At 43.3% G+C, this 57,671-nt stretch carries 56 protein-coding genes and 4 pseudogenes (1 of these 60 running past the window's edge); 20 read left to right on the forward strand and 40 right to left on the reverse strand.

From position 1 onward, the window contains the following. From malQ to VHA01S_RS10495, 3 genes are all read left to right on the forward strand, one after another. Window positions 1-1,590: 4-alpha-glucanotransferase (malQ, locus tag VHA01S_RS10485; RefSeq protein WP_039970675.1), on the forward strand; the 1,590-nt coding region annotated here is incomplete at its 5' end. Window positions 1,591-1,736: 146 nt separating this feature from the next. Further along, window positions 1,737-2,447: a hypothetical protein gene (locus VHA01S_RS10490; RefSeq protein ID WP_023404343.1), complete on the forward strand. Its 711-nt coding sequence runs from the start codon at window positions 1,737-1,739 to the stop codon at window positions 2,445-2,447. Between the two features lie 5 nt (window positions 2,448-2,452). Then, a complete protein-coding gene (locus VHA01S_RS10495; protein ID WP_023404344.1) occupies window positions 2,453-3,562 on the forward strand; it encodes a phosphoenolpyruvate carboxykinase (ATP) in 1,110 nt (369 codons plus the stop codon). Window positions 3,563-3,929: 367 nt separating this feature from the next. Here the strand turns inward: VHA01S_RS10495 and VHA01S_RS10500 are convergent, their stop codons facing one another. The 23 genes from VHA01S_RS10500 to VHA01S_RS10595 all read right to left on the reverse strand — a co-directional run bounded on the left by VHA01S_RS10500 (window position 3,930) and on the right by VHA01S_RS10595 (window position 26,832). Next, entirely contained in the window at window positions 3,930-5,183 is a 1,254-nt protein-coding gene (locus VHA01S_RS10500) for an MFS transporter (protein ID WP_023404345.1), read from the reverse strand. A gap of 9 nt (window positions 5,184-5,192) precedes the next feature. After that, window positions 5,193-6,137: a cysteine peptidase family C39 domain-containing protein gene (locus tag VHA01S_RS10505; protein WP_023404346.1), complete on the reverse strand. Its 945-nt coding sequence runs from the start codon at window positions 6,135-6,137 to the stop codon at window positions 5,193-5,195. Between the two features lie 6 nt (window positions 6,138-6,143). After that, a complete protein-coding gene (locus VHA01S_RS10510; RefSeq protein ID WP_023404347.1) occupies window positions 6,144-7,409 on the reverse strand; it encodes an NAD(P)/FAD-dependent oxidoreductase in 1,266 nt (421 codons plus the stop codon). A gap of 103 nt (window positions 7,410-7,512) precedes the next feature. Further along, the gene (locus tag VHA01S_RS10515; protein ID WP_023404348.1) at window positions 7,513-8,652 is read right to left on the reverse strand and encodes a diaminobutyrate--2-oxoglutarate transaminase; all 1,140 of its coding nucleotides are present in this window, start codon (window positions 8,650-8,652) and stop codon (window positions 7,513-7,515) included. After that, window positions 8,627-8,830 (reverse strand): aminotransferase class III-fold pyridoxal phosphate-dependent enzyme, encoded by a 204-nt coding sequence (locus VHA01S_RS18800; protein WP_023404349.1) that lies wholly within the window; start codon window positions 8,828-8,830, stop codon window positions 8,627-8,629. Before VHA01S_RS18800 ends, VHA01S_RS10515 begins: the two co-directional genes overlap by 26 nt. A gap of 12 nt (window positions 8,831-8,842) precedes the next feature. Beyond that, window positions 8,843-10,162, reverse strand: coding sequence for a SidA/IucD/PvdA family monooxygenase (locus tag VHA01S_RS10520; RefSeq protein WP_023404350.1), 1,320 nt, complete (start codon window positions 10,160-10,162; stop codon window positions 8,843-8,845). A gap of 25 nt (window positions 10,163-10,187) precedes the next feature. Then, window positions 10,188-10,538 (reverse strand): nuclear transport factor 2 family protein, encoded by a 351-nt coding sequence (locus VHA01S_RS10525; protein ID WP_023404351.1) that lies wholly within the window; start codon window positions 10,536-10,538, stop codon window positions 10,188-10,190. A gap of 34 nt (window positions 10,539-10,572) precedes the next feature. Next, entirely contained in the window at window positions 10,573-10,968 is a 396-nt protein-coding gene (locus tag VHA01S_RS10530) for a rhodanese-like domain-containing protein (protein ID WP_023404352.1), read from the reverse strand. Beyond that, window positions 10,958-11,965, reverse strand: a complete 1,008-nt coding sequence (locus VHA01S_RS10535) for an alpha/beta hydrolase fold domain-containing protein (RefSeq protein ID WP_023404353.1) — start codon at window positions 11,963-11,965, stop codon at window positions 10,958-10,960. Before VHA01S_RS10535 ends, VHA01S_RS10530 begins: the two co-directional genes overlap by 11 nt. A 65-nt stretch (window positions 11,966-12,030) precedes the next feature. Beyond that, window positions 12,031-12,786, reverse strand: coding sequence for a type 1 periplasmic-binding domain-containing protein (locus VHA01S_RS10540; protein ID WP_023404354.1), 756 nt, complete (start codon window positions 12,784-12,786; stop codon window positions 12,031-12,033). Window positions 12,787-12,922: 136 nt separating this feature from the next. Further along, window positions 12,923-13,894, reverse strand: a complete 972-nt coding sequence (locus VHA01S_RS10545) for an NAD(P)/FAD-dependent oxidoreductase (protein ID WP_023404355.1) — start codon at window positions 13,892-13,894, stop codon at window positions 12,923-12,925. Further along, window positions 13,895-14,281 (reverse strand): cupin domain-containing protein, encoded by a 387-nt coding sequence (locus tag VHA01S_RS17855; protein ID WP_023404356.1) that lies wholly within the window; start codon window positions 14,279-14,281, stop codon window positions 13,895-13,897. Further along, a complete protein-coding gene (locus tag VHA01S_RS17860) occupies window positions 14,272-14,538 on the reverse strand; it encodes an acyl carrier protein (RefSeq protein WP_023404357.1) in 267 nt (88 codons plus the stop codon). Before VHA01S_RS17860 ends, VHA01S_RS17855 begins: the two co-directional genes overlap by 10 nt. Window positions 14,539-14,550: 12 nt before the next feature. Beyond that, a complete protein-coding gene (locus tag VHA01S_RS10555; RefSeq protein WP_023404358.1) occupies window positions 14,551-16,161 on the reverse strand; it encodes an amino acid adenylation domain-containing protein in 1,611 nt (536 codons plus the stop codon). A gap of 4 nt (window positions 16,162-16,165) precedes the next feature. Then, window positions 16,166-16,618 carry a GNAT family N-acetyltransferase gene (locus VHA01S_RS10560; RefSeq protein WP_023404359.1) on the reverse strand — a complete coding sequence of 151 codons (453 nt, stop codon included), beginning with the start codon at window positions 16,616-16,618 and terminating at the stop codon, window positions 16,166-16,168. Continuing rightward, window positions 16,615-17,094, reverse strand: coding sequence for a hypothetical protein (locus tag VHA01S_RS10565; protein ID WP_023404360.1), 480 nt, complete (start codon window positions 17,092-17,094; stop codon window positions 16,615-16,617). Before VHA01S_RS10565 ends, VHA01S_RS10560 begins: the two co-directional genes overlap by 4 nt. Then, on the reverse strand, window positions 17,069-18,490 hold the full coding sequence (locus VHA01S_RS10570) for a methionine--tRNA ligase (RefSeq protein ID WP_023404361.1): 1,422 nt from the start codon (window positions 18,488-18,490) through the stop codon (window positions 17,069-17,071). The genes VHA01S_RS10565 and VHA01S_RS10570 overlap by 26 nt, the downstream gene beginning before the upstream one ends. Before the next feature lie 568 nt (window positions 18,491-19,058). Continuing rightward, window positions 19,059-20,690, reverse strand: a complete 1,632-nt coding sequence (locus VHA01S_RS10575) for a Tn7-like element transposition protein TnsE (RefSeq protein WP_023404362.1) — start codon at window positions 20,688-20,690, stop codon at window positions 19,059-19,061. Next, window positions 20,687-21,439, reverse strand: a complete 753-nt coding sequence (locus VHA01S_RS18535; protein ID WP_052029615.1) for a TnsD family Tn7-like transposition protein — start codon at window positions 21,437-21,439, stop codon at window positions 20,687-20,689. Before VHA01S_RS18535 ends, VHA01S_RS10575 begins: the two co-directional genes overlap by 4 nt. Continuing rightward, the gene (locus tag VHA01S_RS18540) at window positions 21,436-22,230 is read right to left on the reverse strand and encodes a TniQ family protein (protein ID WP_023404364.1); all 795 of its coding nucleotides are present in this window, start codon (window positions 22,228-22,230) and stop codon (window positions 21,436-21,438) included. The genes VHA01S_RS18535 and VHA01S_RS18540 overlap by 4 nt, the downstream gene beginning before the upstream one ends. A 1-nt stretch (window position 22,231) precedes the next feature. Next, on the reverse strand, window positions 22,232-23,881 hold the full coding sequence (locus tag VHA01S_RS10585) for an ATP-binding protein (protein ID WP_023404365.1): 1,650 nt from the start codon (window positions 23,879-23,881) through the stop codon (window positions 22,232-22,234). After that, on the reverse strand, window positions 23,874-25,979 hold the full coding sequence (locus VHA01S_RS10590) for a TnsB C-terminal domain-containing protein (RefSeq protein WP_023404366.1): 2,106 nt from the start codon (window positions 25,977-25,979) through the stop codon (window positions 23,874-23,876). The genes VHA01S_RS10585 and VHA01S_RS10590 overlap by 8 nt, the downstream gene beginning before the upstream one ends. Next, window positions 25,966-26,832, reverse strand: coding sequence for a heteromeric transposase endonuclease subunit TnsA (locus tag VHA01S_RS10595; protein ID WP_023404367.1), 867 nt, complete (start codon window positions 26,830-26,832; stop codon window positions 25,966-25,968). The genes VHA01S_RS10590 and VHA01S_RS10595 overlap by 14 nt, the downstream gene beginning before the upstream one ends. A gap of 209 nt (window positions 26,833-27,041) precedes the next feature. Between VHA01S_RS10595 and VHA01S_RS10600 the strand changes: the two genes are divergently transcribed. The 8 genes from VHA01S_RS10600 to VHA01S_RS10635 are packed head-to-tail and all read left to right on the forward strand — an operon-like array spanning window position 27,042 to window position 34,535. After that, window positions 27,042-27,575, forward strand: coding sequence for an SDR family NAD(P)-dependent oxidoreductase (locus VHA01S_RS10600; protein WP_023404368.1), 534 nt, complete (start codon window positions 27,042-27,044; stop codon window positions 27,573-27,575). Further along, on the forward strand, window positions 27,565-28,539 hold the full coding sequence (locus VHA01S_RS10605) for a radical SAM/SPASM domain-containing protein (protein ID WP_169730860.1): 975 nt from the start codon (window positions 27,565-27,567) through the stop codon (window positions 28,537-28,539). The genes VHA01S_RS10600 and VHA01S_RS10605 overlap by 11 nt, the downstream gene beginning before the upstream one ends. Further along, window positions 28,536-29,087, forward strand: coding sequence for a P-loop NTPase family protein (locus VHA01S_RS17875; RefSeq protein WP_023404370.1), 552 nt, complete (start codon window positions 28,536-28,538; stop codon window positions 29,085-29,087). Before VHA01S_RS10605 ends, VHA01S_RS17875 begins: the two co-directional genes overlap by 4 nt. A gap of 43 nt (window positions 29,088-29,130) precedes the next feature. Beyond that, a complete protein-coding gene (locus VHA01S_RS10615) occupies window positions 29,131-30,456 on the forward strand; it encodes a glycosyltransferase family 2 protein (protein ID WP_039970683.1) in 1,326 nt (441 codons plus the stop codon). Between the two features lie 18 nt (window positions 30,457-30,474). After that, window positions 30,475-31,881, forward strand: coding sequence for a nucleotidyltransferase family protein (locus tag VHA01S_RS10620; RefSeq protein WP_023404372.1), 1,407 nt, complete (start codon window positions 30,475-30,477; stop codon window positions 31,879-31,881). 1 nt (window position 31,882) lies between these two features. After that, window positions 31,883-32,749: an ABC transporter permease gene (locus tag VHA01S_RS10625; protein ID WP_023404373.1), complete on the forward strand. Its 867-nt coding sequence runs from the start codon at window positions 31,883-31,885 to the stop codon at window positions 32,747-32,749. Between the two features lie 2 nt (window positions 32,750-32,751). Further along, window positions 32,752-33,567, forward strand: coding sequence for an ABC transporter permease (locus VHA01S_RS10630; protein WP_023404374.1), 816 nt, complete (start codon window positions 32,752-32,754; stop codon window positions 33,565-33,567). Between the two features lie 2 nt (window positions 33,568-33,569). Then, complete coding sequence (locus VHA01S_RS10635) at window positions 33,570-34,535, forward strand: ABC transporter ATP-binding protein (protein WP_023404375.1); 966 nt, start codon at window positions 33,570-33,572, stop codon at window positions 34,533-34,535. 77 nt (window positions 34,536-34,612) lie between these two features. Here the strand turns inward: VHA01S_RS10635 and VHA01S_RS10640 are convergent, their stop codons facing one another. Both VHA01S_RS10640 and VHA01S_RS18680 read right to left on the reverse strand, forming a co-directional pair. After that, a complete protein-coding gene (locus VHA01S_RS10640) occupies window positions 34,613-35,065 on the reverse strand; it encodes an NUDIX hydrolase (RefSeq protein ID WP_023404376.1) in 453 nt (150 codons plus the stop codon). Window positions 35,066-35,159: 94 nt separating this feature from the next. Continuing rightward, window positions 35,160-35,345 (reverse strand): annotated as a pseudogene (locus VHA01S_RS18680) (transposase); the annotation flags it as partial. A 157-nt stretch (window positions 35,346-35,502) separates the two neighbouring features. On the opposite strand from VHA01S_RS18680, the pseudogene VHA01S_RS10645 reads away from it, so the two are divergent. Next, a pseudogene (locus VHA01S_RS10645) lies at window positions 35,503-36,693 on the forward strand (IS4 family transposase). Between the two features lie 45 nt (window positions 36,694-36,738). Here VHA01S_RS10645 and VHA01S_RS18685 read toward each other — a convergent pair. Further along, window positions 36,739-36,858, reverse strand: a pseudogene (locus VHA01S_RS18685) (IS91 family transposase); the annotation flags it as partial. 243 nt (window positions 36,859-37,101) lie between these two features. On the opposite strand from VHA01S_RS18685, the gene VHA01S_RS10650 reads away from it, so the two are divergent. The 3 genes and pseudogenes from VHA01S_RS10650 to VHA01S_RS18135 all read left to right on the forward strand — a co-directional run. Beyond that, the gene (locus VHA01S_RS10650) at window positions 37,102-37,656 is read left to right on the forward strand and encodes a recombinase family protein (RefSeq protein WP_023404380.1); all 555 of its coding nucleotides are present in this window, start codon (window positions 37,102-37,104) and stop codon (window positions 37,654-37,656) included. Between the two features lie 92 nt (window positions 37,657-37,748). After that, window positions 37,749-40,748 carry a Tn3 family transposase gene (locus VHA01S_RS10655; RefSeq protein WP_023404381.1) on the forward strand — a complete coding sequence of 1,000 codons (3,000 nt, stop codon included), beginning with the start codon at window positions 37,749-37,751 and terminating at the stop codon, window positions 40,746-40,748. Between the two features lie 46 nt (window positions 40,749-40,794). Next, a pseudogene (locus VHA01S_RS18135) lies at window positions 40,795-41,070 on the forward strand (group II intron reverse transcriptase/maturase); the annotation flags it as partial. Between the two features lie 176 nt (window positions 41,071-41,246). Here the strand turns inward: VHA01S_RS18135 and VHA01S_RS10660 are convergent. From VHA01S_RS10660 to VHA01S_RS10725, 14 genes are all read right to left on the reverse strand, one after another. Then, window positions 41,247-41,552: a helix-turn-helix domain-containing protein gene (locus tag VHA01S_RS10660; RefSeq protein WP_023404383.1), complete on the reverse strand. Its 306-nt coding sequence runs from the start codon at window positions 41,550-41,552 to the stop codon at window positions 41,247-41,249. Then, entirely contained in the window at window positions 41,524-41,892 is a 369-nt protein-coding gene (locus VHA01S_RS10665; protein WP_023404384.1) for a type II toxin-antitoxin system RelE/ParE family toxin, read from the reverse strand. The genes VHA01S_RS10660 and VHA01S_RS10665 overlap by 29 nt, the downstream gene beginning before the upstream one ends. 102 nt (window positions 41,893-41,994) lie before the next feature. Next, window positions 41,995-43,206: a phosphopentomutase gene (locus VHA01S_RS10670; protein ID WP_023404385.1), complete on the reverse strand. Its 1,212-nt coding sequence runs from the start codon at window positions 43,204-43,206 to the stop codon at window positions 41,995-41,997. A gap of 1 nt (window position 43,207) precedes the next feature. Then, window positions 43,208-44,344 (reverse strand): YhfX family PLP-dependent enzyme, encoded by a 1,137-nt coding sequence (locus VHA01S_RS10675; RefSeq protein ID WP_023404386.1) that lies wholly within the window; start codon window positions 44,342-44,344, stop codon window positions 43,208-43,210. 202 nt (window positions 44,345-44,546) lie between these two features. Next, a complete protein-coding gene (locus tag VHA01S_RS10680; RefSeq protein ID WP_021714556.1) occupies window positions 44,547-45,851 on the reverse strand; it encodes a YhfT family protein in 1,305 nt (434 codons plus the stop codon). A gap of 2 nt (window positions 45,852-45,853) precedes the next feature. Beyond that, complete coding sequence (locus VHA01S_RS10685; RefSeq protein ID WP_023404387.1) at window positions 45,854-46,213, reverse strand: DUF2620 domain-containing protein; 360 nt, start codon at window positions 46,211-46,213, stop codon at window positions 45,854-45,856. Window positions 46,214-46,225: 12 nt separating this feature from the next. Then, complete coding sequence (locus VHA01S_RS10690) at window positions 46,226-47,116, reverse strand: phosphotriesterase family protein (protein WP_023404388.1); 891 nt, start codon at window positions 47,114-47,116, stop codon at window positions 46,226-46,228. 10 nt (window positions 47,117-47,126) lie between these two features. After that, window positions 47,127-47,420 carry a hypothetical protein gene (locus VHA01S_RS10695; protein WP_156916970.1) on the reverse strand — a complete coding sequence of 98 codons (294 nt, stop codon included), beginning with the start codon at window positions 47,418-47,420 and terminating at the stop codon, window positions 47,127-47,129. Window positions 47,421-47,502: 82 nt separating this feature from the next. Beyond that, the gene (gene yhfZ, locus VHA01S_RS10700) at window positions 47,503-48,405 is read right to left on the reverse strand and encodes a GntR family transcriptional regulator YhfZ (RefSeq protein WP_023404390.1); all 903 of its coding nucleotides are present in this window, start codon (window positions 48,403-48,405) and stop codon (window positions 47,503-47,505) included. 229 nt (window positions 48,406-48,634) lie between these two features. After that, a complete protein-coding gene (locus VHA01S_RS10705) occupies window positions 48,635-49,765 on the reverse strand; it encodes a porin (RefSeq protein ID WP_023404391.1) in 1,131 nt (376 codons plus the stop codon). A gap of 56 nt (window positions 49,766-49,821) precedes the next feature. Beyond that, window positions 49,822-50,712 (reverse strand): DUF7916 family protein, encoded by an 891-nt coding sequence (locus tag VHA01S_RS10710; protein ID WP_023404392.1) that lies wholly within the window; start codon window positions 50,710-50,712, stop codon window positions 49,822-49,824. Then, the gene (locus tag VHA01S_RS10715) at window positions 50,709-51,050 is read right to left on the reverse strand and encodes a PTS lactose/cellobiose transporter subunit IIA (protein WP_023404393.1); all 342 of its coding nucleotides are present in this window, start codon (window positions 51,048-51,050) and stop codon (window positions 50,709-50,711) included. Before VHA01S_RS10715 ends, VHA01S_RS10710 begins: the two co-directional genes overlap by 4 nt. A gap of 2 nt (window positions 51,051-51,052) precedes the next feature. Then, window positions 51,053-52,378: a PTS sugar transporter subunit IIC gene (locus VHA01S_RS10720; RefSeq protein WP_023404394.1), complete on the reverse strand. Its 1,326-nt coding sequence runs from the start codon at window positions 52,376-52,378 to the stop codon at window positions 51,053-51,055. A gap of 8 nt (window positions 52,379-52,386) precedes the next feature. Next, window positions 52,387-52,701: a PTS sugar transporter subunit IIB gene (locus VHA01S_RS10725; protein ID WP_023404395.1), complete on the reverse strand. Its 315-nt coding sequence runs from the start codon at window positions 52,699-52,701 to the stop codon at window positions 52,387-52,389. Window positions 52,702-53,398: 697 nt separating this feature from the next. On the opposite strand from VHA01S_RS10725, the gene VHA01S_RS10730 reads away from it, so the two are divergent. The 5 genes from VHA01S_RS10730 to VHA01S_RS10750 form a co-directional block, all read left to right on the forward strand. After that, on the forward strand, window positions 53,399-53,923 hold the full coding sequence (locus VHA01S_RS10730; protein ID WP_023404396.1) for a GNAT family N-acetyltransferase: 525 nt from the start codon (window positions 53,399-53,401) through the stop codon (window positions 53,921-53,923). Window positions 53,924-54,125: 202 nt separating this feature from the next. Beyond that, window positions 54,126-54,680: a hypothetical protein gene (locus VHA01S_RS10735; RefSeq protein ID WP_039970691.1), complete on the forward strand. Its 555-nt coding sequence runs from the start codon at window positions 54,126-54,128 to the stop codon at window positions 54,678-54,680. A gap of 454 nt (window positions 54,681-55,134) precedes the next feature. After that, a complete protein-coding gene (locus VHA01S_RS18395) occupies window positions 55,135-55,275 on the forward strand; it encodes a hypothetical protein (RefSeq protein WP_156916971.1) in 141 nt (46 codons plus the stop codon). A gap of 82 nt (window positions 55,276-55,357) precedes the next feature. Continuing rightward, a complete protein-coding gene (locus tag VHA01S_RS10745; RefSeq protein WP_023404399.1) occupies window positions 55,358-56,767 on the forward strand; it encodes a DUF262 domain-containing protein in 1,410 nt (469 codons plus the stop codon). Further along, window positions 56,751-57,671: the start of a GmrSD restriction endonuclease domain-containing protein gene (locus tag VHA01S_RS10750; RefSeq protein WP_023404400.1), read on the forward strand. Its footprint extends 1,107 nt past the window's final position; only the first 921 of its 2,028 coding nucleotides appear in the window; its start codon is at window positions 56,751-56,753; its stop codon lies beyond the right edge, outside the window. The genes VHA01S_RS10745 and VHA01S_RS10750 overlap by 17 nt, the downstream gene beginning before the upstream one ends.

Raw genomic sequence — 57,671 nt, forward strand, 5'->3', positions numbered from 1 at the left:
ATTCACACGCAATTGTACTCATTACGTTCTGAGACAAACTGGGGGATTGGCGATTTGAGTGATCTATGCGAACTCATCAGCCAAGCTTCAAGCTTAGGGGCTAACTTCATCGGAATAAACCCTATCCATTCCAGTTTCCCAGCAAATCCAAACTATGCGAGTCCTTACAGTTCGTCATCACGTTACTTTTTAAATTTTCTCTATCTGGATATTACTGAAGTACCTGAGTACCCCTGTTGTGAGAAGGCAAAAGAATTAGTAGAAAGCCGAAAGTTTAAAGACGCACTAAGTCGTCTCAAAAACCATCCGTTTGTTCAATACGATGAGGTTGCCCAAATCAAGCTAATAGTGTTAAGGGCACTGTTTGAGCAATTCCAGACTAGCGGAAGTCTGGATCGCAAACGCGCTTTTCAATACTTCATCAAATCTGGCGGGCAACGCCTTCGCCAACAAGTCACGTTCGATGCACTCCATTGGACAACCCAGCAAAGCCGCTGTCAGGACGTGACAGGTTGGTATGATTTCCCTGAAACCATGCGTCAGTATCACAGCTCAGATGTGGAACACTTCCAAGAACAGAATGAGCTGGAGCTTAGTTTTTGGAGCTATTTGCTTTGGTGTGTCGAGGAGCAATTTACTCAGGTACAGTGCATCGCACGGCAGAGCGGAATGTCAATCGGCGTCATGACGGACCTTGCTGTTGGAGCCTCCCGTCGAGGCGCAGAACGATGGGCTGATGAGGGAACACTATGTCGACAAATGAATCTTGGTACTCCACCAGACGACCAATATCCACTAGGTCAAAACTGGGGAGTCGCGCCCTTCAACCCCTTGGTTTTAAAAACACGTTGCTACGAAGATTTCATCGCACTACTCAGAGCAAATATGAGATTTGGGGGGGCACTTCGTATCGATCATGCTCTGAGCTTGTTTAGACAATGGTTTATCCCAAGAAATTATGAAGCGAAAAACGGTATTTATGTCTATAGCGATGCAGAGGATATGTTGTCAATATTAGCACTGGAAAGCCATCGCCAACAATGCACTATCTTGGGTGAAGATATCGGTGATATTACCGCCGACATGCGTGCCAAGTTTGATGAATTTGGTTTATATGGCTATCGAGTCTGGCTTGGCGAAACCACTGAGAACAGCGCTCGTCTATCACTGTCAGTACTCAGCACTCACGATACACCGACCCTTAGTGGATTCTGGCATGGAAAAGATATCGATTTTTATAAGAAAATAGCCAAATATAGCACGTCAGAATACCGTTTATGCAAGGCGAAACGAGAGCAACACAAACAATCTCTTCTGAGCCAAATTTCACTGCAGATGACGCCCAAATATAAGCGAATGAGCCAAAAGCTTATGACTCAACTCCATCTTCATGTCGCTTCAAAAGAAAGTGCACTGTTTAGCTTTCAGTTGGAGGACTGGCTAGGTATGGAGACCCCAGTAAATATTCCGAGCACCAGTCATCACTATTCAAACTGGCGCCGAAAACTGGTGGAGACGACTCAGAACGTATTTAACACGGAGGAGTTCAGAATGTTTTGCCATGAGCTGTCATCCATTAGAGAACAGTAATATTTACTTGAATGTTCCCCTATTGCAAAACGGTCTCTACAGGGAATGAGATTCATCTAATAATAAAATATTATGCTTTTCTTCAAGATCATTCAAATAACAAAACAATAACAAATGTGAAAGTCGTTTCTAAAGGTGAAAAACTTATGATGCATAAAAAAGCTTATATTTTCAATGCATATACCAAAAACTCATATACGCCTCAGAACGTTGTAAAAGAAGTTAACGCATACTACAAGCGCGTATCAATTGCTGGAATACTGGTACCCAAGCATTTTCAATGCTATGTGAAAAATCGTGAAGTATTGATATTTCAGTCAAACATAGTAGGTGAGAAAGTATCTGATTTACTCGAGACAACACCTGACAATAAGTTAATAAATCAAGCGCTAACTTCAGTTGTCGAGTTATTCAAATTATCCTGGCACGAAGGAGTGTTTTTGGATCTAAAGTTAAGCAACTTGATTACAACAGATGGCGGTAAAATAGCTTACATCGATTTTTTCCCATCATTAACGATTGAAAATATTAACGCCATACGAAATACGAATAATCATAATATTCTCATCGATAGTGTTTGCCACTCCCTTACTCAATTAGGGGGATTAGCTGTGTATTGGTTCAAACACCTTTTGAAAAACTCTTACATCGATGAGTCCTCATTAAAACAATGCATCAGATCAACGCTGACACTGATTGAGAACATGTGCGGTATTGCGTTACTCAGCTCCATGTCGAACATCAGGATCCAGTCTTATGTCGAACGGTTGCGTTTAATGCAAAAGTTTGTCGCACATAAGTATTCATTACCGGAATTTAAAATTCGCTTTCTCCAAGAAAGTTACTATTCAGGATAAGTCATATGAGTGAAATAAACACCAGAATCGAAACTAAGCTTCGTTGCTTAGGTATTGAATATGATATTTCAGCACACCGCTCCGTTATCGAGCCCATGAGCCACTATTTAAGAGCCGATGGTTGCACTATCAATAAGCGAGTCAAAATCGATGCGCAATGCATTCATCCCACTCAGTTTCACACTCTGGTGTCTGAATTGGAGACTCACTCTCTGAGTTCTTTTGACGTTTTTAAGGGAAAAACCATCCTAGGCGACGGTCATCGCTTCTATTTTGAACAGGAGCCTTGTTTAGTTGACGTTCATGATGATGAAATCCGTATCTTCTCGACCAGCCTAGAACCGTTGAAGTACATGGTCTTAAGGGTGATACGAGAGCATTTATATAGAAGCAAAGAAAACGCCGGTTACGTGTCGTTCCATAGCGCCTTCAGTCAGGTTGCTGAACATGGTTTGATGTATGTAGGGACCTCGGGTGCCGGTAAGACCACCTTGCTACTTGCCACATTAGAGCACCTTGCTGGCCTGTATCTATGTAATGATCGCGTACTGATTTCAGAGAAAGACGTCTGCACTATTCCTTTACCGATCCGTATATCATTGGAGACCGCGACTAACAGTAAGAAGCTGAATCCTTTTATCACGTCGGAGTACTTCGATCTAACTCGTCCTCAGTGTATCAACCATGCGCGCTGGGAAGGGATAAAACATCAGTACAACACCCAGTTCAAGGACACCGACGACAAGTTCGAGCTGTCCCCGTTAGAAGTCGAGCGCTGCCTGAATAACACGTCGCTCAACCACTCGAAGCTGGATTACATCGTATTCCCTCGATTTGATCCCACTGTCTCAGGCTTAAAAGCCGAACCTATTTCGGAAGAAAGCAGTGTTCGCATTCTTCGCCAAGAGCTATACACACCAAATGATAAACTTTGGGTCGATCCGTGGGTGGTCGCTCGTGATCATGAGGTGGTCAATTTACAAAACTCCCATGCGTTCATTGACTCTCTGGTCAGTGATCGTCGACGTGTCGCCCTGACTTATGGGCCGGACCTTAACCTCGTATTAGCCTCCCTGTCTCCGGCAGAATTTATCAAGATACTGGAGTCGGTATGAACATCGCTATCATCACCGGAGTCAGTGGAACACTGGGACAAGCCTTAGTTTCTGCATTTGTACGACGATCAGACACGGATATCGTCTATGCCCTGATGTAAACAAACAAAAAACCATCACACTTTTAGTTTTTTAACCTATTGATTTTATTAATTAGTGCTTATCATTCAAACTTGAAAGTATCATACTTTCAAAAGCACCTTAATAGAACAAGCTGAATTAATAACAAAAAACTATCATACTTCCTGTAACCTGTTATCGACCATAGTTTATCAGGCACAAACCATTAAAACACTTGTACATCGTATGTATAACTGCCTCTAGTCTAGAAATAAAGCCTCAGTATGACGAAAGCCAACTTAACCGACTAATGTTCAGTTAATGCAACATACTGCTTAGATTTACTTGCCCAAAACAATAGAACCAAGCCAATTAGTAGTAGTCCTATACCTAGCATCAAACTTCCAGATTCAATTGGAATAAATTCAAAGTACAAACCAAATATCAAGCTACCTAGTGCTCCGCCAGCCGAACCAATGGTAAACCAGTAGCTGATTACCTTAGCCACATTATGCTCTGCGACGTTTTTTTGGATCACAGTTAAAAGCGGAATATCAATCGTTGCGGCTGCAACACCAACAACAAACGCCCCTGCCAAGAGCCCAACTTCAGGGAGCGGTAGCCAAAAGCTAGATGCGATTAAGAGCACCCCAATCCCCAATAGTCCCTCACAAAGGAAGGTAAACACTAATGGGCGGCGCAATGTGAGCTTACCGACCACCAAATTTGCGATGAACTCACTCATTCCATTCACAAACATCAGAGCCCCATAGACCCATTCAGGGCTCTTCAAGTGAGTCAAAACCACAAGGGGAATTAATATTTGCAGTACACCGCGCCAGAAGAAAGTGAAAATGCCGTAAGTCAGTACGCGAGCATGCATGACAGAGTCTGATCGCATCTCCTGATAACCCGCGAGTAACTCCACCAAAAGCGAAGGCTTGCTTTCTTTATTGCTAGGCGCTGTATCTTGAAGCTGTTTAGGCAAGGCCAAGAGTAACAAGAAGGAGACAACAAAAAAGACGGTGATCACCAAGAACACATAGTTCACTAGCTCGAGTGGCAGTAGCAGCGCTAACAAACCAGAGCCCATAAAGTATGCAGGCCAGGTAATTGTCTGAATCAATCCATTCGCTAACTGAAGTTCATCTTCTGTCACCAATTTCGGGATCACAGCTTTTGCAGCGGGTACAGATATAGCAAAAAGCGTAGAGACAATGACACCAAAGCTCATCAGCACCCAAATATTGGTCATCTCATACCAATACAGCACAAACAAAGAGAGCATAAAGGCTGCGCGAATAACCTCTATCGCAATCAAGTAGGTACGTTTGTTTATCCTGTCACTGAGCACCCCCCCAATCGGACCTAAAAATCCACGTGACAGGGTAATGGCAAAAGTTATCACCCCTAACTCCCAAGGCGATGCCTCTAACACCACGGCAAAATACACCACCGCCACTGCCAGCAAACCATCACTCAGGTTGCTCAATATCTGACTGACCAAAAAAGGTAAGTAAATCCGAGATTTCATCAGTTGTAAGTAGCCCGTTTTTTCCATATTAAGTCCTTATAATTCTCTTAAAGCTTGGCACTGTTGAATAAGCGCCTTTTCTAACTCGACCAGCTCCATGCATCGAGTGTTTAGGCTTGCTAGATTGAGCTTTCCGGTAATTTTCGAACGTAGAAGCATACCTCTAACTTTCTCAGCACTTACTGATGCACTTGTCGCCAAATGGTAAGCTTCTGATTGTCCGTATTGCTGTAAAATGTATGAGGCAAAACAAGTTCGAGAGCCAATCATTACAGAAAATGCATTTTGAAGTTTGTGAAGAGAAAGCTCCTTTGAAAGCCAAGGGTTCTCAATGATCTCTTCAATATTAGTGAGTAGACGGTAACTATCATTGCAAGCCGAAAAATAGCGGTCGTATCCATTTAGAAAGTACTCAGCACTCACTTGCTGGTGCGCACTCACACGTTGATAGCTTCGATACTCTCGCACATCACTATTTTCATAAAACGCAGCCACCTCATCGCTTGAATATTCGTACTCACATAACACGCTGGCCGGGTTGTCATCAATCATCTGCCAAGTGTCTCGGCTTTCATCGTATCCCGTAAGGATGACTAGATGAAACAAATGCTCGTTACGATACTCAGGACAATGTGGGTAATAGTAAACATCGCCAGCAAGGAGCACAAAACCATCACGTTCAATGCACTTCAACAAATCTTGTTTGATTGCCGCAAAGCTATCATTGAAGTGAGATTTTCTTTCAACGCCGACCTGTATGAAGTCTGAATCTGCCAAACAGGCCGATGCAAAATCGTACTTTGGTGTCCCTTGTATGACCAACTGTTCCAAGATGCTATCCGTACTGACCAAACTATTGTAAAACAGCCATTCAACTGATACCCCAAAACGCTTGAGCATCACAACGCTGTGGCGCTGAGCGCAGTTCAAATAGTTGCGACTGAACAGAGACTGGTCGTAATCATAAACTCGTTCACTCATTGTTTCCTACCCTTCCACTAGTGCAGCGTTTTTGTTTCTCACCGAACGCTGCTTGGCAACCGCAAGTAGGTAACTGCTTTGAAATTGTTCAGGCGTGATAATACGTCCCGTTAAATCGATGTACCTTTTCTGCAGCTTAGGATCGTTCAATATAACGCGGTAAGTCTGAGAAACAGCGTCGATATTCTTGCCGACCTGTGCATCTGCGATGATGCCTTTTGCATGCGAATCGAAGAAGGCGTGATACGCTTGAGCGTAGCTGTCTAAGGCACTCTCGCGTTGAATCGCATTACTGATTCCATACTCAATGATCGCATCGCCCAGCAGCATTGCAGATTTCATAGCAAAGCTACACCCAACCCCACTCATTGGGTCAAGAGACAAACTTGCATCACCAATGAAGGCAACCTTGCTGTTAACAGGCTCACGCAGTTGATTGTCGTATTTTGCATAGCTGTAGATCTTGGATTCTAACCTGGCCTGGCTAAAGTCAACGTCTGGTAAGTGAGCTTTAAACAGCGCCAGTAAATTATCAAACGAAGAGTAAGACAAGTTCCACTTCTTCGCTCTGTCTGCATGGATATACACCGATAAAAGACTTCGTCCCCCAATCAATGGATACAAAAAGCTCATTTCATCGTTGTTAAGTGAAAATAATGAACGATTATTTTTAGGGGCTTCAATTCCCGTGCAGTAACAAAAGTATGCGGCCCTATCATTTGGGTAGGTTCGACTTTCTACCTCCATTAACCTGGCTAGTTTTGAGCGTCGCCCATCCGCTGCAATCACCTGATCGCAAGTCACTGTGTAGTCAGCCTCTTGGCTACTCAATGTCACTGAAAAGCCCGAATCATTTTGTTCACATTGCTCCATCGCCGTCCCTAATCGAAGCTCAACACCGCAGTCGATGGCAGCCTGACGCAAAAGAGGATCCATAACACGGCGTTCCAGATTATAAGCGTTAGTAGTGAGTTCGTTTCCCCCATAGGTTCCCTCAGGGTCAATCACCCCACCCGGCACAAAAAAAGCCGCCTTTGTGGCTACACTATTTTGCTCTGAAAAAAGGTGAGAGAGGCCCAACTGTTTAAAACCTGGAATAGAGAACGGTTGAATAAAATGCGTGCAAAGTGTTTTGTAGTCCTCAAGTGATTTGCGACGGTCAACCAACATCACCTGAAAGCCTGCCTTTTGCAGTTTTATCGCACACGTTGTACCCGCAACACCCGCACCTACAATAACAACATCCACTTCTGAAGACACAATACTTCCCATATCTGTTACCTACTTTGTCCCTAAATTAATGCTCGCAAAAGCAACGTCTGACTCAAACGAGAATCCACCCCAAACGTTCTCATACGATGAGGTGGGTTGTTGATCACTCGACTAGCCCTATGTGCACTGCCGATTCTCTGTCGCTTTGCTTTATAGCAACCTCTTGAATACCTTGGCGCATCAAGTTAAGTCCTTTTAGCAAGTCTTCTCGCGCAATATTTAACGGAGGAAATAACTTAACCACTTGGTCTTCATTGCCGCAGCGTTCAACGATCAAACGTTTATCAAAACACACTTGAGTGAGTGCTTTGGCGACCGATGGATTATAAAACTCAATGCCATACATCATCCCTCGCCCCTTCACTTCTTTAATCAGCTCAGGGAACTCGGTTTGGAAGCGGACTAAAGTTTGAGATATGAAGGTTTCATCCGCTTTCATCTTCTCGGTAAGCCGATCATCTGACCAAAACGTGTTAATCGCTGAAGTCGCGGTCACCATCGCTAATGAATTGCCTCTGAACGTCCCATTATCTTCACCCGGAGACCAACAATCGAGTTGACGGGACATCAGTAATAACGACAGCGGATAGCCAAATCCACTTAATGACTTCGACAAGCACACCAGATCAGGATTGATCCCAGCATCCTCGAAGCTAAAGAAGTCACCAGCACGACCACAGCCTGCTTGAACATCGTCAATGATAAGAAGGATACCCTTCTCCTTAGTCAATGCTCTGACTTGCTTCAACCACTCTTGGGATGCAACATTGATCCCTCCTTCGCCTTGTATCGTTTCCAGAATCACTGCAGCCGGCAGTTCAAATCCAGAACTTCGGTCTTCTAAAAGCTGACGGAACAAATCAAGGGAATTAAGCTTCGGAAAATAGCCGTCGTAAGGCAGTCGGTCGATATAATTATCAAGGACGGCCTGGCGGTTATCTTTGTTCCCAGTAAGGCCCAAAGCAGTCCCGGTCATACCATGATATCCATTAGTAAAGGCGACCACTCTTTTTCGCTGCGTAACCTTTCGTGCAAGCTTAATGGCCGACTCGACAACGCTGGTTCCCGTCGGGGACGTAAACTGCAACTTATAATCTAAGTTACGAGGCTTTAGTATCTTGTCATTAAAGACGCCGATGAACTCCTTTTTGGCTTGTGTATGCAAGTCCAATGAGCCTTGGATACCGTCTTCATCTAAGTACTGCATGACGGCTGTTTTAAGCTTTGGGGTGGTTGTGGCCATAATTCAAAGCACCAGCACAACTAAGAAAGTCGAGATAAGCCTCACCACTTTGATCATACAGGTAGCACCCCGATGCTCGGTGAAATACCTTTTGAAAACTGCGACAATATGAACGAACTTGTGATTCATATTGCTCAAATACATTGTCTGTGTCCGGTTTTTCCGCGGTCGCTTCCATTCCTAAGCACTCCTAAACAGTTTCAAGTGGTGATGTGCTCTCTGAAGCCTTGTCTAATTGTCGGCAAAGAGATTCCAAGATTTCCTGAGAGCGTAGACTGAGCAGACTAAACGAACCGGCATCACCATAACCGTGTGACGATTCACAAAGACCATTGAGATAGAGTGGACCCATTGAAGCATCATCAGAAGACAGTAAGCGGTAATCGCGTTCAATGACAATGACGCCTTCATCATCCAGTTTCAAAGATGGGTATAGCGAGGCAATGATTCCAGGACAGCGTTCAGCATTTTCATCACTTCCTAAGTCACAGAACCCAGTTGCCAAGACTATCGCGTCAACATTTGCAATCTCGCTCGCTTCGTTTCGATTGAGCTCTCGCGTTGACAGCTGAGTCTTTTCCCCAATTTCTTGCGCATTTTCCACTTCTGTAAATCCATGGATAAATACTCTTTCCTGTTGGGCTAACCTGTCTTGGTACATCGTCACGTAAAGTTCTTTAATGACGTCCGCATCGGCAGCCGAGTAATTGGTAAAGTGCAAGTGACGGTTTATTCTGCTCTTCGCCTCTTTCGTGCTGTCAAAGTAGTAATCAACAAAAGATGGGAAATAGACATGTTCACTAAATTGGCTGGTATCTTTTAATCGGAAACCCAAACCGCGCTGTACATTGTGTATTTCTAGCTCAGGGAATCGCGCGTGCAGATCTAAGATAATTTCAATCGCACTTTGACTGCCGCCGACCACGGCGACTTTGCTAAGCTTACCCTTCAAGGCCAACGCATTAAGTTTGCTTTGGTATTCAGTTAAGTGGAACGCTCGACTCCGATCCAAAGCTCGGAAAGCTTTTGGTACACGCGGCGTTCGACCTGGCGCCACAACAGCGGCACGTGCTTTAAAGATTTCTCCGCTTACCATCACAATGTGAAACAACTTATCTTCTTCACTGTAGTGGACATCACTGACTGCGCTGTCATAGCTGACTTGATGTTCAAAGAATGAGGCCACCCATTGGACATACTGAGCAAACTCACTTCTTAAAGGAAACTCGAGGCCCAAGTTTAGGTGCTCGTATAAGCGGTCATTTTCAAATAGGAAGTTCAAAAATGTGTACCGACTCCTCGGGTTTCTTGGGGTCACCAAATCGCGTGCAGGATTGTTTTGAATATCGCTACCTTTCAACAACATCTGTTGCTGCCAACTGGCTTCGGGCTTTGACTCAAAAAAGCGCACACTGCCTTTGAACCCTTGCTCTTCCATTGCAATGGCTAACGCCAGGTTTGCCGGGCCAAACCCAACACCAATAACATCATATATATGCTCGCTACTCATTGTCTCTATATACTCCATACATTAATCAACTCTGAGTTGAGTACCCTACGTAGTCCCACTCACTGATCTTTCCTTCGGAAATCTTTAATACTTCTAAAATCCTCGATTCGAACTGTTTCCCTTCCTTTTGAAATGAAGCATTCACTTCCACGGTTAAGGTATTTCCAGAGACTGCCAGAAGACGTTTGCTCAATTGGTAGTTCTCTATCCCTGCATAGCGCTCACTAAGGAAGCGATGCAACGCTTCCTTACCTTTGATAGGGTCTAAGTCGTTGTATCGAACCAAGACCCCTTCGCTAAAACAGGACATGATCTGTTCGATATCTAATGAACTAAAACGTGTAACTAGGCTATCGATCAGCTTTTCTGCATCCATGTCTTCCGCTCCTTACGGTAGTGATTCTACTTACCTAGCACCCACACGATTCCCCAGAGCCCGCACGACCCTCGATTCCTTCCGTTGGGTGACCGTCTCGTTTCCACCAATCAAGACCACCGATCAACTCTTTGACTTGAAAGCCTAGACTCAAGAGCTTCATGGCCGTTTTTGTTGAACCGTTACAGCCAATTCCGTCGCAGTAACATACGTAAACAACACTCTTGTCGAGGTGCTCTGTTGTATGAACGTTGATATCTTTGTGACATAAGCTAATCGCACCTGGGATATGCTCTAGCTCATAGGCTTCTGCAGAGCGGCCATCAACAACCGCGACATTATCGCCCTGCTTCAATGCGACGCTCAGGTCCCATGAATCCATTTCGTAAGCCAGTTTTCGTTGGTAATGATTTAGTTGATCAATTTGCATCGTGACGTTCCTTTAGTCTTTGTTTAATGTCGTTAGTTATATGCTCGAACGCTTCGCGTGCGGCATCTATCTTGCCTGTGTACAGACAAAAATCGTGTGGGAGTTGCTCGAAGCAGTGGTGGCTGACTTTAACTTCTTCCGTCATCGTTTGACGTGCAAATGAAGCCGCCTCATCCCTTAAAATATCTTGACCAGCGCTGTAGATTGCGATGTGTCCTACCCGGTTTAATAAAGCGGGCGTTAGTGAAAATGGCTCAAAGTTTTCTGCCTCAAAAAATGGTCTAACTAAAGAGCGAAACCATCGCATTGAGTCTGCATCTAACAAGAATCCTTTGTTAAACTGGTTATATGAAGCGTGCTCCTCAGTAAGCGCGAGTACCGGATAAATTAGGCCTGCGTAGTCAAAACGATTCGGAAATTTTGCAACAGCAGCGTAAAGAGCCAGCAATCCACCGATACTGTCACCCAAAATCATTGGAGCGCGAGTACCTTGGCTGTGCTTATCAATCGCATCCATTAACTCGGTAATGCTTGATTCGGCTGTCGATTCAGGAAGCTTGCTGTAATCCAACGCCACGACTTTCACCCCCAAATCGGAAGCAAAACGACTCATGAGTGGCGCAAAATCGTCAAGGCCGTAGTAAACCATCCCGCCACCATGCAGATAAATCAGCGTTGAAGTGCCTTGGGTATGTTGTCCTGTGTAAAGCCTTTCCGTTGGAGAAACAATATGCTCATGGATATCGCAAACCTGATTACCTGCATAGTTTCGAGCCCATTTAGAAACAGCTTGGCGACCAAAATCATCGGACGAACGCGTTGCGCCTTTTAATAGCAAACTACGTGCGGCAAGTAATCGTCGAAAACTTGCGTCTAAACTGCCTGTGGCTTGCTGGCTAGACGTAGTCAATCTCGTGAAGCCGTCACTGTCACAACGTAAGAGTGCAAAACTATCTGGGTTCGCTTCACGTTGTTCATCAAACGCTAAGGCCCCCAATACGGTGTCTCGAGGTTCTTGCGGTTGTTTGCAAAAACCTGGATCACACGCAATCTCAAGCGCCGCTATCGTCTCCCAAAAATAACTCCCTGGGGTGCCCCGCCAAATCGATCTTTGTAACGCGTGAGTAGAGTCTCTGCGATGTGGCCACGAGGCATGGGGCTCAGAGCAGCTACCCAGATTTCACTGCTTGGTAAATCAACTTTAAGGGCCTGTAGCTCCTCGAGCAATTTTGGTGAAAAAGCATCATCGCTAAGCAGCACCGATCCTAATGCTCCAAACTTTTCTATCTTGGCCTTTAGGTAATCAATGCAGCTCTGGTATTTCCCAACGTACATGCTAAAAGCACCTTCAGATTGCACCGACGCATCAATCTGCGAGCTTAACGCCAGGTTAAGCCCTTGAGCGTGCAAGCTCGCATCTCTCTCAACCGACGCGATATGCTTGCCTCGAATGTTCAGCTGCTCTTTAAGCCACGGAACATATCGACTTTCTGAATCGCACACTCGATAGGTTGTTTCGTTTCGAGTCAACCCATCTCGAGTCGCGGCAGGCAGCAAAAGCGGGATATTGGCTTTGGCATACTCAGGGGCCGCAACTTCTGCTGCATCCGAGAGAAAGTGGCCCACGACAACATCAACGTTATCTTCAACAATCTCTTGGCAAACGTCCGTTGCCACCGCCTGGTCAGCGCTATCATCGTAGCGACGAAACTCTACCTGCGGCATCAGTTCTTCAAACAGCTCCAGAGCCCTAAGAAAGGTCACAGTATGAACCGATTTCTTTGGATCTAGGCACGCAACACAAGCAATTCTAAGCATGTTCAGCATCCTCTTTACCCATGTGGAATAAAAATGAGCTGACCCTGTTACTGTAAAGTTTTGCAGCAGAAGGGATGTACTTAGCCCCTCGACCCGAGAATCCAGCAAACGCCCCTACCCTATGAAGATCGTCTGGTTATTTGATCACAGGTTCAAAACTCGAAGTGTAAGCATCATACCCAGCCACTCCAGAGACCTTGCGTAGGCTTGAGTCGTTTAGCAACCTACGCGCTAAACGTGCATTTTGCAGGAAGTTGGATTGCCAGTCAGCCTGACAGTCCGCCAGGCTATCACCATCAACTTGCTCAGCACCGCCACCATAGATGAATCGACCTTTTTCTGGACGAAGGTAAGACTTCGAGTTTTCATCAATCACACAGCACTTTTGTTGATAAAGAGACCCGACATCTTCATCCAGCAGTGAATGTCGCATCGCAGTCAACGGAATCGTACGACAAAACACTTTCGAGTCAGGAATCAGCTCTGGTAGTCTTGCTCCTGTCGCGACGATGACATGAGATGTCGCAACGGTTCCGCCATCAGTATGTATCTCAATACCTCGTGAATGTTGACAAAGATGAGTCACTTCAACCCCCTCTAAAGCCACTGCGCCCAACTGTCTAGCAGCTTCCATCAAGACTTGAGAAGCCAGTCTTGTATTAACAAAGCCACCTCTTGGCTCCCATATCGCCCATTGATCCTTATCCAATTCAGATTGGGCAAGCATTGGCGCTCGCTCGACGATTTCAGAGGCACTTTTCAAGATCTCAATGGGGTAGTCAGCCTGACTCAGTAAAACAGCCGATTGTGCATCTTCACGGTTTGCCTTATCGAGCAGGTACATACAGCCACATTCAGTGAATAACCCAGGAGAAAGATCTTCCAAATCTCGCCAAACCCGAACACCATCTAAGGCCGCTCGCATCAGGTTGACCTGAGGGTCATAAACCCTAACAATGCCTCTCGAAGCCGCTGTTGCACCAGATGCCCCGACACTTCCTATATCGAGCAGTGTCACTTGGCATCCCGCTAAGCTCATATAGTAAGCGAGCGACGTCCCAGACAGCCCTCCGCCAACTATTGTGACCTCTGGTCTAAGTGAATCCACTTATGCCTCCTGCGCCTGGAGGTTCGCTTGCTGGTACTCCTTAACGCACTGACTATTCCACCAAATCGTAAAGAAATGGAACTCATCTTCATTGCTTTCATTAAGGATCGAATGTGGTACCCCACGTGGGATATAGATCTGATCACCGGCTTGGATCGGGATTCGTTTATCACCCAATAACACAACTGCCCTACCCTGGCAGCCAACGAAAAGTTCTTCTTCATCCGAAGGTTCATTAACGTGACGAAATGTTTCACTTTGTGGACTTACAATGCAATACCCCGATCCGAATGGTGCCACAACACCTGACCAAGGAAACGTTCTGACTCCTTTGAGCCCGTATTCCTCTTTCACATCTTGTTCTTGTAGTAGTTTTGTTAACTGCATACGCCAGACTCCTCAAACATCGCCATGACGGCACATAAGTCTGCAACATTCTTAGGTGTCTCCATATCATCGACAAAGTCTTCTAAGTCGACGTCCGCTCGAAGCGATAACTCTACCAATAGGTTTACCGTCGCCAGTGAGTCGACCCCCAACTCATAAAGAGGTTGCTCTAGCTTGATTTCGTCAGTATCCGTTAACGTCGTGACGAGTTCGCGTATGACTTCCTGCACGACTCCAAAGTACTTTTCTTCATCCATGTGATGACTCGCTTAATTTAAATAATGAATCTTTGCCTGAGTGGCGTCTTGAGATTGGCTGAGTTGCTCCAACAAAAACTTATCGTTACTTTTTCCTGAAGAACTCAAGTTGACTGAGTCTCTTATTCCCCAGACTCTTGGGATCATGTAGCCTGGCAGAACCCCTAATAGATGTTTTTCAACTTGTTCGACAATGTCAGGTTGGGTGGAAACGATGACCGCTGCTATCTGGCGTGAAGAGGACGCACTGTCTTGCTGCCCTATTACACCAACAGAAACACGTTCAACCCCTTCGATAGCTAAGCATTGCTGCTGTATCTCACCCAAATGGATTCTGCGTCCATTGAGCTTGACCTCATCGTCATTTCGCCCCACAAACTGAAGCTCGCGGCGAGCGTTTAGAAAACAAATATCACCGGTTCGGTAATAGCGAATGCCTTCTCTATCAAACAAGCGTTTTGCATCTTCCTCAGGGCGATTCAAATACCCGCTCATGACTTGACCACCGCCTAAGCACAGCTCGCCTGGCTCGCCATGTGTAACCTCATCACCGTCCTCGTTCAGGAGCAATGAAGAGACGCCTTTTAGCGGTAAACCAATTGGGTAAGCAGTATCTCTGCCCTCTTCGAGTTCTTCGATCGTGTAGCAAGTACTCACTATCGTGACCTCAGTAGGACCATAGGCATTGATAACTCGAGTCTCGGGAAGCGCTTTTTTCCATAGGTTGATCACTTTTGGAGCGCAAACTTCTGCTCCTGTCATGACCATCTCAAGTGATGGGAAATTGCTTCTGCTAATTTTTTCAGGCTCGTCTGACATCATGGTTAAGATTGTTGAGACAGCAATCAGGTGTGTTACATTTTGCTTTATCAGCGTATTGCGAATGATGCCCCCATGATGTAAGCGATTGTACTGATAGACGTACGCTCCAACCGATAGTGGCAAAAGGGTATCTTCAATGGATACATCGAAATGAAACGGCGACAAACTAAATACACGCGACGCTTGGTTAAATCGCAGTACTTCATTATGAGCATGAAAATACTGCTTCAAGCTGCCTACAGAGATTTGGACCCCCTTGGGAACCCCTGTCGAGCCGGATGTATGAATTATGTAAGCAATTTCTTCGTCTTGGTGCTGATAAGGCGGAAATGTTTTCTCTGGATCTACGCAATGGCTAGCGTCCACTAAACTGTCTATCGACATGTTTGGAATAGACAGCTCTTTAGTTTGCAACTCTTCTCCAGTGAAATTGATAACGAGCTTTGGCTGGACATTCTTCGCGATGCCGGCCACGCGATCCGAAGGCGAGTCGCCATCGACCGGTACATAGATGGCGCCAAGCTTCCATAAAGCGACCGCAACGGCAGGCACCAGACAGTGCTTTGTCGTCAACACAAGCACATGATCACCAAATGCAACCTTGAATTCCTGCTGCAATAAGTGAGCAAATTGGTTAGTTAGATTGTTAAGCTCCGAGAACGAATACTCAGTACGATGATCCGCGATGGCGGCTTTCGTCGGTAAATGTTTGGCACCGTACTCAATCAGATCGCCAAGTTCTGGGTTTGTTTTTTTAGGATCTTCCTTGTTGGGATCGACATAGCTCCACGCGGGTTGCATCAGTTTACTCCTTGTCAGTGTTTAAGAAGAAACGAAGCTTGCTCTTTTCATCAGCGCCGACACCCCGATAAAAGCTAATACCAAGTTCGTTTGTAGGTGGCGTATGCCATTGAATTTCTGAGCAGTTGTTTTCCTCAGCAAAGTCTCGCAATAGACCGATAAACTGCTTCCCTATCCCCTTCCTTCGCGCTTCTGGTTGCAGGAATAGGCAATCCATGTAGACAAAAGGTCGACCTGTCCAGGTAGCAAAGTCTATGGTTGCACTCATGTATCCAAGGAGAGTCCTTTCCTCTTCGTAAACCCACATATGAAGTAAAGGAGTCTTCGAAAAGAGCGCCTGCTTCCAGCGGTCAACTTGATCTCTGTGCTCAAAAGGCAGTTGCTCATACTCGGCATGCGCCTCACATAAAGAGACAAGCGCTTCTAGGTCTTCGAGTTTTACTTGGCGAACAGTCATAAGGTGCCCTCAAAACATTTGGATAAATAGTTAGAAATGCGGCGGGATTCGTGAACCTCGAAAGGAGCTTCGAGCACTTCATCGACCCAAAAATCTCGCTCTTTCATCATTAACTTGAGCTCCCAAATACAGGCGATAATGCTGCTGTCACTCAACGAGCTCAATGCCCACTGCTCGGTATTCGAGTTAACACTAAACACCCGATGTCTAAGCATATTTGCGTCATTCCAACGACTGATTAAAAAGTACCAGCCATCATTCGCAAGGTGTGTTATCGCAAAGGCCGCCGCATGATCATTCGGGTGATCCCAACTGTCTAAGCTCGCATTGATCAACGAGTCTAGACGTGAGATGTCAGGAAGTTCATCCTTGGAGTACATCTCTGACCAAACAAGGTAAGACTTGCAGGAAAGTCCCTTTTGTTCATAGGTATGAGTGTATTTACAAGGCCTAGCTTGATAAGTCAGTGGATTCATTTTGTTTATCTCTAGATTGAACTTCGTTGCTGAGTACAGGACAAAGCGCGGCTGCCATTTCGGCCCACTTCAACCAGTGCTCCCGAGTCGGGTTAGCTGTGATTAATAACGCTTCTGAAAAAGCAATCAGTTGCTTTGCCATTCCTGCAATGGAGAACTCTTCCAAAGAGGCATTCTTTTCCCATTGAGAGAAAACAGGCTCGTAGCCAACGAAGTCCGCTCGTTCAACACTCCAATCAGCGCGAATAGAACGAACAAGAGATAAAAAGAAGGTTTGATACCAGTGTTCAAAGTCCTTAACAGAGAAATTCGCCACTTCTGTTTCTGGCGCATTGAGAGCGGTATACAACCGAACTGCATCCGCAGGGTATTGTGAAGTAATGTCTTTGATCCAAATTGCATGGCCACGACTCGTTGAGAAGTCATCACCATCCAGTTTTAGAAAACGGTTAGTAATAAAGTGACCGATACCCGGGCCTTCTTTATCATGTAATTGCTGACTAACGTAACCTACCGCATGACTATAAGAGCAGTCATATCCTAGAAAATGAACGAGTTGAGTATCTGGATGCCACCATTGAGTAAACTCACCACGTTCAGGGTCTTGTTCAAGCAAGGTTTTTACAGCCGAACGATAACCCGCAAGTCCCATAAACCAAGTATGAAGCGGCTTTGAGTCAAGACAAGTTAACTCAAGTCCTGCATCGCCAGGTCGGGTGATCCCCCAAGACTCCTGCACATTGTCTAATGCTTCTTCTAGATAGTTTTCTAAACATGCTCGCTTTGAAATACCTTTATGTTCCTTTGCAACGTCAGTGTAGTTTTGTCCAATTTCCCACACATGTTGCGGTACCGTTACTTCTGACATCTCTTGATGGCAAGACATACATGTCATATGTTCGATCTTGTCGATATCTGGCATTCTTGCACAATGTTCGCACTGACTTGCATCCGAAGATGTACCACACCAATTGCAGTTCGTTCGACCAAAACCTTCATATCCATACACATCACAAGAACTACAGTAGAAACTCTTACGTTCCTGTACATGAACTTGATGCTGCACGAGTTGATAATAATGTTCAGCAGACTGAGCAAAATTGTCACAACGCGAGGAAGGCATGAAGTAATCTAAGTAGATTTCTGCGGAAGCCATACTTTGTAGCATCATCTCTCTGACAAGACGTGCGTACTCAAAAGGCTTACGTAAAAGAGGGGTGGTTTTTCTTGGCAAGTAACTTTGATAATCATCAGTGTAACTAACGACTATAGCGTCATGACCCAGCTGTTTCATTCGGCGCGCGAAGACATCAGCGCTTAAAAATGGCCCAGAAAGATGTCCAAGGTGAAGATCACCGTTTGGAGTTGGGGGAGTAATCGTGACAATAATTTTCATTTAATTTCCACATAAAGTCCATTAAAAACAGGCCAATTAAATTGGTTATCCATTAACTAAAATCACTTGCTGCGTCATATGGTCAATCCTTCAATTACAAACTGGTGTCGCGCTCTTTATTTAGGAAAAGTCAACAACTCGAGGACTGGTAATAACAAAAGATCAATAGAATTAGCTAGTTAAGCAAATGACATAAGCCTGATGTAGATCAAAGAAATGACGCTATCGGTATAATCACGGGGTGTCAAGGTTAACAAATAGAGGTTTCTTATTTGTTTATTCTTGACTAGACTTCACATGAAGAATTATTCTCTACATAATTACTGAGCAATCAGTAATAGTTCTGGATATTTCTCCCATTAAAGAAACAAACCACCTCCACTTAATATACTCCCGATAGTATATTAACGTGACATAGATCACACCGCATGTATATGCACTTCACACAATAGAGCCTCGAATCAGCATATCTAACCCAAAGAATGACAGCAAAAGCCATTAGATGCGCTTGACTTATAACTAGTGAACCGTTGAGTGAAACTGGGGACATTTGAGTACAACATGCATGTTAGATACTCAGAATTTTTTCTGCTGCTCTAGCTACCCAAGCCACAAGTGCATCCTCTTCACTCTTAACCTTGTTATCAGGGTGGCCAAGATAAACACAAACCCCTGTGTTCGATGAATTCGATTGTCGTTTCCAACTCATCGCATTAAGTCCTTTGTCTTTATCCCTACTCATTAAGTCATCAAGAATATTCTGATAAATTGAGCCACGGCTTCTCGTCCGGAAGAACAACGTCGACAAGCTTTCCTCTTTGGTTAGCTCAATTTCTAAGACTTGAACGGCTGTCGTGTCATCACGCTGTATAGTCGCATGGCAATATTGACGAGGCCGACCATCTATCAAATGAGCACTACGGCAATTCTGCTTCGGCACATCACCCATCTGATAATCAATCTTCCAATGATATTTAGACTCAAGTTGCTCAAGCATGACTTGGAAAAATGCGATTTTTTCAGGTGCTTCAATCAGCTTAGGTGGTTCAAGATTATCAACATCTGCACGCACACCTTTACCCGTATCTTTTCCCTCTTGTAAACTCGCTAACTCTTCCTCAGACTGCTCTTGATTATCATCTAATTCAGCTTTCGTATGCGGAGGCAACGCCCTGACATGGCGAGGGCTACGCCTACAATCAGGCTCAACATCAAAATTTAACCCCGCTCTCCCCAATTTTACAAGATACCGTTTTTTACTCGCTTTAGGATTGCAACCTGGGTCTAGCTCTTTAATATTAACAATTGGCTTATTCGGTTTTCCGACCTTACTCTCATTTTCTGGCTCTTCAGAGTCAGGGGCGACATACAGTACATCATCAGGATGTGAGAAAAATACGGTGTCAAACTCTGGAGCTTGAAGACCCGATATGGAGCGGATTTCACGGATGTAAATGTGGTCGTTGAACTCTCCCCCAGTAAATCCAGCATAGGAAATTTCACAATTCCCTAGATCAGGAGGAGAAAAATCAAACGTCCACCTTTCACCATTATCAATCTCTCTCGCTTTTCGATTTATTTGTGCAAAAATAGAACAAAAACTATTCTCAGCTGCAGAAACAAAGAATAGCCACGTGAAAAATTTTCTGAACTGCAAACTATTGAGGTATCTAACAGGAATATTAGAGGACAACTCAACCTCCCCAACCCAACCCCGCTCAGAAGCCTTACCCAGTTGCCAGGTATTCCCATGGTACACAGAAGCTCTAGTCACCTCTGCTGAATGAAAAAATAACATTCGAGCCAGTTCAATTGCTGGCAACCAATAGGTTCGTCCTGCGGAATAAAGGCGATAAACCACCGAATCATCTACTTGATCAGAATACCGTCCTGCACGATGCAAAGACTTGGGAATGTCTCCATATCGGCATTTATGCCAGTGCTTGATATTGGGGGCTTGAAATGTCCCTGTCCATCCTTGAGCGAAATTCTCAATTAACTCTCTGGGGAATTTTGTGCCGGCAGTAAGGGTAGGTAGCATATCTATGGGTAAGGATTTTCGAAACTCACCCTCTTCCCCATGCCAAAAATAACATACAACATGCCAATCATTGCCAAGCTTTCGGTACCAATCTCCAAGTAATATCAACTTAGAACCTTTGGGAATGCCACTGATGCCTATCTCGCCTAACTCATTCATTTCTGGCGTAACCCCTCCAACATTTCCAATGCTATGATTTGTTTTTCAATTCTTTCAGTGACTAATTCTTCTCGAATATTAGCGGCTCGAATCAGTTTCCAACGTTTGATTGTTTGATTCTGCTCGAGTAAAGCTTGATAAGCCGATTTAAGCCTAAACATTTGATAGTTTTCTAAAGTTTCAGAATGTACATCCAGCCACTGCTTAGTCAATGGCAAATCAACCAAATGTTTCTGAACTGAATTTGTTCTAGGCAACTGCTGAATCAAATAGCTTGCAGTCAAACGTTGCCGCCCTTTAGCTTGAAACAAGTCTTTGTAAATAGACGTTAGTATGCTGACATTTTCTTTGTCCCAACCGGGATAATCAACATCTCGAATAGCCACAGATGATGTTTCTTTTTTTGGACAATGCTGCATTAACCATGGGTAATCGTTACGATATAACCACGCATAAATGCGCCCGCCAGAATTAAGTTTACGTAGTTTCTTCACCCCACAATCAGGATGATCAGCTATTAACTTAACCCATTCATTTCTATGTTCTTGAATTTCTTCATGAGGCTTGCCTGTAGCTTTATACGCCTGCGTAATTCGTGCTTGTTCGGATGGAAACCTTTTCACCTGCTGTAATATTTCAGACAGCCTTTTATCTGGAGTTAATGCCGATAAAACCATAAGGTGCCGAAGAGGGTGAAATGATTTTCGATGCTTACGAAACAAATTAGTTAGCCAGCTATTTTCGTTCATTTCTGGCAAAATGGTTCTAACAGGGCACCTTTCCAGGCTTGTTTTAGAATCTGATGGATTCTTTCATGCTGTACACGGCTTTTATTAGTAAACCCGCAGCCTTCTGCAAGCTGTTGATAATAAAGGGTCCAACGGTTTGTTCCCAAACCTTCCAATAAGGAAGCATCTAGTAATTCCTGGTGATATTCAATAACCCGTTGTTCCGTCTCAGTAAGGTCAACACGCCTTGTCTGAAGAGAATGGCACTCATGAATGGCCGCATGATAATGATGCTTTTGCTTAGGATGAAAAGGGACTGCGCTATCTTCGAGCTTGCAGTGATGATCGATACAAACATCAATCACTGGTAATTGATGCATACGCCTCCAATAAGGTTCACCCAATTCAGTCGATTGCTCTTCCAAGCATTGCGGGCAATATCGGAAGCGAGTAGGTATCGGTACACGACTAGCAACAATCCCTGCACGAGTATGTATTTTGCCCCCTTCCTTAGATCCCATAGAACAAATTATCTCTCTCGTCTGCTGAACAGATAAGAATGGGAAATATAAAGGCGCTAGCGTAAATTGAGCAATGAGTTCATTTATACTGATTTGCCAAACCTGTCCTACATTATCACTAAAGTCATGTAAGTGGCTCGGTAAGTCTGGAATTGCTACTGCACTATCAGTTCCCCATACATCTCTGACCACCGCTTTTTGATTTTGCGCTTGCCCGGTATGACATCCATATCGAGCGACACAGCTATAAAGCAGCTCATCATCATATGGTACGGGGAAATAAGTTAGCATTTTAACTAGCCAGTAATTCGTCAATTGGATAAATCAACTGCCGCTCCGATAGTGCTTCGTACTGCGAACCGGTCTTATCAGAATAGATTTTCCTTAAATCACGCTCGGATAATTGCCCCCAATTACTTGAACTCGTATAAATAGGCTTCTCTTTCTTTTTCTTTGTTTTCACTGCTTGATGAGCATCTTGCGTTAAAGAAGTCGTCACCAATTGCATTAACTGAAGAAGCTGGAGGTCTGGGTTTCTGGCTATAGCATCGGTAACTAAGGGGCGAGCAATATCTTCTGCAATTCCCATAGAAACGATGGCTCTAATCGCTGAGTTAGCCATATTGTTTTCAGTCGGTTCACCAAGCTCAACGGGCTTCGGCTTTGGTAATGGTTGAGAGACCAAACGATCGAAAGCGCCGATTATGCTTTCTTCCAATTTTGGAAAAACAAGATCATTGCACTCTTCAACTTTCTTCTTATTTCCGCTTCGCAATGCTTCTAGCATAGGCCGAACAATTGAAAATTCCTCTTCAAAAACATCATCGAATAGTTCAATAGACAACATCTCATCGTCGGCACTGTCTGCTAGCAAAATGGCCCGAGCTTGAGCTAAACAAAACAGTTTTACAACAATATCCGGTATGCCCTGGCTCAGTTCATAAAGTTTATTGGTTAAGGGTTCCGTTCTTTCTACTTCGTTTTTCAGCCATTGATAGGGCCAGAGTTCGGTCAAAAAGTCCTCCCAACTTTCATCAAATGGCAATCGGTCCCAAACAATGCTTCCGTCACCGCTTGCTCGGCGAGCTTGGCGAAATTCACTGGTAAATAACCTCAACGCTTTAGGCGTGCCAATCAGAACTACTGAAACCTCCACAACATTAACGAGTGTGACGAGAAAATTTATCATTTTCTTTTCGCCACCACTTTTAGCAAGGTTCATGTGTTGAAACTCATCAATAACAAGTAAGCCAATCGCGTGGATTAGGCAAAGATCAGCCACATCTGCCATCATTTTACCAATAGTTGGCCGACCAGAAGCGTATTTAGCGCGGTAATCAATATTTAACCGTCGCCCCAAAGCGATAAAGAAGCTCAGACAAAAGTCCGAAAGTGAACCGTCATGTGGGCAATCAATTTTTAACCATGGTACTTGGAGCAAGTGGTACTTGGGATGGTAAATGACTCTATCGTAAGTATTAAGTATCAGATTTACAGTAGTCGATTTACCCGCTCCTGATATCCCTGCGATTGCCATGGAAGATGCAGGAGAGTCGACCTCATCATGAATATAAGCGGTTAAATCTTCCTTTTGAACTAAGTCTCTGATCGTATTTAGCTTACGTTTAAAGATAGCGGTATTTGGGTTTCTGTTCAGGTAGCCGGAGCGAATCAACTTAGACAGCTTTTGTTCCACAACAATATGATTGGTCTGCGGTACAAAAAACGACCGAGTTAACCGGTTAATCGCATGCGTTCGAATATGGCTTTCCAAATTCAATTCAGCTGAATGATAGATAGGTCGCTTTCTCAGCTTCTTAGCCACCTCTATGGGACTCATGATGATCGGCAATGCAGCAATAAGCGGATTATCATTGTATTCAGGTAATCCTTGGTCTTTATAATCTGCTTCAGGATAACGAGCTTCATTATATTTATTCATCTAAGTCATCCTCTTTAAGTAAATCTTTTAATCTCGTTGGTAACTTAAAGCTCTTCTGAGTGGTTTTTGCACCGTGAATCGATGTTACAGTTGCTATTGATTCATTAGACATTTGATCATTATTAGCCGACTTTTTGTCCCGCTCATATTGCCTTTCGTTACTTTTATTATCCGAAATGCCTTTCGCTCTTTGTGCTTTTTCTGCTTTGGTGTATTTGGGTTGTTTTGATTTTGCTTCATCAGCAATCTGCTCAAGATCATTCACTAAATTAACGGAACCAGATCGGGCTTTTAATTTAGATGTCGCTGCTGCCGTGTTTTGCTCATCACGAGTAGTCCATAACTCCCACATTGTCATGTTGGCAAACGCCCGGCTCCGCGCCGTAAGATTTGCAGGAATAAAATCAGCGTAAGAATCAGATGGTCTCAAGTAAATCGTATTTGTAGTGTATAGATCATACGCTACCGTAACCGACTTGGGTCCACGATAATTGCCTTCGAACCACCCCCAATCTAACGCCTCTTTACAACTGTAGTAACAACCAAAAAGCTTTAGTCCATGTTCAGTGATAGTCGCTGTAGTATGCGGTAGCAAATTTACATTAACTAACTTCGAGTCTGGTCTACGGAGTAAGCCCGTCCGATATTCAATCCCCCAGTTCCACAGAGTAAGAGGATTTGCCGGTAGATTTTTAGGAATCCCAGAATCAATATCGTAAGTACTAATCACATGCTCGTTGTTGTAGAAAAGAACAATCTTAATCATCATCTTAGTGAACTCTTTCAGTGTAAGAATTCCATCCTGACGATAGTCATTGCCATGCCGTTTTTTACCTATTGGATCTTTTGTCACATAACCTTCAACAAACGGCTTCATCTTAGTTTGAGTAGTGCGGAAATATCGCTCAACAGACCCTTTCCAATCAGCGCGAAAAGACGGAGTATTCTGAATATCTACATGAAAAGCTTTACTGAGCACTTCCACATGCCGTCCAAGGATTTCACCTTTATCACCAATAAGGTTTTCAGGTAATCCTTGCATCGGCCACATATCCGAAGTGATATCGATATCAAACTGGGCGCAATATTCGACCTTATCTGCCATAGACGCACTAAGTGCTTCCATAGCTGCTATCCACGACGGATTCTCTAAACCGATATATATTCCAACAATAGCCCGACTGAAAACATCTACAACAAAATAGAGAGTTGGGCGACCAATGATTTCTTCACGATTCAGCTCAGAAACCAAATAGACATCAGCAATAGTCGCATCAATCTGATATAAATATCCCGGACCGGGAACTTCGGCTGTTGATGTACTAAGAACAGGCCGATGATCTTTTAGATAGTTAATTTCACCTTCTCTTTTTCTGGTAACTTCGATAGATGTATATTCTTTTTTATAAAAGTAACTAAATTGCCTTTCAGTTGGTACATCAATTAACTCCTCCGGCTCACAAGGCAGCTTTACACCATAGGCAATAAGCAATTGATTGTATGCATAATCAAATTCATATTTCCCCTGGTTTAACAGGCACTTTTCAATCACTATCCGAAAAAGCGACTTAATTTGCTCGGTAACTGGTACACCCTCTCCAGGAGATCGGGTTCGACGACGGCCATTACGTTTATATTCAAATTTTTTCGGCTTTCCGGGACCGCCACATAGCTCATAACGCCCACTTAATGCATTTTTACACATACCAAACTGCCAGTAACGCCGAAGCCATCGGTATACCGTCTGCTTAGTTGCCCCCGATTGTTCCAGCACTTGATTAAAGAGTTTCCCTCTAGTCTTTCTCTGATAGATATCTGGCTCAGCTTTAATCACCAAGCCAATCGCATCCCAGGCTTTTTCCTGAACAGCCTCTGCTTTTGAGCCTTTTTTCGGGGAAGTCATACTGAATTTGATATAAGGGTCGGCTATGGATAGCAGTTCCCTCCTTGCCATAAAGTGTTCAAAATCAGATTTTGACGCAATCTGTGGAAGGGCATAGTCATCGTCAATGTCTATCCAGAAGATAGCCTGCTGATTACTCCACAAAATTCGGATTCTTTTATCATCCCAGGCGTAGACATCATTAGGCATGAACATATTGAGCATCCTTTCTTAACCAATACTCTGAAGCAATGATATTTTTAGCTTTTAAGCTTGTGTGCAGGTAATTCTGCATATCCCACTGGAAAGCATTTTGCGCGGCAAGATGCCTGAAGTATTTTAGGTTTGTACCGCGCTCAAGCCCTTCTTTTTGATCCAATTCACTAAGCACCACTGGGAGCTTTTCTTCCCAGTTTGCTTCTAACATCTGAAGAATGCTCTCAAACACGAACATTCTCTGAGAGCCATCAAGATCATAGCTGTGCATGTGGGGAGCTAACCAACGGATATTTTTCACAAAATGAACCGGCACTTCATGTTCGGTAAAAATAAACCACTCGATTCCTTCTCCCTCCCAAAATCGCCGTTCTAATTCTAACTTCTCAATTGTCCGTTCATCTTCAAGATCCTGCGCATACTTGACTGATATCGCTTTGCTCAGGTGCTGCCCATCTGAATTGAAATCCACAAGTAAGTCAGTTGTCATTACTTGGATAACACCTTGATAGGCAGGGTGTTTAATACCCAACCGCTTTGCTATAGAAACCGTTGCTTCAGGATTAAGAGGGAATTGCTCTCGGATATCGATAACCGAGTTTTGCCAATCGAAGATAAGAAATGCAGCTAACTCAAGATCAGAAAGTAAATGAACAATACGATTATGAGTAAGAGCTGGTCGTCTATGAACCCTTCCTTTACTGGGAACATCTCGAACGGTAAGGAACGGATTGTAATGTTTGCCAACTCCCTGGCCTCGCTTCTCCTTTTGTAAACGCTTGAGAATAGCAGGTTCGAGTAGATTGGTGATTTCCCGAGGATGAGGGGTAAGAAACGCAGCGTCTTGCTTCATTTTATAGTATCCGAGTTATGCTCACTTATTAAGCATAACTCGGAATGACTATAGTGTGATAGTTTTTTGCTTAGTATGGTACTTTTTTGTAAGTATGATAGTTTTTTGAAGATTTACACCTGAGCCAAGAGGCGTCGCCTACGGCAGATTCAAGCAAGGTACGACACCTGAGTCTCAGAAGTGGCATCGTAGGTGTCGCTCAACGCCTAATGGACGAACTCGAACAGGTGCCACTCAATGAAATTCACATCGTACATGCCGCAGGACAATATGAAAAAACGCCATTGCTGACTGAAAGTGGTGATCCTAGTTTGTTCAAACAGCATTTTGACGTTCATGTCTTTTTAATTTACGAACTGATTTCTTCGCTGGTTCCATTGATCCGTAGCGCCCAACAAACAGCCCTTATCACGATCTCCACTAATTTGACGGAGCGCGCTAACCGAGATAGTTACGGATATATTGCGAGCAAAGCGGCACTGGAGTCACTGACGAAACAATTTGCCTTCAATTTAGGCCAGTATAACTTTCAATCCAATTGCCTCTGTCCAGGTTATTTTTTATCGAACATGAATGGCTTTAACGAAGAGATCGAAGAGCGAGTAATGGATAATTCACCGACAGGCAAACGCTTGACTCCGGAGCAACTTGCTCGAGCTATCGTCGCACTATTTCATGCTGATTTTCATGGCCTGACTGGCGCAAAGATCCAATTTGATGGAGGAAATACTCTTGGTTTTTAATTCTTTCCCACAAACGATAGAGATTCAGACCTTCAGCAAGTGCAATGCGGATTGCTCGATTTGTCCGTACGAATCTGTATATGGAAACGTCAAGCACCAATATATGGAGATGGATTTAATCCAGGGCATCGTAGAGCAGGCCGCAGAAAATGGGGCGAGGCGTATCATTCCCTACTTGAACAACGAACCAACCTTAGATAGCCGATTTCTGGACATACTCCGTTTGTGTAAGAGCACAGGACTGGAGGTTGAGATTTCCTCGAATGGCACCGGGCTATCAGAAAAACGCATCCAAACGATTCTAGAAGAAGGTTTAATCGACGACTTTCGTGTGAGCTTCTTTGGTGGGCAAGAGTCCACGTATCAGGCCTTAATGCCTAAGCTCAATTTTCAGCGCTCTTTAGAGAAAATTAAGCGGCTCCACGAGATGAACGCGGCCCACGATTCACCTATGGACATTCAACTGATCATGGTGCTGGTAGAAGGCTATGATTTTAAGAAAGAGCGCGAAGCCATACTGACGCATATACCTGACGCTCATGTTCGCTTTTTTGGCTTTTTGGATCGCGCAGGCTCCGTGCCAACCCGAAATAACAACAAAGTCATCTGCCCCGACAACATGCAGTCACTGAACTATAAAGTGATCGGCTGCAAGCTTGAGCGACACCTAGAACGAATGAGTATCCTGAACAATGGCAACGTCATTTTGTGCTCTCAGGACTGGAAGCAGGAACGGGTTCTTGGCAACGTTCGAGACTCTTCCATCAAATCGATCTGGAATGGCGACAAATACTTAAATGAGCGACGCATGATCCATGCTCAAATCACCATGCCGACTCAACATATCTGTAACCGTTGCAAACTGGCGATATTAGAAGATACCACAGGACAGCAAACGATGAATTTTCTTGGCGATCGTTACGTTGAAGAGGACGACACGAAAAAAGTTGGGGAAATACTATGAAAATCAGGGTAATTGGAGGACCTGGCAGCGGAAAAACGTACCTTTCGAGCAAAATTTCCAAACAAATCCGGTTACCTTATTTCAGCCTGGATGACGTCTTCTGGGATGATTCCGATGGATTCAAAAGGCGGGACAAAGAAACAAGAGCGCAGCTCCTAGATCAACGGTTAAGCCAGCAGAGATGGGTAATTGAGGGCGTGTACTATGAAGATTGGGTTGAACACTCGTTTGTGCAAGCCGATCTCATCGTCGTGTTAAGCACCCCGCTCTATCTGCAACTATTTAGGATTCTTCACCGGTTTGCAAAACGAAAGCTGCGGTTTGAGCCCACATATCGGAGGGAAACTGTCCTGGATTTATATCGCCTGCTGACTTGGTGCATTGACTATCACAGCCAACAACGACGGGATAGAGAAAACCTATTACAAGCCCATAAAAATAAAACAGTCATGGTTAGGAATTACGATGAATTTATCAGACTTATCGAGCAGCGTCATTTATCTGCTCACTGCCCTTCTTTTCATTTACTGGATGAGGCGGATCATTAAATCAACCCGTCATCGTAAGCGTAACCGGGATTTGACCACGTCCATGAAAACCGAACAAAGTGGTAAAACCATTTACATCATAATTCCTGTATTGGATGAAGTAACGCGTATTCATGCCACGCTAAAGCATTTTATCGAAATGTCCAAGCAATACGGTCTGGAGCTGACACCGGTGGTGGTGACCACCGAAGCGGAAACAGAGTATCAGCGCCAAAAGTACCAAGAGTTTGAGCGCGACAAGTTACAACTGTCTGACGATGATGCCTGGCATACCCTGACGAAAGACTTGTGGCATGCAGAGGTACCATTAAGGGAAGCCACCACCCCTGAAGAGCGGTGGACACAATTACTGAACGCAACGAATACAGTTACCTATATAAAATCACTCAGTACCACGATGTCCATTCTTCATCTGCACTACCCCCATAGTGAAGGAGTCATGGCCCATCAGGTAAATTATGCCATAAACAGACTGTGTGAACAGTTTGGTGAAGATTCGATTTTTGCGTTGTATAACGCCGATTCAGCGCCGGATGCCAGAACGTTTATGTGGCTTCGCGGGCAGCCGGAGTTCCATGACCCGATGTTTATTTATCAACAATACGGACAATACTCAAAAAACCTTGGACAGTTACTTGAGACAACCTGGCGATCACGCCTCGCATGTTATTGTCTGATCGCAGCGTCTGCTTGGCAGTTGCGATGGGCGCTTGGTTTTGAGTACTTTAATGCCATTCGTCAGCGCAGTTTATCGGGCAAAGCCAATACATCCATGAATTATTGCATTGGCCACGGACTCTTTTTTACGGGGGGGGTATTTCGAAAATTCTACGGTTTTTCAGAAGTATTTCCTAACGAGGACGCTATATTTGGCCTACAGGCCACATACCACAATATTCCTATTCGCCCGATTCCATACTTTGAAAGTTGTGAGTCACCGATTAAAGTTCGGAGTCTGTATATTCAAAAATCCACTTGGCATAACGGTCCTAGGCATGCCTTTCGGTATTACCGCCACCTGACAGAGAACCAATATAAAAAGTGGCCGCTTTTGTATTACTCGGCTCTGTTATTCGAGCATTCTGTCCGTTGGATTGTTATGCCCGTTATACTCATGCTAGCGAGTATCGCCTGCCTGTCTGGTCATCTGTCCGTCTTGGCTCTGTTATCGTTTTACCTTTTCTATTTGTGTATTCCTAGCTTGGTCGCCTATCGAAGTCTGCGGGATCAGCAAATGCCTGCGACTCGAGCGATGATTATACCTATTTTACTCGGTTCTTATCCGATGTTTGTCTTGCATGGTTTGTCTGCCATCCGTTCGATTTTCCGTGAATTGATGAACGGTCGTAAAGAAAAGACACCCGTCTAACCACCCAATGGGAAACATATGAAAAATATTCGACAGTTTGTCAGAGCCATGCTTGATGAAGGAGTAGTGCTAGATCAGGACCAGTTGGAGACCTTTATGTCTTGGGCACACTCTCAACATCTTCTCCTTTCTGCATCGCACCAGCTTAAAAATAACCAAGACGCACGGGCCAATATCGCCGCCTTAGCAGAATATGACGAGCGACTGAACCGATATCGAGTGAGGATCAATGACCGGATAAAGCGTTTACACAACATCGCTCAGGCCATGACTGAGGCCAATGTAGAGATTATTCTGATCAAAGGGTTATGCCTGTCCTATTACATTTACGCCGATCTCTATGCTCGTGATTTTAATGATATTGATCTGATCGTGTCGAAGGATAATTTCGTCAAAGCTTGTCAGGTTTGCTACGAGCTGGGTGGAGAGAGTGAATTTGACAGCGACTATGACGCCACATTCCACGTAGAAACCCATGAAGTTCGATTTACCTTTCCTGAGGGGGTTCTGATTGAAATTAAGTTTACGACCAGTTCGGTTCTCAACGTTGACGCTTTTCAACGTCTACAGCAACAGCCAACCACTCTAGTGATTGATAAACATCACTACAGCACGCTGAACCTTGAAGCGACATTACTACTGTTGCTACTCAATATATGGTCAAGTTTTACGCAAGAGTTTGCGAAACTGAAGATCCGTGATGTCGTGGATGTTTTACTTTTCCTACGGCAACAATCTGCGCATATAAATAGCGTTCGTCTCATGAATCTGGCCATATCCTCATCGCTGTCTCAGAGCATCGCAGGTGCGATTGAGGTGTTGATACGGATCTGTGAAACGTTGGGTACTCCATTCCCTGACGATCTCACCACCTTGAAAATGTCGCTCAAATCCTGTTTGCAAACCTCTGTGGAGAGTACGGTCATCCACGTTGATAGTAACATTCTCGACTACTTTGAAGACGCTGAAAAACGAACACAAATTTTCCACTGGTTGGCGTACCAAAATAGGTCCGAATCGCACTGTGCTTACCAATGCGAACAGCAACCAATATCCTATAGGAACGCCTATTTTGGTATCGCGATACATCTTATGACGCCTTTGACAACCGATGCTTTGCAAGTCGAGCTTCAGTGTAGCCAATCAACCCAGGATGAGTTTGGAAAGACTTTGTTCCCGTATCTGATTATTTTCGATGATCAGCAGCGCCATTATCGACATCTACTCCGCTATCAAGAGGGAGCCTGGCGCATACTAGAAGGTCATGGGTTATTGGTCTCGACCAAGACGAGGGGCCAAAAAGTCACCGCCTGTATCGAAAGTGAAGAACTTCAGCATCTGTTCACTTCCTCGCATCTCCACTACCGATTTTTCATGACCAGGAAAATGAAAAACAAACAGTTTTCAATACTATGGGATGAATGAAATGACGTCATTTTTTCGTAGCCTAGTATCGAGCGGTTATGGTTATCTGGTTTCTGCCCACCACATGATTTTTGCCTACAAAATGAATGTACTGCTTGGATTGTTCAATAATGTGGTTGCTTTGTTGGTTCAGTACTTTCTGTGGCGCGCCATCTTCGCGTCCAACAGTGGCGAATTTTATGGCTTTGAGGAGAGCCAGTACCTCGGCTTTATCGGCGCAGTTATATTTATTAAGCAGTTCACGACTCAAGGGACCGATCGTCGGCTTGCTGAACTGATCCGTACTGGGGATCTGGTGTTTAAATTGACGAAACCTCACGGGTTGATCTTTCAGTGCTTTTTTGAAGCCTTAGGTGAATTGTCAGCCCGCCTTTATGGATTAGTACTCATCACACTGCTCGTGCTGGTCTTGGTGGGAGATTGGCTTTGGACAAGTCAGCTTCCGTTATTTGGTGTATCACTGGTGCTGGCCTTCATCATTTCTTTCCAGATTTCGGTTATTTACGGTTCGCTGGCTTTATGGACAACCAACGCATGGGGCTTATATCTATTGAGGCGCAACTTATTTCCGCTTCTCTCAGGTCAAGTCATCGCGCTACCGCTATTACGGCAACTTGGTGCATCTGAGCCTACCAATGTAACGGGAGAGTTGGTCGCGTCAGGGTCATCGGTGCTCTACCATATTGCCATTTATTCTCCTTTTCAGGCGGTTTATCAGATCCCTGCTAACATTCTGATTCAGATGAGTCCAGACAGTGGAATATATAGCAGTTTGTTGATCCAATTGGGCTGGATAGTGCTTTTGTCTCTGATCAGCAGCCCTTTCATTCAGCATATCTTGAAGTCGTTCAATATTCAGGGGGCATAGCGGTGTTGTCTTTAGTCAAGCTCTATTTCTCCATTACCAGATTGCGCTTGCGGAGCGCATTTTATTACAAAGCAGACTTTCTCGTTGGTGTCGTGGGTATGCTGATTGGTCAAGCGATCATGCTGTTCACTCTATCGATCATCTACACACAAACAGATGAACTGGCTGGATTTACTTTGTATGAAATGATGCTGGTTATGGGTTTGTCTCAGCTGGTTCGCGGTTTGGACTTGTTTTACAACGATTATATATGGGTAGAAGCATTCAAAGGTTTCGCATCCGGGTCACTGTACTATTACATGACGAAGCCTCTTCCCATCTATTTTCAAATCATCACAATGCGCGTGAATACACAATCACTGGCACCGATTACGGTTGGGCTTTGCTTGATCTCAGTGTATATTCGCCATCAAGCCAATTTCTCAACGCTGGATTATATTGCCCTTCTTTACTTTATACTCATGGGACTTATCATCTTATTCTCCGTGAAGTTGATCACTGCGTCTTTGGCTCTTTGGTTTGGAAAAAGTGGTCAAGTCATGCAGCTCTTTTACGAGTTAATCGAGTTCACCAAATATCCCATTAATATCTATCACTTTTCAATCCAAATCCTGCTGCTGTATGTGATCCCATTAGGTGTCATTGGCTTTATCCCGGTTTTGTTCTGGAAAGATGACCTGTTTTTTTTCCAAAACTTACCTCTATCAAAAAATATGCTACTGGTGTCGTACAGCGGGCTGTCTGCGGCAGTATTCTTTCTCTTATCCCTTTTTATCTGGAAAAAGGGGCTTCGCTACTCCGGAGCAAGTGGAACCTAACTATGATTGACGTCTCACACTTATCTAAATCTTACTTTGTCACAACTCCAGCAAAGAGCTGGCGTCAACGCCTGGCGCTTTTTTCGACTCGTCCACAACGCGAGATTAAAGCGCTGGATACGGTCAGTTTTCAAGTTGAGAAAGGATCAATATGCGGGATAATCGGCCTAAACGGGGCCGGTAAATCCACTCTGATTAAGATCCTCACTGGCGTGATAAGTCAAAGCTCTGGGCGATGTCTCGTCGATAGTATGTCACCCAGAGATAACCGTCGTCGTTATACCTCGGGTATCGGCGTCGTCTTTGGTCAACGTACGCAGTTGCTTTGGGACTTACCAGCTACCCAGACCTTCCAGCTGCATCAACGTATTTATCAAATCCCACAGTCGCGTTATCGACGAAATGTGGTGGAGTTTGGCGATATTCTGGGCGTGAATGAATTTGCGGATCGCCCTGTTCGTTTGCTCAGTTTAGGGCAACGAATGCGCGCAGAAATTATGGTAGCCTTGCTGCATGACCCGCATGTCCTTTTTCTGGATGAGCCTACCATCGGACTGGATGTCTTGGTGAAAGATAAAATCCGAGGAGCGATCAGCTCTTTAGTTCAAGAGCGTGGGACTACCGTTATACTCACCAGCCACGATATGACTGACATTGAACAATTGTCCCAACAGTTGTTGCTGCTGGATCAAGGGCGTGTGAAATTTAGCGGAAACCAAGATGCATTTGCTAGCATACACAAAGCAGCGAAAACGTATCGATTCCGTTTAACGAACACGTTCGCTCATCCCCTGTTGGCGCAAGCTAGTGAGGAGGAACCGGGCGTCTATTCCATTTCCGAGCCAAGTGTCGAAGGAGAAAGTGAGTTACTCTCCCAGCTTTGTGCTGAATTACCATTGGCAGCTCTCTCGGTGGAAAGCCACTGTCTGGAAAATCTAGTAAAAACCTACTTCAGACAATCAGAATAAGTAGTTTACAGTCCCTCAGGCAATCACTGGGAAGTTCGCCCAAGTGATTGCCCAAGCTTCTTTGCTCAAGGTGGTCGTTATGTGAGCGATATTTTTCTTTGCTCTGAAGGGGGACTCAAAACGAACTGCTCCCAGATATGGTCATAAAGCTTGTGCTGATTGTGGAACGGGGCGATAGCCTTAGCCTCTTCGAGCGTACACCATTGATAATCAGTGTGTTCAGGATTTAATATGACCTCCTGATGGCGTTCACACAGTACGACAAAGCTGGGAATAACCACCAATTGATTCGACTTAGCTTCATAGAACTGCTCCAGATACTCACTGTTATACAACTGAGATACCTTTATCGACGTTTCTTCATCGAATTCCCTTATAATGGTTTGCCATCCTGTCTCACCATCTTCTATTTTTCCTGCAACATGGCACCAATATTCTCCTTTTGTTCGCTTAAGGAGTAGAATTTTCGTATCACCATCAAATTCAGATAAAGCAACACCTGATACAAATTGTGTATTAATTGGGATCATATTCAGTCTTCTTTTCTCTTTGTCGCTGGTCGTCATGACGAGCTAACAACATGTTTATCGAACCAATTTTAATTGCAAAGTCTAGCAGGTATATCTAGCTCATTTTGTGACTACTCTTTTGTTTTATATAAACAATGATAAGATAAGCTGCGTCTTCTTTTCTATTTCCCGGGCACCTCGGAAACCTATCTACACTACGGCAGTTCCACAGAAATCCGTAATAGCGGATCATCTTGAAATATTTGTCTGGGATATGCTCTATCAGACTTTCAATCAGATCGACCGGCGGTAGGGCTCAGAGCCTGAGGAATCCCCACGACTCGCAATATAAAACAATAAGTTAGATTACTTTCGAGAGTAATTTTCAGAGCGAAGGGAACATTCATGGCATTTGGTGATCAGATCAATTGCCAAACATCACCAACCGGACCAACGCCATGAATGCTAAGCAAGTATTATCCAGATGCCTCTCCCTTGTCACCCCCACAATGCACAAAATGCGCTGCCTGAGCCTGTTTTCTGCCGTCGAAAGTGTCATGAACGGCGGTGCTTTGTCCGTCACCGGACTGGGGCGCAACATCACCAGCAAAGCTGGAGAAAAACACCAGATAAAGCGAGTAGACAGGCTGTGCAGCAATACCAAGCTGCACCAGGAAATAGGCACGACGTATTGCGGCATGGCAGCCTTGCTGGCCGGACAGCTGCGCAACCCGGTTATCCATGTTGACTGGTCAGATTTAGATGCCAGGCAAGAGCACTTTCTTATCCGTGCCTCCCTCGCGGCGAAAGGGCGTTCCCTGACGCTCTACGAGGAGGTTCATCCTCTTGATATGAAAGAGAAGCCGAAGACTCACCGCCTGTTCATGAACAAGCTCAAGAGGATGTTACCGGCAGACAGCAAGCCCATCATTGTCAGCGATGCGGGTTTTCGAATGCCCTGGTTCAAGCTCGTAAAATCGCTGGTCTGGAATTATGTCGGTCGTGTCAGAGGCCGAACTCATACCCAGAAGATAGAGGAAGACACCTGACAGCCGGTTAAGGGCCTTTATGAGCTGGCAACGGGCAGGGCCAAAGACCTGGGTATCTATCTGCTCGGCGCGAAACAGTGCTTCAGTACCCGGATGGTTGTTGTCTGGCGAAAGGCCAAAAGGCGCAAGGACAAAACTAACAAGGGAGAGCGAGCCAGACGCAGCAAGAAGTCCCGCGCCTGTGCCGCGCGGGAGAAGGAGCCCTGGCTGCTGGCCACCTCCCTGCCCAGAAAGACACATTCGGCAGCGAAGGTGGTAAAGCTCTACTCAACCCGGATGCAGATAGAAGAAGCCTTCAGGGATTTGAAAACAGGCCTGAAGATGAATGACGGCGATACGCGAATCGCCCGGCGTTTGAGTGTGCTGCTTCTCATTGCCACCATCGCTCAGTATCTGCTGTACCTTCTGGGGTTGACCGTGAGGGCTGCGGGCAAGCAGTGGCAGCACCAGGCCAATAGCGTCAAACACCGCTATGTCTTGTCGAACCAGTACATTGGGCCTCGCGCGTACAAAGACAAGCGGCTGAGATTGAAAAAAGCAGACTGGCAGTCAGCACTCTGTATGCTCAAACGGCTGACTGAGGAACCGCACGCAGGTTAGTTAATAACTTCGTGGGGATCCCTCAGGCTCAGAGCTCCTGTCAACATTGAGATATTCGAAGGTCAACATGCCGCCCTTGCTGTAGTAGCGGAGACGAGAGGCAGAGTTCAGTGGGCGTTTCAGGTAACGGTCCAGATAGTTGCCGGTCTGGCAGATATTGCTAGTCAAGAAAGTGGCTCCATTCCCGTTCAGGCCAGATCTCGTCAAAATAAAAGATAGCAACTGACGTTATGGGGTTTTGCGCACATTTCCCTTTATGGTGATAGTGCTAGTGCAAATAGGGTATACCCTATAATGACGTCAGGCAGGCTATAAGAAATATGTCAGATTAGAGTGTCTTTCCTTGAATGTTGACACAAGGCCAGGCACCTTTATGATCCTATCTTGATACTTTGAGGAGGGAAAACCGTGAAAGGACAAAGAATTGGATATATCCGGGTCAGTTCATTTGACCAGAACCTAGATCGTCAGCTTGATGGAATTTCCACGGACAGAACTTTTATCGACAGGGCTTCCGGAAAGAGCATCGAAAGACCACAACTCGAAGAAATGCTCCAGTTCGCCCGAGAAGGCGACACCATCATTGTCCATAGCATGGATCGCCTCGCAAGAAACCTCGATGACCTCCGTACCCTAGTCAGGAACCTGACATCGAAAGGAATCGATATCCAGTTTTGCAAAGAGCAACTCACATTCACCAACAATGACTCCCCGATGTCCCAGCTTCTGCTCTCAATTATGGGGGCGTTTGCAGAGTTTGAGCGTGCCCTTCTCAAGGAGCGGCAAAAAGAAGGGATCGAAATAGCCAAGAGACAGGGAAAATACCGGGGAAGAAAGCGAGCGCTGGATGAAGCACAGATCGCAGAGCTCAAGGTACGGGCGAATGCCGGAGAAGTGAAATCCACTCTGGCCAAAGAATACCGTATCAGCCGCGAGACTCTCTATAGCTACCTGAGGAAGTAAGACTGCTTTGCAAAAAAACTCATTATACCGACAGAACGTGAAAGATTCGCCTCGTTTTCTTCAAGAATTATTATTAAGGGTAACAAGCATACATGATTGGTAGTACAGGCAAGCGGATACAACTCCTGACGGACGACGAAATTGAAGAGCTCTATCGGCTGCCAGTATTAAGCCAAGCTGAGCGGGAAGAGTATTTTTCTCTCGATAACAACCTACTCGATATTGTCAACGGACTACTCAAACCCGAAACAAAAATATACATGATCCTCCTTATCGGGTATTTCCGGGCAAAGCCGGTGATACCTCGTTTTAGGCTGTGCGATGTAGAAGAAGATGCGCGGTATATCTGCGACACCTTCAAACTCGATCTACCAAGCTGGGATTGGACTGCCTCCAAGGGCACGAGGGCACAGATGGTGTCACGAACGCTCTCTGTCCTCGGGTTTAGCCTACTAAAACAAGAACAAAGCCGTCGCCTGTCTCTCCGGCTGGCTGACGTGGCCACCATTAGCACGGAACCGAAATATATTCTTGATGAATGCTTGGCCTTTCTCGGCCAGAACCGCATCGCTTTACCTGGCTACAGTACCTTGCAAGATCTTGTTACATCGACACTGACGGCAGAAAGAAACCGTACCACCCAAATATTGTCAGAAAGAATGTCGGCGACAACTCTGGAAAAACTCAGCCATATATTGAATGGAAAAGGGGTACTAAATAGTCTGTCAGGATTCAAGGGGACAGCCAAGGACTTTACTCCGTCAGAGTTGGAAAGAGAGCTGAGTACAATGCAACTTCTTCGCACGGTCTATCCGGAGGTGAAACAGCTGCTGGCTGAACTCGGCTTGTCTCGTGGGAATATGATCTATTACACATCCCTTGTCCGGTCGGGATCGACCTTCCAACTACGACGATCCCCAAAGTGGCAAGGGCTGCTCTATCTTTCCTGCTATATCTTCTACCGTTACCGGGAAGCCAATGATCGGCTGGTATCGAGCTTTAGTTATCTGGTCAGAAAGCATCACGAGTCTCGGATAGAATCCGCAAAATCGCGTGTTACCAAAGAGCTGGACATCATTCAAGACACACTTAAATCTGCCGGGAGCATTCTCAGGTACTTTACCGATGACAGCATCAGTGACAGCACGACGTTCGGTGAGATAAGAAAAACTGCCTTTTCCACGATGTCCCCGGAAGATATGTTGCTGGTCAGTGCCCACTTGGTTGACGGCCGTTTTAACCGGGCAGAATATCAATGGCAATACACTGACAGTCAGTCACGCAAGACCGCTGGCAGCCTGAGGAAGCTGTTTCTGGCACTCGACATAGAATGTGAGTCAGCCCAGCCCGCGTTGAGTGCGCAAATTTCAAATGCCAGGGAAGAGTTGCTTACCAACAAGAAACTAACGTCGATGGATCTCAGGCTGGTGACGCACAATGATTTGGAACACCTCGTTAATGATGGAGAGACCAACCACGTCAGGTTTGAATTTTACCTTTACCGTAAAATTGCCGGAATGATTGAAAGCGGTAAGGTGTATGTCAGTGAGAGTGAGCGTAACAAGCGGCTTGAAGATGATCTCATCCCTGTAGACGTGTGGGAAAAGGAAAAATCGTCTCTGATAGAAAAAACAGGGCTTGTCAGGCTCTCCAATTCGATTGAACACACTCTGGCAGATCATGAGAGTCGCTTTGTTGAAAAGTTGCGCAAGGTAACTGCCAATATAAACGCCGATGCCAACGATTTTGTCCGAGTCCAGCCCCGCTCTAGCCGTCTTGCCTGGAGCTTGGCAAACCGGCGCTGGAAAGCACCACTCGACAACCCTGTATACAGCCAAATTCAGCATATGGGGATCATTGACATCATGAACTATGTCAACAGAAAGACCGGGTATCTCGAGGCATTTGAGAGCCTATCATCGAGAAAAAGAAATACTGAAGCGAGAAGTCACGACCTGATTGCCTGTATCTTTGGGAACGGAGCAAACTACGGCCTGCACCGTCTTGCCTCTTCATCAGACAGAAGTATCGGTATACTGCGGGCTGCCAATGATCTGATTTCGAATGCCCTCGCAAGACTTCCCATTTTCCGTCATTACACCATCAATGAATCCGCCCCATTTGGCAGTATTGATGGGCAGAAGCATGCATGCCGTATTAATACATTCAAAACCAGGTACTCAGCAAAATATTTCCGTAAAGGAAAAGGGGTTTCGGCCATGACGTTGGTGTCAAATCATGTACCTTTGAATACGACGGTAATATCGGCTAATGAATACGAAGGGCACTACGCCTTCGACCTGCTTTACAACAACACCAGTGAAATCCAGCCAAAGTCTCTGGCCACCGACAATCACGGTACCAATAATGTGAACTTCGCTGTTCTGGATATTTTCGGTTACCAGTTTTCACCCCGATACGCCAAGTTCAAGCATGCTTTTGAAAACCTGTTTGAGGTAAACATAGATGGGGATCTTGATATCAAGCTTAAAAAGCCCATTCGAGTAAAACTCATTAAAGAGGAGTGGGACCGAATCCAACATATCATCTGCTCTCTGAGCCGAAAATCAACGGAACAACACGTCATCATCCGCAAGCTGTCAAACAGTAAACGTGGCAGCCGGACGCTCGCCGCGCTGCGAGAATATGACCGCTTGATTAAGTGCCTTTACATGCTTGACTATATTGACAGAAAAGATTTGAGGCAGTTTGTTCAGCAGGCACTGAACAGGGGTGAAGCCTATCATCAACTTCGCCGTGCAATTGGTAACCTTAACGGTGATCAGTTGCGTGGTGGAAGTGATTTCCAGATTGAGCAATGGAATGATTGTGCCCGCCTGATTGCCAACTGTATCATCTACTACAATTCAGCATTGCTATCTAGCCTTGTAGAGCGCTTCGAGAAGCAAAAAAATGACGGTGCAATCGAGTTACTATCGAATATTTCTCCAGTCGCTTGGGGGCATATCCAATTGACGGGGCACTATGTCTTCGAAGAAAGAGAAGACATGCTGAATCTGGAAAGTATGCTCGAAAGCGTCCACTCACTATCATCAGACGCGGAGATAGACAGTATTACTTCAGTGGCCTAGTTTAGCCATAAAATGAACTTTTCGGGGAAATGTGCGCAATACCCCTAAAAGGCGTCATCCAACAAAGTCTAAAACTTGGATCGCCCTAAAATACTTCATCAACCGAAAAGGCCAGTGGCAGTTTCACGGTTGGCGGAAGATCATGGATATGGATTGCCAGTTCAATCTCTTTCAAATAGCCAAAGTGCCAATAGAAAGGCATGTAAAAATCCGAAGTGCAGTGACACCATTTGACCCTCAATACCAAGAATACTTGGCTAAAAGGAAGTCAAAAAGGCTAGCTCGTAACTCTTGGAACGAACCTGCTCCGACTGCTTTATAAGTTGCTGGGTATCATTTGATGCCTTTGTGGAGGCTTGAGCCTAGTGCAGTGAAAGTTGCACGCTGGGTTCTTAGGGAGACGGCACTTGGTAACAAGTGTCGTCCACCCGACAAAAGTGAGTCAGAGCTGGGCACTCTGACTCAGGTGATTAGATAAATATTACCTTGTTGATATCATTAGACCTTCATACCAAAGTGATGCCCGTCCGGCATTTCTATATCGATACGTAACCGACCGCCTAATGCTTCAACATAACGTTTTAGTGACAGAAGCTTAACGTCTTTGCCATTTTTCTCTAAACTGGCGACGGTAGGCTGCTTTATCCCCATAGATTCTGCAACCTGAGCTTGAGACATTTGAACACTATGGCGAATCTCTGCAAGATTAAGTTCAAGTAACATCTCTGCAGCTTGTTGTTGTGCCAGGTGCAGTTCATCTGCAGTCATCAGGTCATCAAGTGCGCTTAGTGGCTGACTTTTCATGATTTAGCTCCTCCAGATGCTCCTTAAACTCTCTTTCTGCGATAGGAATCATCTTCTTGTAAAAACGTTTATCACCAGTCTTATCGCCACCACACAAGATGACACACTGGCGCTCAGGGTCAAAAGCGAAGAAAACCCGAATCGGTTTTCCACTACTCTGCACGCGTAGCTCTTTTAAATTACTGACTTTGCTGCCTTCTAAGGTGTCAGCGTATGGCCTAGGTAAAGTTGGGCCTCTTTCTTCTAGCAGAATAAGGGATGCACGTACATTAACCTTATCCCTGCTATTCAATGTTTTAAACCAGTCAATGAAGACTGGCCGATTCAGTATTGTCCACATAGTCGGTGCTTGGCTTCTTTTGGAGTGATTATAGATTAGAACCTATATAGATTGCAATCTATATACACGAACCAGTAGTACTCATAGGGTACGACTTAATAGTTATAGAATAAGGTGAAGAAAAGAGTGCCCATTTTCTGGTTGTTTAGCGCCAAAAAACTCACATACCGTTGCTCCAACATCAGATAGTGTATTGCGAATACCTAGATTCACGTTTGTTAACTGTGGCTTATATACCATGAGTGGGACAAACTCTCGAGTGTGACGACTATGTCCTATAAATGGATCATTCCCATGATCGGCTATAACAACAAGTGTATCTTTAACGTCTAGTAATGAAGTTAACATATTTAAGCCACGGTCAGCTTTCTTTAGAGTCTTCCAATATCGTTGGGGATCTTCTTGATGGCCTGATAGATCGGTTTCTTGAATATTAATACAGAAAAAACCGTCACTGTTTTCCTTAATTTCAGCTGCCGCTTTATCCATTATCTTCGTGGTATCGACCATTTGCATATAATTAGTACCAGATTCATTACCCACTATATCCGCCACTTTACCGATCAACGTCGTTTTAACACCGACTTGATGAAGTTGCGCTGGCACTTGTTTGCTAGTATCAACGCCATACCCTAAGTGCATGACTTGAAATCCGTGGTCATAAACACCAGATTTTGGCGCACTCACACCTATATAAGTCGAACCCTTAGTTTCTATCGCATCCAATAGTTGAGATGAAGAGCTTAAATTACCCCCAAATACAATATTACGGGCCACGCAATTATTGCTACGGACAATCTTTCCGATATCAAGGAGGCTTTCAAATGTTATTTCGTTGAGATTCCCAGTAATGTTATAAACTTGCCCCAAATCAGCTTCAAGATTATCTCCCACCGTTACACATTTATTTACAACGAGTAATTCAAGTTCATTTTTATGAATTCGTTCTACTGACAAACCTGAAGTCAATAAAGCATGCTCTATCAGATCTATTGATTCTTTAAATGGCTTGATAAGTGGTGATTTTGGTTTGGTACCCATTATTTCTTGATGCCCCATAAAGGTATCGCCACCTTCGTGTGCAAGCATCATTTTTCCGACGTTAGCTAATTTATTAACTTCCATTGAAGGGACCTTGGTTTCAGTAATATTAACAAGACCAAGTGATTCTAATGTTGGTAGAGAGTCATTAGGGAAATAATTAATTAATTTAGACGCAGTATTCGCCCCTATATCTTGGGGGCGAACAACCGGTACATCAGGCATTTCTCCGACCCCAAACCCATCAAGTACAACAACTATGAAACGTGGCATATTAAACCTCCCGACCTAATGAATCATATAGACCTACAAGCTTGGGCTTACCTTCAGAAATTCCTTCGACCAATGCAACATCACTTCTAGTTACGAAAACTTGTGTTCTAAAAGCCATAATTACGGGATCGCCTACAGGAAATAACCCATGCAATCGCAGGTGGTAATCTATATTGGAGTCATCATCGTTACTAACTTTCACATATTCATCAGTAACGATGGCGGTTGTTAAGTGTCCACGACGGTAATACCCTCCACCATAGCAATACGAATTACCATTGAAGTCGTGACATACTTCAGATAGATATAACATTGCGACTTTTTCTAAAGTTGTACCTTCTTGATTTGCAGGGGTAGTTCCTGTCAATGCATGCCCTGGTTCACCATGTGTACATCCAAAACGCCCAAGGATTGGAAGGGTCTCACAACTTGTTGATGAGGGAGAGTTGATTTGATTTAATTGGATTCCAATTTCTTCAATATTGTATTTTGCTTTTATCAATGTATGAAAATTAGGCGTTAAACCTGTTTCTCCATTTTTATGGAGAAAACAAGGAAAATGAGTTAGTCCTTCTACTTTTATTCCTTGCATATTCGATATTTCTGTCAAAACTTCATCTAATGTAGCGATGGGGAATCCCGACTCTTGATTAACATAAAGGTGGTCACCTTCGTCAAAAAATTTCAACAGGATCTTTTGAACTCGTCCAGCATTTAATGCCACATTAGAAATGGCTTTAGCTTTTGCCAATGTGTATACCGTAATAACTTCAGGCTTTATTTCTTCAATCAGCTCTTTAAGAATCGCCGTTGGAGGTTGTACTAAGTGCCCAACATGCGATATTTTAATACCGGCTTTGTGCAGTGTTCTAGCTTCTTTATAATCAACCGCAACAATCCCTTCATAACCTAAGTTGATTAAGATTTTAGCTAGATAAGGGTTACGCCCGAATTGTTTTGTCATTCCATATAATTTTATATTGTTCTTATCAGCTTCATTTTTGATTAGCATTGCATTTTTGGTGAACTGCTCAACATCAACTACATATGTATCAGGAAGAATGATACCTCTCTTATGAAGCTCTAAAGCAGCGTTAATTAATTGAGGGTTCTGTTTTATCAGTGCATTTAAGAACATAAGCCTACTCTATACTTAGCCTTCAATATAATGAGGATAAATACCATATCCATAGCAATATACTTAGTTATATTGAAAACTGTTTTGATAATTTAAAATCAAAATGAAGTATTATCACTTCACGTTTTTGTCTAATGATTGTTATTTAATCAGTAGAGTGTAGGTCTTCCCTAGAAGGAGAAAGAGAAGACCTACGGTCGAACTAAATAGGTGCGAACATACCAACAACAAACAATAGGTTCAGTACAACACCCGTTAAAATTGCGGCAACAGCAGGAGCGGCTATTTTAAGCACTGGTCGGCCCATTACTTCATTTAAGAAGTACAAGATGGCGAAAATGGTAAACCCGGTTGTTCCACCCATTTTCATAACAGCTAAAACACCACCAATTAATAAGGCGAACTCCATTAAAGTGTTCATACTATTTCGAATGTTATCGGAGGAGTTACGAATTGAAGGGAACTTCTCTAAAAAGCGACCAATATTACGAAGTAGCAATATCTCTAAACAAATAGTGATAGCACCCAGTACTGCGGCCACTGGTACATTAGGTGATAAATACCCGACTACAAACACAAAGGTCATACCGACCACACCATAGACACCAGTTGCTAAGGCGGTGGTTGCTATCAATGGAATGAACCCAAGACCACGCATAAACTCCGACAATGCAACTTGATTCATTGCTTCTTTATGAGCAATAGGATCTGTAATCTTATAAGCATCGGCTAATGCATAAATAGAGACTTCTGAGCCAGCAAAAATACCTGATGCAGCCGCTGCGGCAATAAGAGCACCAGTAATGGCAAGAAATGGCATGTTTTTATAAATGCGTTTAGTTCGCTCTTCAAATAAGCCCGTTAAACCGCTCATATCAGGAGGGACAATGCCATTTGCTTTATCTTTAATATCTTTTCGAATAGCAATGCTAATCAGCATCACCATCCCAACAAAAATTTGAATTGATTCTGGATAAATACCTGTGTATTTAACCACTAACAATCGTGACACAAGAATCACAACCGCTGATATTGCTCCTGCTTTCCAACCAAATTGATAGAAAATGGCTAATAACGGGAACAATGCAAATGCAGACATGACTGGTGTACCTAGCTCTCCAAGTGCCCCCAATGCGTCTATTGGTAATCCCGTTAGTACCGCATTTACGCCAGCCAGACTTGTGACAACCAGGATTCCCCAGATACCACCACCAATTGCAGCAATGATTCGACTGCCCGCCATGACACCGATAATGTCGGTCGGCAAGAACAATAACCACGGATTCAACAAACCCGTTGAAAGCGTAAATGAAATCCCTACCGAAGCCACAAAGCCAATAGAAAGGCCAAATGCGACAGAGCCTGCATCACGCCTTTTCATATGTCCATCTATGACCTGAGGGAGAATGGGACGAATCCCATCATGAAAAACAGCCGCACTCATATTTGCGATTAGAGCGGTCATGGCACAAAGTGTCGCGATGAGCGCTATATTCATTATATCCATAATTACACCTTAGCCAGTTGTTTCGCTAACATTGGAACTGCATGTTCGACGTGCTCAATTGATAATCCGAATGCCTTTTTACCTTCGCTGATAAATCTCTGAATTTCTTCTTCTTTTGCTTGGAAAGCAGGTTTTGCGATTGTGCAAGACTCATTGTATCCAATGATGGCAATGGCCATAGATAACGCGGCGCCAGCCCCTGTATTACAAGCACCAATGTAATAGTCAATTTCACCCGACTTCACTTTCATGGCTGCATCTATGTCACTAAGAATGAAGCAAGTGAAGACACCCGGTGCCGCTGTTTCAATCTGTTCTTTAATTTGTTCACGTTGTAAACCAGCAATTGCGATAGTTTTCATTTTTCTACCTTATTATTTTTGTGTTGTGCCAAAAAAGTTGGCGGGGTTATGTTTAAGCATGAGGTCGATATATTGTTGTTGTATTCCTCGCTCAAGAAGCATGGGGACGAAGTGATCAATTAAATAACAAAACCCAAGTCCACCATTTTCTTTAAGGTGTGATTTACGAGTAATGTCCATTGAAAGCATCACTCGATCTGCGTATCCACGACGGATAAGAGAGTCAATAACGGCGATTCGCTTGGCATCTGGGTAGTAGTCATTTTTACCAATGGTATCGAATTGGACATAACACCCTTGATCAAGTAACCAAAGAATATCGTCAAAGTTATCCCGCAAATCACAATGCCCAATAGAAACATTGTTAAGATTTACTTTCATATTTCTGAGAAGTTCTACTTGGCTTTTAGCCATAGTGCTAAATGAGGTATGCGTTGAGATTGGGCAACCCGTTTCTAAGTGAGCAATCGCTGCCCCTTCAAATACTTTGCGTTCTGTATCAGTAAACACATTGTGACTGCTACCGATCTCTCCAATTACCGAAGCACGCAAATTGCTATCGTCAATACCATTATCAATTTCGTGAATCATTGTATTGGCTATATCAACCACAGACATTTGCTTTAGCGCGTTTGGAAAGAAACCTTCAATATAAAACCCTGTTGAACAGAGAATATTCATCTGCGTTTCTTTTGTTAAAGCTTCAATAAATTGAGGATTACGGCCCATAAATTTATTGGTGACTTCTACGATGTTAAAAACGCCACGTGTTTTAAGTGCTTTTAGCTCAGCACTAATCAACTCAAACTGATCCAGTTTGCAATCATCGTCCCCTTTTTGTTTTGACAGGTCGATGTGGAGATGCTCATGGCAATACGTATAACCACTTTCATTTATAGGCATAATATGTCCCTTAATGACTAGCTAAATAAAGAGAGAATAAGTTACAAATGAAAAAACTATCCTCAGTCACTGGCACCTCTACAAGCCCTGCGCCACGACAAATTTTTTCATTCATTTCTATTATTTCAGGAAAAGCTGCATCTGAAATAATTTCATCCATTACTGTTGGGTCAAGCCCATCTTTTATTGCCTCATTGTCACTGATTCTATCAATTGCTCTAGCAAGGTGAGTCATCGCCATTTGGAACTGTTCGTTATCAGTGCAAAGCGCCCACTCATCATTAAGCGTTTTAATCGCAGCCATAGCACCTAGGTGTGCGTTTGAGCTAATCACTCCTGAATTAAGTAGTAAAGTCATTCTTTCATGCATAATTTATATTTCTCAATTAATAGGTTGGTATTACTTTACCGCTCACAACATCATTTTGATGTTGTAATAAGTTGTTGGTATCCACCATATGGTCAATTAAAATCTTAACGTGCTGCGCCTTTTTACTCACAGTTAAGACGGCCGAAGAAGCTTTCTCACAGTCGGAAACATGACTGATTGATGTTCCTGACAGCCCCATGGAAGTAAGTAATTCGTCGTCTGATAAATCCCAAATTGATGCATCAATAGTGTTGTTAGCAATCAATTCAAGACATTCGTTATATGGGGCTTCAACAATATCAACATTTTGACCTTTAAAGTATGTTTCAGTCAGTAGCTTTTGGTCCGGTGATGAAGGATCAACACCAACACGCTTAATATTATGTAGCTCTCCTTTCCGATAGATTAATCTGTGTTCTGATACATAAGTATTTGGGCCAAGCTCTAGTGCTATATCTAGATCACCGGAAGCAACATAATGCTCGGCAGCTAATCTGGACATAATGGCAATATCATATATGCCATTTTTTAAACATTCAGCACGAACATCAGCCCCGCGCATGTGCGCAAAATAAAAAGGGACACTTATCTGTGCTTTTAATCCTGATGCTAGCCCTTCGTAATGTTTGGTATAAGGTAGCGGCATAGCACATACCATATTGCCAAATTCAGATAATCGAATTAGCTGGCAATAATCTAAATTTGAAATAAAAGTACCGTTGCGACCACGGCGATCTAAAGTGACTGCACCTTCTGCCTCAATTTTTTTTATAGCGGTTGCAATGTAACCCACAGAGCACCCTAATTCAGCGGATAATTCATCGATAGTTCTTAGCCTGTCATGTGGTTTAACGGTTAGTAAATAACGTGAAATATGTATTAACGCCACACCATGTTTTTTAATAAAATTATTCGCCATGATTTAAATCTTCATTTTTTTGCATGATTTAAATCATACCAAGATTATTATGAACTAACGGTGTTTTTGTTCACAAAAAATGAAAGAAGGTGAAATTATTGAGTCCGTAGGATAAAAAAACCAGTGACCCTTTTTGAGTCACTGGTGAACCAATACTTAATGTTCAATGTTCCATATTAGGATTCAAAGTTACATGCTCTGTTGTGTCTTAACAGACATATACTAGGAACTAGAAGTAATACTCTACACCAGCCCCCCAACCAAATTCATACCCAGAATCATTTTGATCAATAACATAAGGTCGAACATAAGTTAAAGCATTATCGCTGAGGAAGTACAACGCCTGAGCTGAGATGATTGAGTCTGCAGTTCCGTTAATTGTTGTACCACTTGATTTTACATCTAAGTTTGCTGCGTAATTCGCTTTCAAAACCCAATGTTCAAATCCACTGTAGACAGCTCCTACTGAGTAACTACCTTGATCAAGCTCAAGATCTTTAATTTCAACATCTACGCCATCTACGCTAAAGGTTGCGTCCTCATAAACTGCTTTTTGGTATTTTATTGCACCATATAATTGAAAGTTATCTGTTACATCAGCTTCAAATCCAAGTAAGTACGCTTGAGTATCAGATTTAGTTTGGCCTTCAACATCGTTAAATGTAGGCTTATTTCCTGGTTGTTGAGACAACCACTTATCATATAAGTCTGCATTTGCACTAACTTGACGATCTACACCATATTCTGCGCCAGCATTAATGGTAATGTTACCTTTGGTTAAATGTGCACCCGCACCAATAAAGTTAGATCCAGCATCACTTTCTGTACCACGTCCCCCCGCTAAACTAAATTTAAAACCACTTCTCTCAGCAGAGTCATAGCGAATCATATTTGATTGACGATCATAATTGGTATTGCCAACAATATCGCCTCCCCAATCAAATACAGCACCTGCACGTTGACCTGAATAAGGCCAATCAATCATTTGGTACAAAGGGGTAAGTAATCGGCCTAAACGAATTTTCCCACCATCTTCAAAGTTAATACCAACAAAGGTATCTCGTACACCAAGACCTGAGTTCTGACCCGCATCCCCGACATTACCACCTTCAAGTTGCCAAAAAAGATTTGGTCCTCGAGTTAAATCAACGTCTCCGCGTACACCAATACGAGATTCATTTTCTACCTGGATAGGCTGTTCACCGGTATTAATTTTATCTTCACCAAATTGCCATACAGATACAGCGACTTGTCCATAGATTTCAAATTTATCGGTAAGCTCTGAAGATGCAAGTGCTGATCCTGAAGCTGTAATGATAGCTGCACCAACAATAGTGCTTAATAATGTTTTCTTTAACATAATATTTTCCTGTTATTTCACGTTATGGGCAAAGCCCTAATTTTTTATTTTTTTACTTAGCGGCGATTCGCCATTCGTTTGTATTGATGGCGTTTACCGCGAATAGTCATACCCATACGGAAGATATTCTCCAGTGGTGCTAAACCACCATATCCACCGTCACCGATATGAACTATGTCTGCTCCAGCTCCTTTAGAAGCTAAAGCTACTTGCTCTATAAAGCTCTCTGATGCCCCTTCTTGTGATGTGCCAATAGCTAATAGCCCGAGCATTCCAGCTCGATGCACTTCACTCATCATTTGGTAGGCTATTTCAGGTGTTACTCCTGGGGTGGTGTAAGGAGCAGGAAACATCATGATGTCAGCACCAGCGGCTGCAAACTGGGGGATGATTTCTAAGTTGTAATCGTTACCAATACCACCGCCATGCATTTTTCCAGCAATAATGACAATGTCCTCTGAGATTTCTCGAACAAGTGATATGGCATTCAAGATGGTCTCTTGAGAAACTTGCATCCCAGGATTTCCAGTTAACATCACGTAATGAAGACCACTAGCAACAAGAGCCTCGATCGTTTCTCTTGTTACAGATCGACCTATTTCAATATCACTGAATCCTTCAGGAACGGGTTCAAGGTTGCATCCCATCAGCCGACCTGATAGTTCTTTAAGCTCTTTAATGTTACATGTTGGGGCTACACCATGATTTAGGGCACCGGTAATTACGGCTTCCGGTTTTAAGATGTCGAGACAATTTAAAGTGATCATGTCAGCTCCAAATGCTGCTGCTAATTCAGCTCCGGAAACCAGATCAACAGGGGGTTGCATAGATACAACATTTTCAACCATCATTGCCCTACCTTCTGAGCGAGCAATACAATCGAGAATATCTTTTCGGTTCATCGTATCGATATCAGTACGGGTTAAATCGAAGATGCGCTTGTTCATTTCAAATCTCCTAACTTTCGGTGAATAGCTATGATTTCTAGCGCCAAATCTTTGCAGAGCATCGCTGTCATAATGTGGTCTTGAATATGCGTTAGAATCAAAGTCATGTTGACTTTGCCAACACCTTCGTCATATCCAATTAACGTCGTTTGAGTTTTATGAACTTCTGTTAGAGCTTTATCAGCGGTATCAATGAACAATGAAGCCTGTTCAAAATCACCTTTTTGAGCTGAAGCCATAGCTGCCATTACCGACGAACGAGCTTCTCCAGCAGAACAAAGTAGTGACATCAAAAATTCTTCGGTAATGTCATTTTGAGAATTAATACTAAAAGTCATATTTATGCCTTAGCGAATTTAGGGGATTTAGGTTCTGCATCTTCGATAATGTTCTCTTCAGCCAAGAGCTGCTTTTCATGAATCTTAAAGAACGGGTAATAAATGACGACACTGACAACAACGCATAAAGCAACCACTATTGCAGCCGTACCAGAATTGGTAGCAATGACAGCGCCAATAGGTGCAGGCATTGTCCAAGGTGGTAATGAAATGATTTTTGATACAAATTCAGTTTTAAACGCAATCCACACAATGCAGGTATTGACGATTGGAGAAAGCATCCAAGGAATGAAATAAGTAGGGTTCATTACAATAGGTGCACCAAATATTACGGGCTCATTTATATTGAACGTGCCAGGAATAATTGACATTCGACCTATCGTTTTTAAGTGTGTTGAACGTGAGCGCATCATTAGAACAACGAAGCCCCAAGTACCACCTGCTCCTCCAACAAAGATGAAGAAATCTAAAAGTGGATTAACGAATATTTTGGGTAATTCTGTACCCGCAGCTAGAGCTTCTTGATTGAGGCCAAGGTTAATAATTAAGATGGGATAAAGGATGCCGCTGACGACAACTGAAGATCCATGAATCCCCCCAAACCAAAGTAATTGAATAATAATTACAGCGATAAGACAGGCGAAAAATGAATCAGACGCAGATACAAGTGGGCTAAAAATAGCCATAACGGCTGAAGGAATATTTAAATCAAACTTCCCTAGCGATACATTAATCCCAACAACTAATATAGCGACAATAATAATAGGAATAAGTAAATCAAAAGATGCAGCAATCTTTGGTGGTACGGCATCAGGAAGTTTTAATCGAATATTTTTATCACGCAACAAACGTTGAAGTTCGGGTACAAATAAACCAGCCATAATGGCGGTAAAAGCCCCAGTTCCACCCATATTTGCAATGGGCATGATCCCGCCAATATCGATAAATTCAACCGGTGCTACAGCTAAAAGAAAAGTGAACATCGATAACAGGCCAGAGTTCAATGCTCGTAGACCATAAGATTCGGCTAAGCTAAAGCCGATACTAAAGGAGGCATAAAGTGCAAATATGCCCATGCTAAGCTGGAATGGCGCAAGAATATTACCCATGCCAATGAACTCAACCAGTGAGTGCCATCCGTCTAGAAAAAAATTACCTTTTCCTGGAGGAAATGCCAGAACTAGAAGTAAAGAGCCAACAATTAAGAATGGCATTGTAGCGACAAACCCGTCCTTAATTGCATTGATGTGTCTTTGTGTTGATACTTTACCGGCAATGGGCGATACGGTATTTTCAACAAAATTCATCACATTATTAAATAATGACATAATCAATCCTATTGGTTATTGGTGTTGTAAAGCGAGATAGCTTGGTTAAGCACTAACTCACCGTTCATCATCCCGTAATTGGCCATTTCAATAAGCCCGCATCCTTTACCTACAGAGTCCGCACGAGCTTTGAAATCGTTAAACTTAAACTTCACTTGTGGAGCAACAAGACAAACATCATTTTGTGCTAAGTGCGTTTCAAATTCTGATATTGAGAAGGCATCAATAGTGCAATCAATTCCCCGCTCTGCTGCTGACTCTTTCATTTTTTTGACCAACATGCTTGTGGACATACCGGCTGAACAACATAAAAAAATTCTCATAAATTCCATCCTAAATAGTTAATTTGCATTGAAAATTTACGGGGGTGATATTAACCTTCAAAAAAATGAAAATATAACGAATCCATCACGCTTTTTAAATTTTCATTTTATTGAGGATATAATTAGGTTAATTTTTGTGAGTTAGGTTCAAATTATGGAAACCAATAAGTTTGCAAAATTTTTGCTTGTATAACTAGTTTCTCATGGGGTGAAATGCTGACAAATGAACGAGAAGTGCTTTTAATGCCTAAGTTAGGTTTGAATGAGAGCAATGGATAAGATTACTATTAAGTCACAATGATCCAAATCAGAAGCTAACAAAGTGTGTAAATACTCGTTATGTACCGATGAGTATGAATAACAGTATAAACGGAAATAGGACATGCTTTATTGATGTAATTCAGGAGCGACGTGTAAGTCGAAACCTAGTCTGCGAAGCATGCAGCTTTCCTCTGGTAGATGGACGAAACGCAGTAAGTACCTCCTTATTAATTTTCAGTGATCATATATACGACAGGTATGTCAAGTATTTACATTAAGGTATCAAAAAGATAGGCTTTGTATACATGCTAGCTCTTATCTGAAGCTACACCCCTACATCAATTTAGCTAGACCTCCCCTTCAACCAGTATTAATGATAACTGAGAGTTTTGAAGGCACATCAACATATAGTTGCTATTAGCTACAAGGAAGAATTATGGCAGAAAGTACAATTCATATTCGTCCCGCTAACCTAAGTGAATTTGAAGCGATTTATTCATTAATTACTTCAAGTGATGAATGGACAAAATTCAATGGGCCATACTTCCCTTATGCTCATCCCTCACTCGAAGAGTTCAAAGTTGGTACTTTTGAGCGGCTGTTATCAGGTGTAGATTTACAGTTGATCACGATTAATGATATTCCAGTCGGAACAGTGAATAGCTATTGGGAGTGTGAGAGTACTCGTTGGCTTGAAGCTGGTATTGTTATCTATGATTCAAATATTTGGGGTAAAGGAATTGCCATTAGAGCTATTCCTTTGTGGGTGAGCTATCTATTCAAAAAACATCAAATTGAGCGTGTAGGTATGACTACATGGTCGGGAAACCCTCGAATGATGGCACTTGCTTCAAAACTTGGTTTCAAACAAGAGGCTGTGCTTCGTAAAGTTCGGTATTATCAAGGAAAATACTACGACTCAATAAAGTATGGGGTGCTTAGATCGGAGTGGGAAGTATGAAACTAACAAACGTTTGACGCTTCAAAAATCTTTTTCTAATCTGAACGAAGTGGTTTAGATCAGCATGCCTAAAACGTTCCTGCCCCATTCCGTTTCAGAACCCGCATAAATTTATTATAAAATTCGTCATTATCAGCCTTGCGACGCCAAATGTCGTTTCTATTGTTAGCCTAACTACACATTTACTATGAATGATGCATTTATGGCTAAACAGAGAAATTTCTACAAAGGATTCGACTTTGTATCCAAACACTTCCAGCGGACCATCAAAACATGGTTGAGTAAGCACAATCAGAGCCTGCCGATTCAATACATGATGCTCAAGCTAAACAACAAAAACGCGATTCTACGATTACATGGGGTTCGGTACGTATATGTAAATATCCGTAACTACCAAACAAATTACATTGAGTGTGAGCTTGTTGTGTCGTTCAAAAATAATGGGATGAGTTATGACTTTGAGGATGCATTAACTCCCCATGAGGCAGAGCCTCGCTTACGTTTTGATGGTTCCTATGTGTGTCAAATGTGTAATGATAACAGCGCTGGTAGCAGCGAAATATACTCTGATATCGATGACCTACTGAATCGTCACGTATTGGATGGTCTAAGAGCGATTTCAGATGGATTAATCGGCAAACCGTACCTACATTACCGACTTGATAAATATGGTTGGATGCAGCACAGTTATCTTCATGAAGTGAATGAACCTTTACGACCTAACTACGAGGTAGCTAACACCAAAAGTAAGCCTTAATTCATTAAATAATACTTTGCGACACTGTTTGTCGTTTCGTGGTTTATGGTATGAGCATAGGTTATCAAAAGGCTTATTTATGTTTCTGCCAGGCATTTTACACCGTATTGCAGTTATTGGTGTCGGTTGTTGCGGACACAATCTTGTGAAATTCTTACAACCCAGTGTCACCGAAGGCGTGGTGAACTGGTCTAATTGAGTCGGAATACAAAAGATGAAATATAGAGAGTGCGACTTTAATAAACTGAGTCTAAAGAAGCAGAATCGCCTTCGGGAAAGCTTATTGATTTAGGTCACAGTATGATTTCACTAGATGAGGTTAGTTTTAGTAGGCTTGAGTGCGGTAAAATAACGAAATTTGATCGAGCAAAACTAAGGTTTTCAACTTTGGCACAAGATCTAAAGAAAATTGAAAAGCTTCTGTGTCCGCTTAACTCCGAGGATCATCCTTACCATGTCTGGACTGAAGATGTCGTATGCGACACACAATTTAATTGAAGATACATTTTCTGTTGTTGATGCTAGCTATTCTCCACATGTAATCATGATTGATGAAATTGATATTAGATGGGTGAGTTGGAACTCAAATAGTTAAGAACCACTTTGAGTTAACTAATGATCACTTATGTTAATAAAGCACGTTTAAACCATGTAATTAAAGCAAATAAGAAGAAACTATGGAAAGACCTAATCCAATTTGTAAGGTAAAAGACTTGATTGCTGATCCAAGGCTTACCATCCCTCCTTACCAGCGCCCTTATAAATGGACGCAAAAGAACCTAGCGGATCTGCTTGAAGATCTAAGAAGATACCGTGATAAGCCATATTATCGATTGGGAACCATTGTCTTTCATCATCATTCAGAAAATAAAGATAAAAAAGAGCAACTTGATATCGTTGATGGTCAACAGCGAACTTTGACGTTGATTCTTTTAATAAAAGCTATCTTGACTGTAAAGGACATCGAGAGCGTTACACGACAAGACCTAAAAGCTGATCTTGAAAAACTGAGTGGAGAAATTGAAAGATTCCTTTCTCGTCAGAAGTTTAACAGCGATATCACTCACCAAAATTTACACCAAAACTACTTAGCCGCACAAAGAGCCGTCTCTCGCCATGAATTTACTGAAAATGATATAGATTTTTTACTCAATCATTGTGAAGTAGTGACTTTTGTATTGAGATATATCTCAGAAGCATTTCAGTTCTTTGATTCTCAAAATGCACGAGGTCGAGATCTTAACCCGCATGATCTTCTTAAAGCATATCACTTAAGAGAATTTTCTGAGGCTGATGCCTATTTAAAAGGAAAATCGGTTCGTCACTGGGAGAGTTTAGATGGAAATGAACTCGCGGAGTTATTTGCTAACTATTTATTCCGTATCCGATGCTGGGTACAAGGGCGAGATGCATTAAACTTTGATAAAAAGAAGATTGATCTGTTTAAAGGCGTCAACCTTGAGGAGGTTGCGCAGTACCCCTACGTTGAACCAGTTCGTATTACTCACCACTTTGTCGATGAATACAACCAATCGTATCACCGTCATGTAGACCAACAGTATAGAACCTTTCCATTTCACCTTGACCAGATGATCGTGAATGGACGCCGATTCTTCGAGATGACTACTCACTACCAACTTATGATTAAGGAGATTGTCAAATCAGAATATCAGGACGGTAATACTAAGATTATGGACTATCAACTAAGTGAGCAAGCACAAAAGATTCTAAAGACACTGAGTGAATACGGAGCTCGATCAAGAATTGGAGATCGATATATACGCACTATTTTTGATTGTGCCGTGATCTTTTATATCGACAAGTTTGGAACTCACTATCTATCAGAGGCTATTGAGAAGATCTTTATATGGGCTTACCGTTGTCGTCTAGAGCGCTATGTCGTTCAGTTATCCACCATGAACAACTACGTATTGAATTTTAATATCTTCGTTAAGATGAAGCATTCCGTGAAACCTAGCGAAATATTGAATTGGTCATTAGACAGTGTCACGAATATTAATGGCACCAAACTGGAAATGATTGAAGAACTTTTCAAGGAGATGAAATACTATGAACCCCAACAATAATCTATCGGTTGATAGTCTTTCAGTTGAAGCCCTATTAAGTGACTCAAATGAGTATGTCATTCCTATGTATCAGCGAAATTATGCATGGGGAGAGGGGGAAATAAATCAACTCATTTTAGACGTGAAAGATTACCAAAAAAAAGTCAATGATAAAGGAGAGCAACAGCCATACTACATTGGCACGTTGGTGGTATTTGAGCGTGCTAAAGATAAACTTGAGGTCATTGATGGGCAACAGCGTTTTACTACATTAACATTGATAGCAATTTGTTTGTATAATATGTCGCAAAGCAATGATTTTCCGTCACTAGAGTTTTCCCGTTTTACACAACCAAACTTAGATTTTGAGTCCCGTCCTAAGTCTTCAAACACGATTCATACATTAGCAAATTTAGGCTCGTATGACGGTAAATCTTTGGCGCAGTTAAAAACTGACGACTACAACCAAGATATTATTCAAGGCTATGAATTGATTAAACATCAACTCGAAACGCTAGGTAATGAACTGAATGATTTCTATGGATATCTCTTTAAGTTTGTAAAGATCTATCGAGTACCAGTGCCACCAAAAACAGATTTAAACCATTATTTTGAAGTAATGAATAATCGTGGCGAGCAACTTGAAAAGCATGAAATTTTAAAAGCTAAAATGATGTCTGCGTTGCAAGAGAGTCAAGAAGATACAAAGGAACAAAGTATTGAGTTGTTGACTAAAGTATGGGATGCAACTGCAAATATGGAGCGTTATGTCCAATATGGGTTCAAACGAGATGAGCGTGCCCAAATCTTTGGAAGCAAATGGGGAGGCTTTGAACTAGCATCCTTTGATGAACTACTTGATATACACACCTCTCAACCTATTGATAGTGAGAAGAATGTTTCGGAAATGAGTATGGCTGATATG

The organism is Vibrio halioticoli NBRC 102217 (genome assembly GCF_000496695.1).
Taxonomy (GTDB): Bacteria; Pseudomonadota; Gammaproteobacteria; order Enterobacterales; family Vibrionaceae; genus Vibrio; species Vibrio halioticoli.

What these genes read in the sequence shown, in the direction of transcription:
- VHA01S_RS10510 (WP_023404347.1), bottom strand. Translation starts at nt 7,409, where the DNA reads ATGGGAAGTATTGTGTCTTCAGAAGTGGATGTTGTTATTGTAGGTGCG.
- VHA01S_RS10555 (WP_023404358.1), bottom strand. Translation starts at nt 16,161, where the DNA reads ATGCAACCCGCGTGGAGCTATGTCGATCCCAACAAGGAAGATCCTAAA.
- VHA01S_RS10525 (WP_023404351.1), bottom strand. Translation starts at nt 10,538, where the DNA reads ATGGATGCAGAAAAGCTGATCGATAGCCTAGTTACACGTTTTAGTTCA.
- VHA01S_RS10620 (WP_023404372.1), top strand. Translation starts at nt 30,475, where the DNA reads ATGAAAAATATTCGACAGTTTGTCAGAGCCATGCTTGATGAAGGAGTA.
- VHA01S_RS10675 (WP_023404386.1), bottom strand. Translation starts at nt 44,344, where the DNA reads ATGTTCTTAAATGCACTGATAAAACAGAACCCTCAATTAATTAACGCT.
- VHA01S_RS10720 (WP_023404394.1), bottom strand. Translation starts at nt 52,378, where the DNA reads ATGTCATTATTTAATAATGTGATGAATTTTGTTGAAAATACCGTATCG.
- VHA01S_RS10490 (WP_023404343.1), top strand. Translation starts at nt 1,737, where the DNA reads ATGATGCATAAAAAAGCTTATATTTTCAATGCATATACCAAAAACTCA.
- VHA01S_RS10575 (WP_023404362.1), bottom strand. Translation starts at nt 20,690, where the DNA reads ATGAATGAGTTAGGCGAGATAGGCATCAGTGGCATTCCCAAAGGTTCT.
- VHA01S_RS18540 (WP_023404364.1), bottom strand. Translation starts at nt 22,230, where the DNA reads ATGCTAACTTATTTCCCCGTACCATATGATGATGAGCTGCTTTATAGC.
- VHA01S_RS10695 (WP_156916970.1), bottom strand. Translation starts at nt 47,420, where the DNA reads ATGGCTGCGATTAAAACGCTTAATGATGAGTGGGCGCTTTGCACTGAT.
- VHA01S_RS10725 (WP_023404395.1), bottom strand. Translation starts at nt 52,701, where the DNA reads ATGAGAATTTTTTTATGTTGTTCAGCCGGTATGTCCACAAGCATGTTG.
- VHA01S_RS10530 (WP_023404352.1), bottom strand. Translation starts at nt 10,968, where the DNA reads ATGCAAATTGATCAACTAAATCATTACCAACGAAAACTGGCTTACGAA.
- VHA01S_RS10730 (WP_023404396.1), top strand. Translation starts at nt 53,399, where the DNA reads ATGGCAGAAAGTACAATTCATATTCGTCCCGCTAACCTAAGTGAATTT.
- VHA01S_RS10520 (WP_023404350.1), bottom strand. Translation starts at nt 10,162, where the DNA reads ATGAGTAGCGAGCATATATATGATGTTATTGGTGTTGGGTTTGGCCCG.
- VHA01S_RS10565 (WP_023404360.1), bottom strand. Translation starts at nt 17,094, where the DNA reads ATGAATCCACTGACTTATCAAGCTAGGCCTTGTAAATACACTCATACC.
- VHA01S_RS10690 (WP_023404388.1), bottom strand. Translation starts at nt 47,116, where the DNA reads ATGCCTATAAATGAAAGTGGTTATACGTATTGCCATGAGCATCTCCAC.
- VHA01S_RS10670 (WP_023404385.1), bottom strand. Translation starts at nt 43,206, where the DNA reads ATGCCACGTTTCATAGTTGTTGTACTTGATGGGTTTGGGGTCGGAGAA.
- VHA01S_RS10710 (WP_023404392.1), bottom strand. Translation starts at nt 50,712, where the DNA reads ATGAACAAGCGCATCTTCGATTTAACCCGTACTGATATCGATACGATG.
- VHA01S_RS10500 (WP_023404345.1), bottom strand. Translation starts at nt 5,183, where the DNA reads ATGGAAAAAACGGGCTACTTACAACTGATGAAATCTCGGATTTACTTA.
- yhfZ (WP_023404390.1), bottom strand. Translation starts at nt 48,405, where the DNA reads ATGGCGAATAATTTTATTAAAAAACATGGTGTGGCGTTAATACATATT.
- VHA01S_RS10715 (WP_023404393.1), bottom strand. Translation starts at nt 51,050, where the DNA reads ATGACTTTTAGTATTAATTCTCAAAATGACATTACCGAAGAATTTTTG.
- VHA01S_RS10600 (WP_023404368.1), top strand. Translation starts at nt 27,042, where the DNA reads ATGGACGAACTCGAACAGGTGCCACTCAATGAAATTCACATCGTACAT.
- VHA01S_RS10590 (WP_023404366.1), bottom strand. Translation starts at nt 25,979, where the DNA reads ATGTTCATGCCTAATGATGTCTACGCCTGGGATGATAAAAGAATCCGA.
- VHA01S_RS17855 (WP_023404356.1), bottom strand. Translation starts at nt 14,281, where the DNA reads ATGCAGTTAACAAAACTACTACAAGAACAAGATGTGAAAGAGGAATAC.
- VHA01S_RS10705 (WP_023404391.1), bottom strand. Translation starts at nt 49,765, where the DNA reads ATGTTAAAGAAAACATTATTAAGCACTATTGTTGGTGCAGCTATCATT.
- VHA01S_RS10540 (WP_023404354.1), bottom strand. Translation starts at nt 12,786, where the DNA reads ATGCTTAGAATTGCTTGTGTTGCGTGCCTAGATCCAAAGAAATCGGTT.
- VHA01S_RS10745 (WP_023404399.1), top strand. Translation starts at nt 55,358, where the DNA reads ATGGAAAGACCTAATCCAATTTGTAAGGTAAAAGACTTGATTGCTGAT.
- VHA01S_RS18395 (WP_156916971.1), top strand. Translation starts at nt 55,135, where the DNA reads ATGTCTGGACTGAAGATGTCGTATGCGACACACAATTTAATTGAAGAT.
- VHA01S_RS10505 (WP_023404346.1), bottom strand. Translation starts at nt 6,137, where the DNA reads ATGAGTGAACGAGTTTATGATTACGACCAGTCTCTGTTCAGTCGCAAC.
- VHA01S_RS10655 (WP_023404381.1), top strand. Translation starts at nt 37,749, where the DNA reads ATGATTGGTAGTACAGGCAAGCGGATACAACTCCTGACGGACGACGAA.
- VHA01S_RS10660 (WP_023404383.1), bottom strand. Translation starts at nt 41,552, where the DNA reads ATGAAAAGTCAGCCACTAAGCGCACTTGATGACCTGATGACTGCAGAT.
- VHA01S_RS10515 (WP_023404348.1), bottom strand. Translation starts at nt 8,652, where the DNA reads ATGGCCACAACCACCCCAAAGCTTAAAACAGCCGTCATGCAGTACTTA.
- VHA01S_RS10735 (WP_039970691.1), top strand. Translation starts at nt 54,126, where the DNA reads ATGGCTAAACAGAGAAATTTCTACAAAGGATTCGACTTTGTATCCAAA.
- VHA01S_RS10625 (WP_023404373.1), top strand. Translation starts at nt 31,883, where the DNA reads ATGACGTCATTTTTTCGTAGCCTAGTATCGAGCGGTTATGGTTATCTG.
- VHA01S_RS18800 (WP_023404349.1), bottom strand. Translation starts at nt 8,830, where the DNA reads ATGGAAGCGACCGCGGAAAAACCGGACACAGACAATGTATTTGAGCAA.
- VHA01S_RS10570 (WP_023404361.1), bottom strand. Translation starts at nt 18,490, where the DNA reads ATGAAAATTATTGTCACGATTACTCCCCCAACTCCAAACGGTGATCTT.
- VHA01S_RS17875 (WP_023404370.1), top strand. Translation starts at nt 28,536, where the DNA reads ATGAAAATCAGGGTAATTGGAGGACCTGGCAGCGGAAAAACGTACCTT.
- VHA01S_RS18535 (WP_052029615.1), bottom strand. Translation starts at nt 21,439, where the DNA reads ATGAACGAAAATAGCTGGCTAACTAATTTGTTTCGTAAGCATCGAAAA.
- VHA01S_RS10560 (WP_023404359.1), bottom strand. Translation starts at nt 16,618, where the DNA reads ATGACTGTTCGCCAAGTAAAACTCGAAGACCTAGAAGCGCTTGTCTCT.
- VHA01S_RS10495 (WP_023404344.1), top strand. Translation starts at nt 2,453, where the DNA reads ATGAGTGAAATAAACACCAGAATCGAAACTAAGCTTCGTTGCTTAGGT.
- VHA01S_RS10680 (WP_021714556.1), bottom strand. Translation starts at nt 45,851, where the DNA reads ATGGATATAATGAATATAGCGCTCATCGCGACACTTTGTGCCATGACC.
- VHA01S_RS10685 (WP_023404387.1), bottom strand. Translation starts at nt 46,213, where the DNA reads ATGAAAACTATCGCAATTGCTGGTTTACAACGTGAACAAATTAAAGAA.
- VHA01S_RS10595 (WP_023404367.1), bottom strand. Translation starts at nt 26,832, where the DNA reads ATGAAGCAAGACGCTGCGTTTCTTACCCCTCATCCTCGGGAAATCACC.
- VHA01S_RS10640 (WP_023404376.1), bottom strand. Translation starts at nt 35,065, where the DNA reads ATGATCCCAATTAATACACAATTTGTATCAGGTGTTGCTTTATCTGAA.
- VHA01S_RS10665 (WP_023404384.1), bottom strand. Translation starts at nt 41,892, where the DNA reads ATGTGGACAATACTGAATCGGCCAGTCTTCATTGACTGGTTTAAAACA.
- VHA01S_RS10635 (WP_023404375.1), top strand. Translation starts at nt 33,570, where the DNA reads ATGATTGACGTCTCACACTTATCTAAATCTTACTTTGTCACAACTCCA.
- VHA01S_RS17860 (WP_023404357.1), bottom strand. Translation starts at nt 14,538, where the DNA reads ATGGATGAAGAAAAGTACTTTGGAGTCGTGCAGGAAGTCATACGCGAA.
- VHA01S_RS10615 (WP_039970683.1), top strand. Translation starts at nt 29,131, where the DNA reads ATGAAAACCGAACAAAGTGGTAAAACCATTTACATCATAATTCCTGTA.
- VHA01S_RS10585 (WP_023404365.1), bottom strand. Translation starts at nt 23,881, where the DNA reads ATGAATAAATATAATGAAGCTCGTTATCCTGAAGCAGATTATAAAGAC.